The following is a 56,283-nucleotide window of genomic DNA, read 5'->3' as shown; positions in this document are numbered from 1 at the left end:
GGGCGGGGGCAACGACGATTCCACCAGATTGGGCAGGTGGGCACTTGTAACGGGCTTATTCATTCGACTATTCTAGAAATATGGAAACGTTGAATGCAATCGCCGCTCTGACTGCCCTGGGTCACGCCACTCGCCTGGCCGCGTTCCGCCTGCTGGTGGAGGCCGGCCCGGCAGGCCGCATGGCGGGCGACATTGCCACGGCCCTGCAGGTGCCACCGGCCACGCTCAGCTTCCACCTGAAGGAGCTTGTGCAGGCCGGGCTGGTGCAGAGCGAAAACCGGGGCCGCCATGTCTGCTATCGGGCCAACTTCGATGCCATGAACGGCTTGATCGAGTACCTCACGCATAACTGCTGCGCGGGTTCACCCAGCGAGGAGTGCTCGTCCGTAGCACTTGCATGCAAGTGCTGAGACCGCACACGGCCTTCCCCATCGAAGCGATTGCCCCATGAACCGTTCTGTCCTCTTCCTCTGTACCGGCAACAGCGCCCGCAGCGTGCTGGCCGAAGCCACGCTGCGCGCCTGGGGCGGCGATCATTTCACCGCCTTCAGTGCCGGCAGCCAGCCCACCGGCCAGGTCAATCCGTTCGCGCTGGCGCAGCTGCAGGCCGAAGGGATGCCGATCGATGGCTTGCACAGCAAATCGTGGGATGTGTTCGTGGACGCGGCCCCGATGGACCTGGTGATCACCGTGTGCGACGCGGCAGCCGCCGAAGCCTGCCCGGTGGTGTTCGGTGACTTCATCCGAAGCCACTGGGGCCTGCCCGATCCGGCGGCCGTAGCGGGTAGCAATGCCGACAAGGCCGCGGCCTTCGCGCAGGCCCATGCCATCGTGAAGCTGCGCCTGCGTGCATTGCTCGCGCTGCCCGAATCGGTGTGGTCCGATCGCGAGGCGATGCAGCACGCACTGGACCGGATCGGCCAGTTGCTGCCGGCCGACGGCACCCCGTGACGGCGCCACTACCATGAGCCTGTTCGAGCGACACCTGACCCTGTGGGTTGTGCTGTGCATTGCGGCCGGCACCCTGCTGGGCCACGTGCTACCCGATGCCTTCGCGGTGCTTGCCTCCGCCGAAGTGGCCAAGGTCAACCTGCCGGTTGCGGTGCTGATCTGGCTGATGATCATCCCGATGCTGCTGAAGGTCGACTTCACTGCGATGCGCCAGTTGCAGCAGCACTGGAAGGGCATTGGCGTAACGCTGTTCATCAACTGGGCGGTCAAGCCATTCTCGATGGCGCTGCTGGGCTGGCTGTTCCTGCGCCATGCCTTCGCAGACTGGCTGCCGCCGGGGCAGATCGACAGCTATATCGCCGGGTTGATCCTGCTGGCTGCCGCGCCCTGCACCGCAATGGTGTTCGTGTGGAGCAACCTGTGCCGTGGCGATGCGAATTTCACCCTGAGCCAGGTGGCGTTGAACGACGCGATCATGGTGGTCGCCTACGCGCCGGTGGTTGCACTGCTGCTGGGCCTGTCAGCGGTCACCGTGCCGTGGGATACCCTGCTGCTGTCGGTGGGCCTCTACATCGTGGTGCCAGTGCTGGTGGCTGCGTTGCTGCGGCGCTGGATCCTGTTGCGTCGTGGCGAGGCGGCGCTGCAGCGGGTGCTTCGCCAACTGGCGCCCGTCTCGTTGAGTGCGCTGCTGCTCACGCTGGTGCTGCTGTTCGGCTTCCAGGGCCGACAGATCGTGGAGCAGCCACTGGTGATCGCACTGATTGCAGTGCCGATCCTGATCCAGGTCTATTTCACTTCCGGCCTGGCCTACCTGCTCAATCGTCGGCTGGGCGTAGCGCATTGCGTGGCCGGCCCGTCTGCGCTGATTGGTGCCAGCAATTTCTTCGAACTGGCTGTGGCGACAGCCGTGGGACTGTTCGGCGTGCATTCGGGGGCGGCGCTGGCCACTGTGGTGGGCGTGCTGATCGAAGTGCCGGTGATGCTGTCCGTGGTGCGGATCGTAAATCGCACTCAGGGCTGGTATGAGAGGCGCGGGGAGCGCTGACAGACCAGGCGCGCGGCCAGCGTGGTCCTGCAGTGTCGATGTCCGATCCGGCGGGTAATCCGTCTGCCGGCCATGGCGGGCGGAGCGTGGCGGCTGCCGTCTGTCCTGCACGGAGCTCTTGCCATGAGCACACCCGAATCCTCCCGCCTGCGGCGCTGCGGAGCGCGCCACATCACTCGCAGAGCGCGCTGTCTTCCTTCAACGCGGCATCCTGCAGTGGCTGGCGCTGTTCGATCTGCGCACGCTGTTCCGCCGTCGGCTCACCCAGCCACCACACACGGCAGCGCGCGGTGAGGCGGCCGACCATCTTCGCCTGCGTGGGTGAATACAGCATCGCCAACGCGGTGCCGGGGCAATCGTGGGCCTGGCAGGCGGTGTAGAACCACCACGGCTCGCCCTGCAGCACCACCAGCTCGCCAGGGCCGCTGGGTCCGCTCAACAGGCGCTTGCGCAACGACGGAATCTCCTTGTCGGTGGATTCGGCGTCCTGCGTGCCCTTCATCAGCGCCTCGAACGCGGTCAGCACCTTCGGGTCCTTGCGGCCGCAGTCGTCCACGGTGTTGCCGCCCACCAGGGTGAAGAAGTGGGTCGCCAGCGGATTGTCCGCGCAGGTGAGTTCGCCGCCGGCACTCGGGTCTTCCGGTTCGCCTTCGTTGTCGCCGTCTTCGATGGACGGTTCCTTCTCGACCACGGTGGCCGTAGCGGCCGGTGCGTCGGTGGTCGGCGCTGGCGGCGCCGCAGGCGCGGTCCCGGTCGCCTTCTCCGGCGCCTGCCCGCAGGCTGCCAGCAATGCGACCATCGATGACATCGCGATCGTTCGAATCTTCATTCCCTGTCCTGTTCCTTCCATTCGGTACCCGGTGCGTACGCCCGTTACGCAGCCGCCGCAGACACGATTGTACGGATACAGGCCACGCGCGGCGGCGACCAGCAGGCCGCCGCCGCTGCATCCATCACGGTGGCAGCGTCTTCTGCACGCTGATCTGGATGCCCTGGTTGTCGCGGCTGCTGCTGTCCAGCTGGTTCTGGTACTCGGCGCGCAGCGTCCAGCCCTTCAGCGTCTGCAGGCCGATGCCAGCGCCCAGCAGCGTGTGGTTGCGCGACTGGCGGTCGAGCGTGGCGCGGTAGACCGGCCCGGACATCAGGTCCGCGTAGCGCATGAAGGCCTGGCTGGAGCCCTGCATGTCGTGGCCGAACTCGGCGCGCAGCTGCGGCGTCCACATGCCGTAGTCGCGCTTCACCAGCCACTGTGCCAGCACACCGGCGGTGGCGGTGCTGGTGGTGACCGTCTGCCGCTGGTAGTCGAGTGCGTACACGTCGTCGCCATGCTCGCGATAACCATCCAGCGTGGCGCGCGCCAGATCCAGCCGCCCATACGGGGTCAGCAGCAGGGCATCGCCGCGATGCTGGTAGCCGGTGGAGAACGAGGCGAACCACTGCGTACCGTCACGGCTGCCATAGGCGGTGTTGCCATTGTCGGTGATGAAGCGGCGCGCGTCGAACGTCAACCACTGGTAGCCCAGCAGGCCATCCACATAGAACCCACCTTCGGGATGGAAGCTGCCGTAGCCGGCGATGCTGTAGCCATCCACGGTGCTGCGGCTGCCGTTGCGCCCGATATCCGACGCGTCATGGCCATACCCAAGGCCGGCACCCAGGGTCAGCGAGGGGCCGATCTGGCGGTCGGCACCCAGGCTGACGCCGGAGGTGGTGAAGTCGATACCGTTGCTGCCGGCACCCGGCTTGAGCGTGCCGAAGTTCACCGCGCCGCCCGTCCAGAAGGCGAATCCATCGCTCGCGCCAGCGGCAGGCGCAACCTCGCCCTGCAGCGCAGGTTCTTCGATCATCGACAGCCCCTCAGCGCTGGCGCCGATGCCCTTGCGCAGCAGATCGTCCTGCTGCGTACGGCGCTGGCTGCTGGCCGAACTGAAAGTGATGCCGTTGCTGAAGCCGGCCGCAGCACCACCCGCACGCAGGCTTTCCAGGCGGCGCTGGAAGTTGTTGATCTGGCCGATGGCCATGCGCCGCGCACCTTCGGCCTGGGCTTCCAGCACGCCCAGCACTTCGGCATCACGCGAGGGATCGCTGCGTGGCTTGACCATCACATCAACCGTGCCCGGCGCCGAGGTCGCGTATGCGTTGCTCAGCGTATAGGTGATGCGCACCGCGCCACCGAACGTTGCCGCCGAGGTGAAGGCCAGCGTGTAGCCGGCACCGCTGGCGGTGATGGTGGCCGTGCCGGCGTCGGCCGGCGACACCGAAACCACGGCCGCGGCGGTGAACGGCCCACCGCGCGCGGTGGAGGTCAGGTCCACGTTGACCACACGCCCGGCAATGGCGGTGGCGGTGAGCGCGGGGGCCACCGGCCGTGGGTTGACCGTCACGCTGATCCGCGCCGGCGCCGAGGCGCCGAACGGATTGCTGAGCGTGTACTCGAAGTCCACCACGCCGGAGGCATCGGCATCGGCGCTGTAGACGATGCTGGCGCCCTGCACCACCGCCGTGCCGGACGACGGTGCACGACTGATCGCAACCGCCGTGAACGGGCCATTGATCGCCCCGGCCTCGGCCTGCACGGTCACCGACTGCCCGGCCAGCACCGTGGCGCTCTGCGCCGCTGCCACCGGCACCGCCAGCGGCGTGACGGTGACGCTGACCGTAGCCGGCGCGGAAGTGCCCCCCGGACCGGTGGCGGTGTAGGTGAAGCTGTCGTTGCCGAAGAAGTTGATGGCCGGCGTGTAGGCCACATCCAGCCCGTTCACCGTGGCGGTGCCGTGCGCCGGTGCCTGCGCGATGGCGATACTGGTGATCGGGCCGGTGTCGTTGGCGGTGACATTGATCGTGACCGGCGCATTGGCCGGCGTGGTGGCCGCATCGTTCACCACCACCGGTACCGGCTGGTTGATGCCCACGGTGAAGGACTGGCTGCCGCTGAATCCGAATGTGTCGGTGGCGGTCACGGTGAAGCTGAAGCTGCCCGCAGCGGTGGGCGTGCCGCTGAGCGCGCCGGCACTGCTGAGCGCGATACCCGGTGGCAAAGCGCCCGACGTCACGCTGTAGGTGAAGGTGCCGCTGCCACCACCAGCACTGAGCGTCTGGCTGTAGGGGGCAGCCACCTGCCCACCCGGCAGCGTGGTCTGCACGAACACGATGGCCGGCGCGTTCACGGTCACGGTGTAGGCCTGGCTGCCGGTGAAGCCGAAACCATCGGTGGCGCGCACGGTAAAGCTGTAGCTGCCGGTGGTGGTCGGCGTACCGCTGATCAGGCCGGCACTGCTCAGGGCAATGCCCGGCGGCAACGTGCCGGCGGTCAGGCTGTAGGTGTAGCCACCGTTGCCGCCGCTGGCGCTGAGCGTCTGGCTGTAGGCGATGCTGCCGGTTGCTGCGGGCAACGTGGTCGGGGTAATGGCGATGGTCGGTGCCGCCACGTTGAACGTGTATGCCTGGCTTCCGGTGAAGCCGACGCTGTCGGTGGCGGTGACGGTGAAGTTGAAGCTGCCGGTGGTGGTGGGGGTGCCGCTGAGGGTGCCGGCACTACTCAACGCAATGCCCGGTGGCAGTGCGCCCGCCGACAGGCTGAAGGTGTAGCTGCCGACACCGGCAGACGCCGTGAGGGCCTGGCTGTAGGCCACGCCGCCCGAGCCCGCTGGCAGTGTGCCCGGTGCCAGCGTGATGGCCGGTGCGTTGACCACCAGGGTGTAAGCACGGCTGCCGGTGAAACCGTTGCCGTCGGTGGCCTGCGCGGTGAAGTTGAAGCTGCCGGCCACGGTGGGTGTGCCCGACAGCAGGCCTGCACTGCTCAGCGTGATACCGCCCGGCAGCGCGCCAGCGGTCACGCTGAAGGTGTAGGTGCCATTGCCGCCGCTGGCGGTCAGCGTCTGCGAATAGGCCGCGCCACCGGTGGCCGCCGGCAGCGTGGTGGGATCGACCACGACGGTCGGTGCCGACACCGCCAGCGTGTAGGCGGTGGTCACCGAGAACGGCGCGCCGCTGCCGGTGGTGCTGTCGCTCGCTCTCACACTGAAGTTGAAGGTACCCGCCTGCGTGGGCGTGCCGCTGAGCACGCCGGCCGGCGAGAACGACAGTCCATTCGGCAGGGTGCCGGTGAGCTGGTAGCTGTAGCCCGGGTTGCCACCACTGGCGACGAAGCTGGTGCTGTACGGCGTACCCGCGGTGGTGCCTGCCACCGTGCTCGGCGCCAGTGACAGCACCGGCGCGCCGACCGCGCCGCTGTAGGCCTGGCTGCCGGTGAAGCCACCGCCGTCGGTGGCGGTCACGGTGAAGTTGTACGGGCCGGCCTGGGTGGGCGTACCGCTCAATTCACCTGTTGCAGCGTTGAGGCTGAGGCCGACCGGTACCTGCCCCGCGCTGACGGCATAGGTGAAGGTGGTCGGCTGGCCGGAGCTGGCGGTGATGGTCTGGCTGTAGGCAACGCCCGCCGCCGGCTGCGGCAGGCTTGCCGGCGACACAGTGATGGTGGGCGCGGCGATGGACAGGACGTAGTTCTGGGTTCGCCTGAAGGGCGCGTCGGTACCGGTGGTGCTGTCGGTGACGCGCACCGAGAAGGTGAAAAGACCGGACACCGTCGGCGAGCCGGACAGCGTACCGGTGGGCGACAGGGTCACGCCGTTGGGCAATGCGCCGGCGCTGATATCGAAGGTATACGGCGCGGTGCCATTGCCCGCGCTGAAAGGCACGTTCAACGGTGCACCGGCCGTGCCGGAGAGGCTGCCCGCCGGCGGCGTCAGCGTCAGCGACGGCGCCGTCACGTTGAGGGTGTAGGGCTGGCTGCCGGTGTAGGGGCCGCTGCCGCCACTGCTGTCGGTGGCGGTGATCGTCAGCGGGAAGCTGCCCGCAGCCGTCGGCGTACCGCTGATCGCGCCGGCAGCGGACAGGGACACACCCGGCGGCAATGCACCCGCGGTAACCGCATAGGTGTAGGTGCCGCTGCCGCCGGTAGCGGTCAGGTTCTGGTTGTAGACGACGCCGGCACTCACCGTTGGCAGGGTGGGCGGGGTGATCGTGATCGTCGGTGCATTCACCGTCAGCAGCAGCGGGCCACTGGTGACGCTGACCGGTCCGCTACCACCACTGCTGTCGGTCACGGTGACCGTGAAGTTGAAGCTGCCGCCCGCGCTCGGCGAGCCGGACAGCGTGCCGTTGCTGGCCAGGGTGATGCCCAGCGGCAGACTGCCCGATGCAATCGTGTAGGTGTACGGCGCGACGCCTCCGCTGACGCTGGCCAGCGACTGGCTGTAGGCCACGCCGACCGTCGCCGCCGGCGGGTTGGCCGGTGCATAGGTGAGCGTTGCGGCGGCAATGGTCAGCGTCAGCGTGCCACTGGTGGCGCTGAACGGACCGGTGCCGGTACTGCTGTCGGTCGCACGAACAGTGAAGTTGAAGGTGCCGTTGGCGCTGGCCGTGCCGGACAGCGTGCCGTTGCTGGCCAGGGTGATGCCCGGCGGCAGGCTGCCGCCGGCGATCGTGTAGGTGTACGGCGCGGTGCCGCCGCTGGCGCCGGCCAGCGACTGGCTATAGGCCACCCCGACGGTGCCGCCTGCCGGGCTGGACGGCGCGTAGTTGATGGTCGGCGGCGACACGGTGATGGTGACCGTGGCCGGCGCCGAGGTGCCGCCGGCATTGGTGGCGGTGTAGGTGAAGCTGTCCGGCCCGGAATAGCTGGCGGTGGGCGTGTAGCTGATGGTGGTGCCGCTGGCGGTGGCCGTGCCGTGCGTGGCCTGGGTAGCGACCGCGACCGAGGTGGCCGTGCCGCCGGAGAGGCTCAGGGTGATCGGGTTGTTGCTGCTGCCATGGGCCACGGTGGCGCTGACCGCGCCGGCCACCGGCGGCACCACGTTCTGCACGTTGATCGACAGGTTGGCCGGCGCGAAGAACGGTGTAGGCGTGCTGCTGTCGGTGACGCGCACGGTGAAACTGGTCAGCCCCAACGCCGTGGGCATGCCGCTGATGGTGCCGTTGCCGGCCAGTACCAGGCCCGGCGGCAGGCTGGTACCGGCGTCGAGGGAGTAGGTGTAGGGCCCATTGCCGCCGGTGGCCGCCAGCGCGAAGGTGTATGGCGAATTGATGACTGCCGGGGTCGGCGTGTTGGTGACGGTGATGGTCGGTGCTGCCACCGTGATCGAGTAGCTTGCCGTACCGGTGAGCGGCGTTCCCGCCGTGCTGTCGCTCGCAGTAACCGAGAAGGCGAAGGTGCCCTGCGCGGTCGGCGTGCCGGACAGGCTGCCGCTGCTGCTCAGCGTCATGCCGTTCGGCAACGTGCCGGGGGGGACCGTGTAGGTATAGGGCGCGACGCCACCACTGGCGCTGAAGGAGGCACCGGCGTAGGGCGTGCCGACCGTCGCCGGGGGTACCGTGGCCGGCAGGATCGTGATCGGCGAGGCAGCGGCCTGGATGTGCACGGTGACCAGCACGTTGTTGGTGCCGGTACCGTCGTCGAAGGCGAAGGTGTCGGTGGTCGATCCGTTGCCACTGTGGGCATAGGAGATTCTCGAGGCGGCGTGGCTGGTGACGGTGGCCGTGCCATTGCTGGCCGGCGTCGTCACGCTGCCGATACCGAAGCCTGCAACGCCCTGGCAGCTGGACGCATCGATGGTGATGGTGCTGCCGGCGGCCATCGGCGCGCCTGCGCTGGCATTGACCGGCGTGAAGGTTGTACAGGCCGCGCGCGCGATATCAGGCAGGGCGAGCGAGATGCCCAGCAGCAGCATCGCCCCCAGGTGGCCCCAGAAACGGCGGACGAGCCCATAGCGCATCGCGTCGCGATGCATCGACTCTGCGTGCCACATGTTGTGCCCCCTGCATGCCCGCCTTCCCGACGGGCGCTGCGCCGTTTGGCGCGAGTGAGAAAACCGCCGTGGCTCCCGCACCGGCAACCGCGGTTCCTGACCTCCCCACCCTGCAGGCTCCCTGGCCCTGCCTGGCGGTCCTGCCCCCCTTCAATCCCTGCATCCCTTGGGCGGGCAGCGCGATATTCTTGCCCACAGATACCGGCACTTGTCAACACCAAGGATAATGCGCCAGAGTTACTTGCCGGCCGGGGGCTGAGTGCCGGCGCCTATCCCAGGGGGAATATCGTATGTCGGAACCCTTTCTCGGGCAGATAATGCCCGTGGCGTTCAACTTCGCGCCCAGGTACTTCGCATTCTGCAATGGCCAGGTGTTGCCCATCGCACAGAACCAGGCGCTCTTTTCGCTGCTGGGCACATCCTACGGCGGCAACGGCACCACCAATTTCCAGCTTCCGGACATGCGTGGCCGCACGCCAAGGGGATCCACCAACGGCAGCAACATGGGCGAACAAGGCGGCCTGGAGAACGTCACCCTGATTGCCGCGCAGATTCCCGAGCATACGCACGTTTTCGGCGGCACCACCGGTAACGGTACGACGCGCATTCCGCAAGGCAATGTGCTGCTTGGCAAAACCGGAACGCAGAATGTCTACGGCGCGTCCAGCGGCGCGCAGGTGCCCTTGAACGTGCTCGATGCCAGCGGCCAGACGCAGCCACATGCGAACCTGCAGCCGTACCTGTCCATCAACTTCTGCATCGCACTCCGGGGAATCTTCCCCTCGCGCAACTGACCGGAGTTTCTGCCATGTCACAACCCTTTGTTGGCGAGGTCCGTCTGTTCCCCTACAACTTCGCGCCGGTGGGCTGGTTCGACTGTGATGGCCGATTGCTGCCCATTTCAGAATACGAAGTGTTGTTCACCCTGCTCGGTACCACCTACGGCGGCGATGGTGTTTCCACCTTCGGCCTGCCGAATCTGTGTGGACGGGTACCCATCCACCAGGGCACCGGCGTCGGCCTCGGTACCTATGTCCTGGGCCAGGCAGCCGGCAGCGAATCGGTCACCCTGATCAACACGCAGCTGCCCGCGCATACCCACGCGTTCAATGCGGTGAACACCGCAGCCAGTTCGCCGGCGCCCGGGCCGACATTGCAGCTCGGCGCAGTCAGCGGCGACACGCTGTACACCGACAGCACCAGCGGCCTGGGCAGTGGCAACCTGGCGCCTGCATCGGTGAGCGCCGTTGGCGGCAACCAGCCACACGACAACACCATGCCCTCGCTGGTCGCCCGCTATTGCATCGCATGGGCCGGCGTCTTCCCGTCGCAAGGCTGACGATCATCGACCGCCTATCAGGACCCACACCATGAGCGATCCCTTTACCGGCGAAATCCAGATGTTCGGCTTCAACTTCGCCCCTTACAACTGGGCGATGTGCCAGGGGCAGCTGATGCCGATCCAGCAGAACACCGCATTGTTCTCATTGCTGGGAACCACCTTCGGCGGCAACGGCAGCAGCAACTACCAGCTGCCGAACTACACCAACAACATCGCATGCGGCCAGGGCGCGGGCCCCGCCCTGACCCCGCGCGCCATGGGCGAGACCTTCGGCAGCGACAGCGTCACGCTGCTGATCAGCGAGATGCCCAACCACACCCATGGCGCACGCATCTACAACCAGCCCGATACCGCGCACCGCAGTGGCGTGCCGGCCAGCGGCAATGCATTGATCACACCGGAGTCGAGCCCGATCCTGGCGGCGACACCGACGGTTACCAGCACCTTCCCGCTCACCACGGTGGGCGCTGCGGGAGGGAGCCAGCCCCATGAGAACCGGCAACCGTATCTCACCCTGAACTTCTGCATCTGCCTGTCCGGCGTGTTTCCGCAGCGGCCGTGACCGTGAACGCGACGCTGGCCTTTCCCCCGCTGCGGGCAGCCTGGCTGCCTGCAGCGGGGGAGGGCCTTCCGGCAGGCATCAGCGTGCGCGAAGCACAGGACGGTGACCTGCCCTTCCTGCAGCAGCTCTATGCCGAGTCACGCGCAGCCGAGTTGGCCAACGTGCCGTGGCCGGATGCGCTGCGACAGGCGTTCCTCGACAACCAGTTCGCGCTGCAGCACCTGCACTACACCCGGCACTACCAGCCCGCGCATTACCTGCTGGTGGAGCAGTGCGGCAAGCCGATCGGGCGCATGTACCTGCACTGCGACGAGCACGAGGCCACCCTCATCGATATCGCCCTGCTGGATGCCGTACGCGGCCGTGGCATCGGCTCGGCACTGGTGCGCTGGGTGCAATGCGTGGCGCGCGCCGTGCAGCTGCACAGTGTCGTGCTGCATGTCGCCTGGGAGAATCTGGCGGCGCGCAGGCTCTACGAACGCCTCGCGTTCCGCACCGAGGGGGATACCGGCAGCCACCTGCGGATGCGCTGGGTGGCCGCGGCTGTCAGTTGAACAGCGCCTGGTAGATGAAGCCGGTTCGATCACGTGCGATCGGCACCAGGAAAATACCGAACTCGCCCAGGCCGTGGTGGCGCATGGTGTAGGTGCGCTGTGGAAACAGCACGGCCGATTCGTTGCGGAACAGCAGCGAGAACGGCGCGCGCATCTGCCCGGTCAAGCGCTGATCGGGCAGCGGTGCCGCCTCGACGAGTACGAACGGTACGCCGGTATTCTCGATGTCGGCGCTGAACGTTTCGTTGAGATGACCTGCGAACTGGTCCAGCTGGAAAAAGTGCATGCGTCCCCTCCCCCGGTTGTCAGCGAGCATGCCGAAGCGGCCGCGCGCTTTCAATGGGGCCTGTGCCCACACCGGCCTGGCACGGATGGGGGATACTCGCCCTTCCCTTGCCCGGCGCACCAAAGGACGGAGCCCATGCGTATCTGCCTGCTGATGTTCGCCCTGTCCGGCCCGTTGCTGGCAATCGCAAGCCCGCCCTCCGCGCCTGCAGCCGCCCGATTGCCGGATGTGCCGCTGCCCGCACCGCTGGAGCGCGTACTGCGCGATTACGAGCAGGCGTGGCGCACGGGTGATGCCAAGGCACTGGCCGCGCTGTTCGCCGAGGATGGCTTTGTGCTGCAGAGCAACCAGTCGCCGGTGCGCGGGCGCAGCGCGATCGAGGCCGCGTATGCCGGCCAGGGCAGAAGCCCGTTGCGGTTGCGTGCGCTGGCCTACGCCGTGGAAGAAGACACGGGTTACATCATCGGTGCCTACAGTTACGGCAACAACGTGGGCGATACCGGCAAGTTCACGCTCACGCTGAAGCGTGAGGGGAACGGGCCGTGGATGATCTTCTCGGACATGGACAACGGCAACGCACCGCCGCGGGCAAGGTGATCGGGCGTTGCAGTAGATCCACGCCATGCGTGGATATGCTGCGCGCGTAGTGCCAAGCAAGCTTGGCACCCACCAAAGCCTGTCTCCGGTCCGGCACCCGCATGGGGTGCTCCCTGATGAAAAACCCCGGCACTGGGCCGGGGCTTTCCGATTCACTTGAACAGCGTGTCCGGATATTCCGGTTTCTGTTCCCGCGCCAGCAATGCGCGCAGGCCTTCTTCCGGCGTCTGCTCGCCGTGCAGCACGGCACGCACGCGGTCGGAGATCGGCAGGTCGATGCCATGGCGGCGTGCCTGTCGCATCACTTCGTCGGCGGTCTGCACCGACTCGACCACCTGGCCGATTTCGCGAACGGCATCCTGCAGCGTCTGGCCACGGCCCAGGGCCAGGCCCAGGCGGCGGTTGCGCGACAGGTCGCCGGTGCAGGTCAGCACCAGATCGCCCAGCCCGGCCAGGCCCATCAGCGTTTCCGGCTTGGCGCCGATCGCAGCGGCCAGGCGCAGCATTTCGTTGAGGCCACGGGTGATCAGGCCGGCACGGGCGTTGAGGCCCAGCTGCATGCCATCGGCCACGCCGGTGGCCACGGCCAGCACGTTCTTCATCGCACCGCCCAGCTCGGCACCGACCATGTCGTCGCCGGTGTAGGCACGGAACGCCGGGCCGTGCATGGCCTCGGCCACCGTCTGCGCGAACTCGGGCACGTCGCCGTGCACGGTGATTGCGGTCGGCAGGCCCTGGGTCACTTCCTTGGCGAACGACGGCCCGGTGACGACGGCCAGCGGCACGTCCTCGCCCAGCACTTCGCGCGCCACTTCATGCAGGAAGCGGCCCGAACCCGGTTCGAAGCCCTTGGTGGCCCAGGCCACGCCGGCACCGGCCGGGCGCAGCGGCGCCAGCGCACGCACGGTTTCACCGAAGGCGTGCGACGGGGTCACCACCAGGATCCAGGCCGCGCCCTCCACCGTTGACGCCAGGTCGGTGGTGGCACGCAGGCTGTCCGGCAGCGGGATGCCCGGCAGGTAACGCGGGTTCTCGTGGCGCTGGTCGATGGCTTCGACCACGGCAGCGTCGCGCCCCCACAGCACGGTCGGATGACCGTGCCGTGCGAGCAGGCTGGCCAGCGCGGTTCCCCAGGAACCGGCACCCAGCACGGCGATCTTGTCAGCGGTAGTGCTCATCCGTGACGTCGCAGCAGGAATCAGGCGTTGCCAGCCGGCTCGGAGTCAGCCAGCGACGGTGCGTCGCCCTGCTCCTGGCGCTGGCGCAGGGTTTCTGCGTACAGGCCTTCGAAGTTGATCGGCTGCAGGAAGAACGGCGGGAAGCCACCGGCCTGGATCAGGTCGCTGACCAGCTGGCGCACGTACGGGAACAGGATGTTCGGGCACTGGGTACCCAGCAGCACGTCGATCGACTGCGGGTCCAGGCCGACCAGGCCGAACACGCCGGCCTGCTTCACTTCGGCCACGTAGGCGGTGCGCTCACCGGCCTGGCAGGTCAGGGTCACGGCCAGCACGACTTCGAAGGCGTTCTCACCCAGGCGCTGCACCTGCTGGTTCAGGTTCAGCTGCAGCTCCGGCTGCACCTGGTCATTGAAGATGGTCGGCGCGTTCGGCGACTCGAAGGAGACGTCCTTGACGTAGATCTTCTCGACGGTGAAAGCGGGGCCGGTAGCGGCATCGACCGGCGCAGCGGCGCCGTTGGTGATCTCTTCGGACATTTCCAGTAACTCCAATGAATGCAATGAAAACGATGGTCGAATTACTGCGATGGGGGCGGCATCAGGCCCATACAAGGCCGGATCCGCCACCTGCGGCAATCAGTTGCGGCCCTTGACCAGCGGCAGCTCGGCCTGCTGCCAGGCGGGAATGCCGCCATCGAGCACGTAGACCTTCTCGAAGCCGGCCTTCTTCAGCGCCTTGGCGGCGGTTTCCGACGCATTGCCGCTGCGGCACACCAGCACCACCGGCGACTGCTTGGCGTTGGCCACCAGCTTGTTGTCCGGGCCGAAGGCACTGGCCTGGGCGTTGCGGCTGCCGGCAATGTGGCCCTTCTCGAAGTCACCGCTGGCCGACAGGTCGACCACCACCGTGCCGCCCGCATTCATCAGCTGGGTCAGCTCGGCGGGCTTGATGCCCTTGAAGCCCCGGAACAGGCGGCGGATCTCGGTGACGATGATGGCCACGGTCAGGCCGACCAGGGCCGCGGACAGCATCGGGTTTCGGCCTGCAAAGGCCAGCAACTCTTCGTAATTCACTCAGGTCACGGGTCGATTAAGCGGGCGCCGATTGTCGCACAAGCCGGACGCGGCCCGTCACTGCCCCTTCCACAGGTCCGGCAGGCCGGCGGTCTGCCACCAGCGCTTGGCCTCCGGATCCCAGCGCCAGCGCTCGACCACCATCACGGTGCGTTCGGCCTGGGTGTTCTGGTTGATCACCCCGATTTCGACCCGGCGCTCGACCAGACCGCCTTCCAGCGCGGCGCTGCTGCGCTCGCGGTAGGACGACACGCGCAGCTGTGCGTAGCGGTTGAGCTCGAACTCGGTGGGCGGCTTTTCCTTGCGCTGCTTGGGGTCCAGATAGCCGATGGCATCGTCCATGCTGCCCCAGCGGATGGTCGCCCCGTAAGCGATCTGGGTCTCTTCCAGCAGCTTGCGCTGCTTGCGGCTGAAGTCGTCGGCCGAAGCTGCGGCGCTGGCCAGCAGCAGGGTACAGATCAGGAGCTGGATGAGGCGGCGCATCGGTGGTTTCCCCAGAACGTCAGCCTGCCATCCTACCCTTTGGCGAAGGCAACAAAGCGACCGCTGAACTCGGCGGCCGGCTTGCCATCGGCACCTGGCTGGGTGGCGATGATGCTGATGCGGGCCTTGCGGCGCTGGCGGAAGGTATTCAGGAAGGCGTCCCAGCCGCTGGCTTCGGCCGCTTCGGCATGGGCGTGCAGGTCTTCGTAGACCGGCGCCAGGTAGCGCAGGTTGCTGTCGGCCACATAGACCTCGGCATCGTGGCCGGCCAGGCGCAGGCGCAGGCTGACCAAGGCCCAGCCGGACAGGGTCAGCACCGACGCCAGGCTGCCACCGAAGGCGTTGCCCTTGTCGTTGACGTTGGCGGCCAGCGGCGCGGTGATGCGCAGCACGCCGTCGGCATAGCCATCGAGCTGGATCTGCATGGCGCGGACCGCGGGCATGCAGTCCAGCACGTCCTGCAGGGCGGCCAGCGAGGAAGTCAGGGCATCAACGGACATCGGAGCAGCGACCACGACAACGAAGGGCCCGCATAATGCAGGCAATGGCCGACCATACGATACCCACTGGCGCCGCGGGTTCCAAAGCGGGCTGGACCTTCATTTCGCTGCGCCCGCAAGGCCAGAATGCGGCATTGCGCCGCGCCGTTGCTGGGCTGGGCGGGCATGTGGTGGCCCTGCCCCCCTGGCGCTTGCAGCGCCTGCAGGGCATGCCTGTGGTACGCCAGCTGCAACGCGCGCTGAACTGCGACCGCGTGGTGTTCACCAGCCCAGCCGCCGTGGCCGCAGCCGCCGCACTGATGCCGCTGGCCGCCGCGCAGCGCAGCCCCTGGCTGACGGTGGGCGAAGGCACCGCGCGCGCACTGCGGGCACAGGGCGTTGCCGAGGTGCATGCACCGCAGCGGATGGACAGCGAAGGCCTGCTTGCCCTGCCGGTAGTGGCCGACGTGCAGGGGCTGCGCATCGGCCTGGTGACCGCGCCCGGTGGGCGTGGCCTGATTGCCACGCAGCTGCAGGCGGCCGGTGCCACCCTTGAACGCGCCGACGTCTATCAGCGCCGTCTGCTGGGCCTGCAACCGCGCGTATTGGCCCGGCTGGCGCGTTCAGCGTACCCCTGGGTGCTGGCGGTCAGCAGTGGTGAAGCGCTCCAGCATTTCTGGCAGCAGCTTCCGCCTGCGCTGCAGCACCGCCTGCAGGCCCACGCCAGCGTTGTGGTCGCCAGCGATCGGCTGGGTGAGCAGGCATGCGGTCTGGGCCTGCACCATGTGGCGCGCAGCGCCGGGCCGACCACTGAGCAGTTGGTCGCCGCTGCACACGCCACGCTCACCGGCCCGGCAGCGACCTGAACAGGGACGGGCGTCACGCTTGCCGCTGCCGTCGGCAACAGTAATGCTGTGCACAACGCGGCCTGCCGGAACCGACTGGCAACACAGCCGACAAGGAAGCCCGATGAACGACACTGCGCCCGCTGCTCCACCCCATCGACACGTGCGCTGGCTGCTGCCGCTGGCCGGCGTGGTCGTGCTTGGCGCGGGCGGCTATGCCGGCTGGTACGTCTGGCAGCAGCAGCAGGAAGAGCAGCACGCGCAGGCGCAGACCACCGCCGTGCAGTTGCAGGGCCTGGAAGCCACGCTGGATGCGCTGCGCCGCGACCAGCGCGCGACCAGCCAGCGCCTGCAGGATGCGGCGGCCACCAACCGCGTGCTGCGCGACGAGATGCTGGGCCTTTCGCAGCGCAGTTCGCTGTTGGAAGAGAACCTGGCCAAGCTGGCCGACAGCGCCAACCAGGGCCGCCAGGCGGTACAGCGCGATGAGGCCGAACTGCTGCTGACCCAGGCCGCACAGCGGTTGAACTACGCCGACGACGTGGACGGCGCACGCCGCCTGTACGCACAGGCCGCCACCGCACTGGCCGACCTGCCGGACAGCGAGGGCCTGAACCTGCGCCAGGCGCTGGTGCAGGAGCGCGATGCGCTTGATGCGCTCGGCGCTGGACCGCGCGTGCAGGCGCTGCAGCGACTGGATGCAGTGGCCAAAGCATTGCAGGGCCTGCCCTCGCAGGTGACTGGCGACGCGGCGATGCACACGGCAAAACCGTGGTGGCAATCGACGCTGGCCCCGTTCGTGGACATCACCCCGAGCCGCCAGAACGGCCCACTGACCGCAGCCGAACGCCGTAACGCCGACGATGCACTGCAGCTGGAACTGACCCTGGCGCGCGCCGCGATCGAGCGCGGCGACCGCGCCGGTCGCGATACTGCGCTGGCACGCGTGGAGCATTGGGCACAGCGGCGCTGGCCGGATTCACCGGCCCTGCGCGCGCAGCGTGCTGAACTGAAGGCCTTGCGCGAGCTTCCGCTGCAGGCCAGCAGTACCGTTCTTGGCAGCACCCTGCAGCAACTGCGCACCCAGACCGACCGGAGGTAATCCCGCATGAAACCCCTGCAATCCCTGGTCGTGCTGTTGCTGGCCGTGGCCATCGGCGTGGTCGCCGCGCAATGGCTCGGCGCCGATGACCTCAACCGCTTCGGCGAAGTGACCCTGCGCTACGGTGGCTACGACTATCACAGCAATCTGCCGAAGGTGGCCCTGCTGTCGGTGATCGCGGTGCTGGTGCTGTGGCTGCTGTGGAGCCTGATCGCCGCACCGTTCCGGGCCTGGGGCCGCTATCGCCGCAAACAGGGCCGGGTGCGCCTGATCGACGGCCTGCAGGCCTATGAGCACGGCCAGTGGCAGCGTGCCGAGAAGCTGCTTGATGGCGCGGCCAAGGACCCGGAAGTGAGTGGCGTGGCGCTGGCCAATGCCGTGCGCAGCGCGCAGGCGCGTGCCGATGGCCCCGCTGGCGAGGCGCTGTTGCAGCGCCTTGGCGAAAGCGATGCCACGCTGCAGGCGCTGCTGCGCGCCGAACAACTGATCGCCCGCGATCTGCCGGTGGATGCGATCAATGTGCTGGACGTGGCGGCGATCCAGCCGCTGCCGCCGCGCGGCCTGTGGCTGCGCACCGAAGCACTGGCACAGGCCGGCCGCGCCCACGAGGCGTACGGCCAACTGGGCGCACTGCGGCAGAGCAAGGTGTTGCCGGCCGATGCGAACAGCGAACTGGAAGCCCGTCTGGCCGCACAGGCGCTGCTGGAAGCAGCCGACGTCAACGCGCTGGCCGCGCAGTGGGAAGCCACGCCGAAGGCGCTGCGCCCCACCCCGGACGTGGTTGGCGCGTATGCCACCCGCGCGGTGGCACTGAACTGGGACGAGCCCGCGCTGCTGGCGCTGGAACAGGCCCTGGACCATCGCTGGGACGACGAACTGGTTGCGCTGTATGGCCGCCTGCCGGCCGAGCGCCTGGCCACGCGCCAGAGCAACCTGGCGCGCTGGCGCAACGTGCATGACGGCTCGGCCGCGCTGCGCCTGGCACAGGGCCGCGTGGCGCTGGCCCAGCAGCAGTGGGATGCCGCCGATGCGTTCCTGCACGAAGCCATCGCCGCGGGCGCCGGTGCACCGGCGTGGGAAGCGCTGGGTGAACTGTTCGCACAGCGTGGCGATCACGCACTGGCCGCGCAGTGCCTGGCCAATGCACTGCGCCTGCAGCGCGGCGAGGACAGCCTGGATCTGGTGCGCGGCATTGAAGCGCCGTCGCGGACCACGGTGGAAGAGCAGCCGATCGCGGTGCAGCCGCCGGTGTATGACGCCAACGAAGAGCGCGATGAGTTCGGCAACCCGCGCTTTCCCTGATGGGCAATGCCGGCCGCTGGCCGGCATCCACCGGTGAATCTGGCAACGCGCCAAGCATGCTTGGCACCCACCGGAGCAACAATCCGAACAAAAAAAAACGCCGCCCGATGGGCGGCGTTTTTCTATTGTTCGATGGATGCGATCAGCGTTCGACGATCGCCACTACACCCATGCCGCCAGCGGTGCAGATCGACACCAGCGCGCGGCCACCGCCACGCTCGGCAAGCTGCTTGGCCGCCGTGGCGATCACGCGGGCGCCGGTGGCGGCGAACGGGTGGCCCGTGGCCAGCGACGAACCCAGCAGGTTGATCTTGTCCGGATCGATGCGGCCCAGCGGTGCGTCCAGGCCCAGGCGGTTGCGGCAGTAGTCCTCGCTCTCCCACGCGCGCAGGGTGCACAGCACCTGCGCAGCGAAGGCTTCGTGGATCTCGTAGATGTCGAAGTCCTGCAGGGTCAGGCCATTGCGCTTGAGCATTTCCGGTACGGCCACGGTCGGCGCCATCAGCAGGCCTTCGCCATGCACGAAGTCCACCGCAGAGACGTGCGCATCACGCAGGTAGGCCTGCGGCTCGTGACCGTGTGCACGCGCCCACTCTTCGCTGGCCAGCAGGACCGCAGCGGCGCCGTCGGTGAGCGGGGTGGAGTTGGCGGCGGTGAGCGTGCCGCGGCCGGAGACCTTGTCGAAGGCCGGCTTCAGCGTGGCGAGCTTTTCCAGCGAGGTATCCGGGCGCAGGATGTTGTCGCGCTCGACACCACGGAACGGTGCGATCAGGTCGTTGAAGAAGCCGCGCTCATAAGCGGCGGCCAGCTTCTTGTGCGAGGACACCGCCCACTCGTCCTGCGAGTCGCGCGAGATGTTCCATTCCTTGGCCATGTCCTCGCAGTGGTCGCCCATGCTCTTGCCGGTGCGCGGCTCGGCCACGCCGGGGAACTCGGGCTTCAGTTCAGAGAACTTGAAGCCGGCGGTCAACGCGCGGATCTTGTCGCCGGTGCTCTTGGCGCGGTTGGCCGCCAGCAGGCGCGCGCGCAGCTTCTTGCCGTAGACGATCGGCACGTCGGAGGTGGTGTCCGAACCGCCGCCGATGCCGGATTCGATCTGGCCCAGCGCGATCTTGTTGGCGACAGTGATGATGCTGTCCAGCGAGGTGCCGCAGGCGCGCTGCAGGGTGATGCCCGGGGTCAGCGGCGACAGGCCGGAAGACAGCGTGGCCTCGCGGCCGAGGTTCCAGTCGCTGGAGTGCTTGATCACCGCACCCATCGCCACTTCACCCAGCTGCTGGCCATGCAGGCCGAACCGTTCGACCAGTGCGCCCAGCGTACGGACCGACATGCCGAGGTTGCCGACATCCGAATACGCGGTGTTCTGGCGGCAGAACGGAATGCGGACGCCACCGAGGATGGCGACGGGACGAGCATTGGGCATGGAGATACCTGGCATGGATGAGGGTGTCTGCAACATGGCCTGCACGACGGAGCAGGCATAATGGAGCCAAGTGTAGCTGCCGCCCTGTGATGGGCCAACCGTGGAACCATGAGCAAACCCGACCCCGCGATGAATGCCCTTGGCGTGCTGGCCCTGGAACTGGCCGGCGGCGAAATCCCCCGCCAGGCGGTACTCAGCGCCGAACAGGCCGGTGAACTGGCCGATCGCGTCGGCCGCGACCTGTCCAAGCTGGTGCCGCAGGTGGCCGAGCTGGACCTGGTGTTCGCCGCCGCCCATTTCGACCCGGCCGAAGTGCTGCGCCCGGGCTGGCCGATCCATCGCCGCCTGGAAGAACTGCAGATGCGGGCACCGGGCCGCAACCAGGGTCCGCGCCTGCTCGCCTTCGGCACCGACGCCCAGGGTGACGTGCCGCTGCCGTTCCAGGCCGATGCCAGCCTGGTGGGCGGTGGCCTGCGCGTAGTGCCGTTCCTGCTGACCGGCAGCGACGTGGCCACCACCAACGCTGTGGCCAACGCGCTGGAAGAAACCCTGCTGGCCAACGGCATGGCGCATGCCGACACCGCATTGATGGCACAGAACACCTTCGGTGCCCGCATCGAGCACGCGCGCTACTTCACCGTGAACGATCTGGCCGCGATGATGTCGATGCAGTACGACAACCAGGGCCTGGCCGCGCTGTGGCCGCTGATCGAGACGGCGATCATGGCGCCGGGTGAGGACGAATGGCTCAACGCCGCACCCGAGCCGCTGCTGCGTTACACCCACGGCGAGGCACGCATGGCGCTGTTCGACCCGGCCGGCTGGTGCGCGCACTACAACCACAGCAACAACGACTGCGATCGCCTGAAGGGCATCTACGAGCAGTTCCTGATGCGCCAGCGGCAGATGGCGGCGGTGCTGGAAGCGCACGGCGTGCCGGTGCTGTTCGTGCACTGCGAGGCCGGGCAGGACGCGCGCGAGCTGCTGGCGCGCTGATCGACGGACGTATTCCGCCGGGCATGGCCCGGCGCTACCTGTACGCTTTGTTGTAGAGCCGAGCCCATGCTCGGCTCAGGCCGCCTGCAGAGCCGCCGAGCGTGGGCTCGGCTCTACAGGCGGCACGTGCGCCTTACGGGGCCTTCTTGATCACCGCACAGGCCAGGCGCGCGCCGGCGTTGCCGGTCGGCTGGGTCTTGTAGTCGTCCGCGTCGGCGTGGACGATCAGGCCGCGGCCGATGATGTCGAAGTCATCGCCCTTGCCGATGTTGACGTTGCTGGAGACGGGACCGTCGATGGTGGCCACGCCCTTGTCGTCGGCCTTGATGTTGGGCATGTCGCCGCCGTGGTGCGGATCGGTGGCCACGTTGCCGTGATCCTGGTGGCCCGGGTTGAAGTGGCCGCCGGCGCTCATGCCATCCGGCGCGCTGCAGTCGCCCTTCTCGTGGATGTGGAAGCCGTGCTCGCTGCCCGGCTTCAGGCCGCTGATCTGGCCGGTCACGTGAACCTTGCCGTCGACCACCTTGAAGGTGACGCTGCCCTTGGCTTCGTTGCCCTGGGTCGGAGCCAGCTCGGCGGTGGCCGAAGCATCGGCGGCCGGTGCCGGTGCGGCAGCCGGTTCAGTGGTGGCCGCCGGCGCCGCCGGTGCGGTTTCCGCCTGCGGTGCGGCGGGCTGCTGGCCGCAGGCCGCCAGGCCCAGCGCGGTGATGGCAGCGAACAGCGAAGTGTGGATCAAACGCATGGAATCTCTCCCTGGATGATGCCTGCAGTGATCAGCGGACAACCCGGATCACGCCACAGGCGATGCGGACGCCGGCATTGCCGGCGGGCTGGCTGCGATAGTCGTCGGCGTTGGCATGCACGACCAGTGCACGTCCGGCGATATCGGTGGCGGCGCCTCCGCCAAGGGTAACGCCCTTGAGGTGGATATCGACGTTGGCGCGGCCCTGGGCGTCGGCACGCAGATTGTCCATGTCGCCCAGGTGGTGCTTGCCGGTGCCGGCGCGGCCATGCGCGGCGCCACCGGGGTTGAAGTGGTTGCCGGCACTGCTGGCATCCACCGCGCTGCAGTCGCCGCGCTCGTGGATGTGGAAGCCGGCCTGCTGCATCGGCTGCAGGCCACCGATCAGGCCGGTGATGTGCAGGCCACCAGGCTCCACCATCAATGCCAGGCGGCCACTGACGATGCTGGCCGACGACGGCGACAGATTGGCCTCGGCCTGTTTCGCAGCGCTGACCACGGTCGGCGGCGGCGGGGTGGGCTCGGCCTTCTTGGGCGCGCTGCCACAGGCAGACAGCAGCACGGCGGCGGACAACGGGAGGATGGCAAAGGACAGACGCATCGAAGACTCCTTGCAGATGACACTACGGACGGCATCGTCCATGAACGATCAACAGTTCGGCAAGCGGGCGCGAGGATCGCGTGCAGAGGCCGTTCAATGGCCCCCGCGGCGACGTCCGGCGCCCAGCTTGCGGGTAAGGGTATTGCGGCCCAGGCCCAGGCGGGCAGCGGCTTCTGCGCGGCGCCCATGGGTGATCTGCAGCGCGGCTTCCAGCAGCGCATGGTCGACCCGCTCGCGCACCTGCGCATGCAGCCCTTCCACGCCTTCGGCCAGCTGCCGCCGTGCCCACTCGGCCAGCAGCACTTCCCACTGCCCCGGATCGGCACCGTGCGCGGGGCTGCGGCGGCCACGCGCGCGATTGAGCGCGGTATCGACGTCGGCCACGCCGATGGTGTCGGCGGCGGCCAGCGCGGCCATCCGCCAGCACACATTCTCCAGCTCGCGCACATTGCCCGGCCAGTCGTGCTCGCGCAGCGCCTGCAGGGCCGCGGCGGTCAGGCGCTTCGGCGGCGTATCCAGCTTGCGTGCGGCGGCAGCCAGGAAGGTGCTGGCCAATTGCGCGATGTCCTCGCGGCGCTCGCGCAGTGGCGGCAGCTGCAGGCGCACCACGTCCAGGCGGTGCAGCAGATCGGCGCGGAACTTCCCCTCCGCGACCAGTCCCTCCAGATCCTGGTGGGTGGCGGCCACCACGCGCACGTCGACGCGGATCAGCTCGCGGCCACCGACGCGGAAGAACTCGCCCTGCGCCAGCACGCGCAACAGGCGCGTCTGCAGCGGAAGCGGCATGTCGCCGATTTCATCCAGGAACAGCGTGCCGCCGTCGGCCTGCTCGAAACGGCCGATATGGCGGCGCTGCGCGCCGGTGAAGGCACCGGCCTCGTGGCCGAACAGCTCGCTCTCCAGCAGTTCGGCGGGAATCGCCGCGGTATTGAGCGCGACGAACGGACCGTGCGCGCGGGGTGATTCACGATGCAGCGCATTGGCCACCAGTTCCTTGCCGGTGCCGGTCTCGCCGGTGATCAGCACCGCCAACGGCGCCTGTGCCAGGCGACCGATGGCGCGGAACAGCGCGCGCATCGGCGGGGTATCGCCCACCAGTTGCGGCGGCTGGTCGCTGTGCGTTTCGGCGGCAGGCGTGGGCGCGGCCAGTGCCGGTGCCACAGCCGGCAGCACGCGCTGTGCCAGCGCCACCGCATCGTCCAGATCAAACGGCTTGGACAGGAACTCATGCGCGCCACCGCGGAATGCCCCCGCCGTGCTGGCCACATCGGTGTAGGCGGACATCACCACCACCGGCAGCTGCGGCAGCGCGGCCTTGAGCTTGTCCAGCAGCACCAGGCCGTCGTCGCCGGGCATGCGTACATCGGTGAACAGCAGCGCCGGCGGCGGGCCCTCGCTCAAGGCCTGCAACGCAGGCGCGGCGCTGTCGAAATCAACGACCTGGTAGCCCGCCTCACGCAGCGCGGTGCACAGCACGAAGCGCACGGCGCGGTCGTCGTCGACCACCCAGATGCGCTGCGGGGACGATGAAGACTCAGACATCGCGCAGGGCCTCCTCGGCCGGGGCGGCGCCGTTGCCGATCGGCAGCAGCAGGGTGAACACGGTATGGCCGGGGCGCGAGCGGTAGGTGAGCGTGCCGCGATGCTCGCGCGCCACCTGCTGGGCCAGCGCCAGGCCCAATCCGGTGCCTTCGGCGCGGCCACTGACCAGCGGCAGGAACAGGTGCTCGGCCAGTTCCTCGGGCACGCCGCGGCCGTCATCGGCGATTTCCAGGCGCAGGGCCAGGGTGTGCAGCTGCTCGGTGATGCGCACGCCATGCTCCACCCGCGTGCGCAGGGTGATGTTGCCGGCGCCGGCCTGGATCGCATTGCGCACCAGATTCCACACGGCCTGGGTGAGGCGATCGGCGTCGCCATGGAATTCAGGAATGCTGGGGTCATAGTCGCGCTGCAAGCGCACCGCCCAGCCGGCCTCGCTCTCGGCCAGGCGCAGCACGCGCTCCAGCGCGGCATGGATGTTCAGTTCGGCATGCGGCGCGGCCGGGGCGGGCGACAGCAGCTGGTCGAGCAGGCCATTGAGGCGTTCGATCTCCGAGCCGATCAGCTCGATCAGCTCACGTTCGCTGGCGTCGCGCTGGGCGGCGCGGCGGGCCAGCAGCTGCGCCGCGCCCTTCAGGCCGGCCAGCGGATTGCGCAGCTCGTGGGCCAGGCCCTTCAGCGCGGCACTGAGCGCACTGGGCAGGGCCTGGGTCGGGTCCAGGCCGGGGAATTCGTCCACCGGATGTGCTTCCAGCAGCCAGCCGCCATCGTCGCGGCGGCTCATCCAGCCCTCGGCGAAACGCGGCGCCTCGCCCGGCACGGCCAGCGCCAGCCGGTTCAGGCGCAGGCTGTCGCGCTCGTCGCGGGCCAGGAAATGGGCCAGGGCCTCGCCCTGCACTTCCAGCGCGGCGAGCGGCTGGCCCAGCAGGCGGCGGCCACTGACGCCCAGCCAGCGGGCAAAGGCGGGATTGCAGCCGATGATGCGGCCATCGGCCCCGGCCCAGGCCAGCGGCGTGCCGAGGGCATCGAGGGACGGCGGGGGTGCGGGGTCGGACATTGCACCAATGTAGTGCAAAAGCGCGGGTTCGGGGTTAGAGCCCTTTCCTCGCGGAAAGGGATCTGACCCCTTGCGCTGCGGGGTCCGGGGTCGGATCTCTTTCTGCGAGGAAAGGGCTCTGACCCCGGCAGGTCGAGCACGCTGAACCACTACCGGATGCGTGGCCGGTTACAGCTTCATGTTCAGGCCGACGAACACGCTGCGGCCCGGGGCCGGCGAGAACATCGGTCGGGCGCTGTCCCAGAAGAAGCTGTCGTACCAGACGTAGGCGTACTCGCGGCCGGTAACGTTCTTCAGCTGCAGGTCCACGCTCCAGCGCGGGTTGATCTGATACGCGGCGCTGAGGTCGAGCACGGCGAAGCCGCCGAACTTGCCCGCCACGTTGCGCTCTTCCAGGTAGTAGTCGCCCTGCGCGCGCGCCTGCAGGCCGAGGCGCAGCGCGTCGCTGGCGCGGTAGTCCACGCCCAGGTTGCTGATATGGCGCGGGGTGGCCGCCACTTCCCTGCCCTGCAGCGAAATGCTGGCATCGCGCTCGTCGCGGGTGATCTTCGCTTCCTGATAGGCGTGCGAGGCCCACAGCGTCCAGTCATCGCCAAGTTGCAGGCTCAACTGCGCATCCACGCCGCGGCGGCGGGTCTTGCCCAGGGTGACCGTGGTCCCGGTGGCCGGCATGTTGGACACCTCGTTTTCCGCATCCTGCTGCCACACCGCCAGCCGCGCCTGGCTGCCGGCGAACGGCTGGAACTTCAGGCCCAGCTCCATGCCGGTGTTGGTGGACGGCTGCATCGGCGCCTGTCCCGGGGTGAGGTAGGCCGGCGCGGTGGAGCCGGTGAGCACCTGGAAGGTGCGGCCCCAGTTCGCGTAGACGTGGGTGGTTTCGCCCAGGCTGTGGATGACGCTCAGCTTGGGCTGGCCGATCGTGCCGTAGTCCTGCAAGCGGCCGCTGATGCCGCTCATCAGGTGCGTGCTGCCACTGAAGCGGTCGATACGGTAGGCCGGCACGATCTTCCACGCCTCGGCGGGCTGGTAGATGGCCTGCACGTAGGCGCCCCAGTTGTCGAAGCTGTGGCGGTCGTTGTTCTGCACGCGCGCCGGGGCCTGGCTGAAATCAGTGGGTTCGGCGTAGGCGTAGCGCTCGCGGATGTAGCCGTTGTCCTGCTGTTCGTAGTTCAGGCCGCCTTCCACGGTCAGCGCGGGGCTGGCCTGCCAGGTGAGCGTGCTGAGCAGGCCGGTCTGCCGCTCATCCCACACGCGGCGCTGGCGCGGCAGGTTGCCGGTGGGCAGATCGCTGAAGGTCACCCGGCGATCATCTTCATAGCGGTTGTAGTACAGCCGCGTGCCGAAGGTGAGCGAGTGAGAGAGCTTCAAATCCACGTGCGCGGCGATCTGCCGCATGTCGCGGTCATCGCCATCGTTGCCGTTGCGCAGGTCGCTGCCACGGCGGTGCGTGCGCAGTTCGTCGGCCGTCATGAAGCCGGGTTCGTCCGCTTCGTGGTGGTAGGCGCGCGCGGTCAGGCCCACGCGCAGGCCGTCGTCCAGCGAGCCATGGAACCATTTGCCGCCCAGCGAATACTTCTTCGAGGTGTCATGGTCGCGGTAGCCATCACTGGCCTGGGTGCCGACGAAGTAGTTCTGGGCGAAGCCATCCGCTTCACGGCCCACGGCAAGCTGCGCATCGCGGGTGTTGTAGCTGCCGTAGGCCAGCCGCGCATCGGTGTAGGTGCCGCCCTGGCGCGTACCGAAGTTCACGTTGCCGCCAATGTTGTGCAGGCCGTAGCGCGGGTCGTTGGTCCCGCGCACCACTTCGATGTAGCTGATTTCCAGCGGGAACAGCATGTCGATGAAGCGCTGGTTGCCGCTGTTGACGTTGCTGGGGATGCCGTCGATGAGGGTCTTGATCGCGTTGAGGTAGCCCTCGCCGTTGAAGGCGCGGAAGCTGACCTTGCCCGACTCCGCACCCTGCCGGGTTTCGGTGAGCTGGATGCCGGGCATCTGCCCCAGCAGTTCCCAGCTGTGCGAGACGTTGCGGTCTTCGATCTGGTCCGCGCCCAGCACGTCCACCGAGGTCAGCACCTGGTGTGCGCTGAGCTGGCCTTCGCCATGCTGGTGCACCTGCACCTTGCCGAGGGTGAGCGCGGCATCGGCGGACTGTGCGAAAGCTTCAGGAGCGAACGGGGCGGCCGCGAGGGCGGCCACCAGCGTGGAGGTCTTCATGGGGGTGGAAGGGTGCGGATGAAATGTAATCATATAACATTTCAAGCACCTGCCATGTAGAGTCGCGCCATGCTCGACGGCGCCTGGCAAACCGCAGTCGAGCATGGCTCGACCCTACACAGGGGGTGGAGCGGTGCTTACACCGGGTAGCCGGTGGCTTCCCTGGCCTTCTTCCAGGCGCTTTCAAATTCGCGCGCGGAAATTTCGTCGTCCTCGTCGAAATCCAGGAACGACACCGGCTGGTCGGCCAGCAGGAAGCGGTCATCGCTGTGGGCATGCTCGTCGGCCCAGACCATCTTGGTGCCGTAGATTTCCACCTGGCGCACGATCTTCTCGCCGCGGGCCTCCATCAGCACGTTGCCCTTGCCCAGGCCCGATTCGGCCCAGTGCTTGTAGTACTTCTTTGCGGCGGACTTCGCGCCGGGTTTTGCGTTGTGCTTTGCGTAGGTCATTGCAGGGGGCCTGGCCGCAGGCGCGGCCGGAAGGTTCGGAATGACGCCATTATCAGGTATCCAGGGGTCAGATCCCTGTCCTCCGGAAACGGATCTGACCCCAGCCGACCTACCGTGGCAACGCCAGACCTTTCGGCCACAGCATCCAGAGGTTGCCCTTCTGCTTCATGTCGCCGGCCAGCTTGCCAGCGGCATCGCCACTGCCCCAGTACAGGTCGGCGCGTACTTCGCCGGCGATGGCGCCGCCGGTGTCCTGCGCAGCCACCGGACGCACCACCGGGGTGCCATCCGGGCGTGTGGTGGACAGCCACAGCAGGCTGCCCAGTGGCACCACGGTCCGATCCACCGCCACGCTGTAGCCGGCGGTCAGCGGCACGTTCAACGAGCCACGCGGGCCTTCCGGGCTGTCGGCGCTGCGCACGAAGAACACGTAGCTGGGGTTGCTTCGCAGCAGTTCCGGCACGCGCGCGGGATTGGCCCGCGCCCAGGCGCGGATCGCGTCCATGGTCACGTCTTCCTTCTTCAGCTGGCCCTGGTCCACCAGCCAGCGGCCAATGGCGCGGTAGGGATGGCCGTTCTGCTCGGCGTAGGCCAGCCGCACCTGCGTGCCATCGGCCAGGCGTACCCGGCCGGAACCCTGGATCTGCAGCAGCTGCAGGTCCATGGGATCGGTCAGCCAGGCCAGTACCGGGGCCCTGGCGCCTTTGCTGGCAATCGTGCCGGCGTCGTCATAGGGCTTGAGCACCTTGCCTTCGACGCGCCCGCGCAGGCGCTTGCCCTTCAGTTCCGGGTAGAGGCTGTCCAGCTGCACCACGATCAGGTCATCGGGCGTGCCGTACACCGGCACCGTGGCAGTGGCCGTGCGGGTGAGGCTGCCGGGATAGATCGGTTCGTAGTAGCCGGTAATGAGCCCGTCGGCCTGGTGGCCGCCGGCACGCAGCGCGTAGACATCGAGGTCGCGCTGCAGGAACTGGCGGATCGCCGCCGGGTCATTGTCTGAAACCGCAGCGGCCGTGGCGCAGGGCTTTGCCCAGACCGCATCGTTCTTCAGCCGGCTGCAACTGCTGCGCCAGGCAACGAAGCCGGCCTGCAGGTCGCTGTCGGTGACCGGCGGCAGTGCGCTCCATGCGACCTTGGCGTAGGTCGCCGCCGGCGGTGTGACGGCCGTCGGCCGGTCGGATCCGGTGCGGGGGACGGTGGTGGAGCAGCCCGCGAGCGCGGCCGCTGCCAGCAGGATGCAGTGCCTGCGCTTGAAGGTGGCTGAATCGATCATGCCGCCATGGTGGAGTGCCGGCCGCTGGGCGGCAACCCGGCGTGGGGTCCAGCGTTCATGCGCCGGGTCACGGCGTCTGCAGCAGCAGCGAATGCAGGATGCGGGCGTCTTCGGCGTCCAGCGTCTTCGGCAGGTCGTCGCTGCCGCGGAAGCGGCGATGGAAGGCAGCGACGGCCGCTTCGCGATCCTCCATCGGGTAGCCGAAGCGGGCCATCGCATTCCAGGCGTCAAACCCTTCCGGTGCGGGGCCGTCGCTGGCACGCGGCCATACGCCGAAGCCGGCTTCGGCCAGCTGCTGCCATGGGAAGAAGCGGCTGGGGTCGGCCTTGCGCGTCGGCGCGAGATCGGCATGACCGATCACCTGCCGCGGCGGAATGTTCAGGCGCTCGGTGAGGTCACGCAGCAGCAGGATCAGCGATGCGATCTGCGCCTGCGTGAATGGCGTGCTGCCGTTGTTGTCCAGCTCGATGCCGATGGAGGCCGAGTTGAGATCGGTGATGGTGCCCCAGCGGCCGGAACCTGCATGCCAGGCGCGGCGCTCGTCGCTGACGAGCTGGTAGCGGTGGCCATCGGCACCGATGAGGTAATGCGCACTGACCCGGCCGCCGCTGTTGGCGGTACGCAGCGTGTGCAGGCTCTGCTGCACCGAATCCTGTTCGGTGTGGTGGATGACGATGATGACCGGATCGCGTGCGTTCTGGTTTGGCGAAGGTACCCAGGTCGCCAGCGGGTTGCGGCTTTCCTGCGGCACGGAAGCACAGGCGGCCAGCAGCAGGCAGGCCGAGAGCATCAGGGGGGTGCGGATCGGGTGCATGCGTTTGATTGTGCGCGATCGCGCGCGACGGTGCATGACGCGGTACCGACCAACGGTCGGAACCCACCCCGTCAAAGCGGAGTGCCGACCCAGGGTCGGCACCCACCAGGGCAAAAGGCTGCCCGTCGTTACCTCAGGCCTCGTAGGCCGATTCGCCGTGCGAGGTGACATCCAGGCCGGTACGCTCGGCCTCTTCGGTCACGCGCAGGCCGACCACCACCTTCACCAGCAGCAGGATGGCCGCGGTGACCACCGCCGACCAGACCACGGTGAGGCCGACGCTGACCACCTGCACCCACACCTGGTGGCCGATATCCAGATCGGCCTTGGTGCCGCCCAGCGACTGCGCGCTGAACATACCGGTGAGGATGGCACCGACGATACCGCCGACGCCGTGCACACCGAACACGTCGGCGGTGTCGTCCACCTTCAGCAGGCGCTTCAGGCCGGTAACGCCCCACACGCAGACCACGCCGGCGACCAAACCGATGACGATGGCGCCCAGCGGGCCCACGGTGCCGCAGGCCGGAGTGATGCCGACCAGGCCGGCCACCGCACCCGACGCTGCGCCCAGCGCCGACGGCTTGCCCTTGGTGATCGCTTCGGTGAGCGTCCAGCCCAGCACCGCCGCAGCCGTGGCCAGCACGGTGTTGAGGAAGGCCAGCGAGGCCACGGTGTCGGCCGCTGCCGCCGAGCCGGCGTTGAAGCCGAACCAGCCCACCCACAGCAGCATCGCGCCAATGTAGGTGAACGGCACGTTGTGCGGCTTCAGCGCGGTCTGGCCATAGCCCAGGCGCTTGCCGACGAACCACGCGGCGACCAGGCCCGCGACGCCCGCGTTGATATGCACCACGGTGCCACCAGCGAAGTCGATCGCCCCCATTTCACCCAGGTAACCGCCGCCCCAGACGATGTGGGCCATCGGGATGTAGCTGAGGGTGAACCACAGCGCGGAGAACAGCAGCACCGCGCGGAACTTGATGCGTTCGGCGAAGGCGCCGACGATCAGCGCGGTGGTGATGCCTGCAAACGTCGACTGGAAGGCGACGAACAGATAGTCCGGCAGGCCCTTGATCGGCGTGTTGCCCACTGAGTCGGGGGTGAAGCCCTTGAGGAAGGCGAACTCGGTGAACGAGCCGAAGAACGGATTGCCCGTGCTGAACACCGCGCTGTAGCCGTAGGCCACCCACAGCAGCAGCACCAGCGAGAACACCACCAGGATCTGGCTGAGCACCGACAGCACGTTCTTCGAGCGCACCAGGCCGCCGTAGAACAGGGCCAGGCCCGGTACCACCATCAGCAGCACGAGCAGGGTGGAGGTGAGCATCCAGGCCACGTCGCCGTGGTCGAAGGCCGGCGCTGCGGCTTCTGCGGCCACCGGTGCCGCAGCTACCGGTGCCTGCAGCGGCTCGACCGCGACGGTTTCGCTGGGCAGCGGCGAGACCTGGGCCTGGGCGTTCGCAGTGCCCGGCCAGGCACCGGCGGCGAGCGCGCTGAGCAGCATCAACAGCCACACGACATGGAACCGGGCTTGCCACCCGGTGAGAAGGCGCATCTTCATGGGGGGAATCTCCGGAAAGGGGTTACAGCGCGTCGGCACCGATTTCGCCGGTGCGGATACGGATGACCTGCTCGACGGCAGTGACGAAGATCTTGCCGTCGCCGATCTTGCCGGTGCCTGCCGATGATTGGATCGCTTCGATCACCGCGTCGGCACGCTCGTCGGTGACCACGGTTTCGATCTTGATCTTGGGCAGGAAGTCGACGACGTACTCTGCGCCGCGATACAGCTCGGTGTGGCCCTTCTGGCGGCCGAAGCCTTTCACTTCGGTCACGGTGATGCCCGACACGCCTGCGTCGGACAGGGCCTCGCGGACCTCGTCGAGCTTGAACGGCCGGATGATGGCGGAGATCAGTTTCATGCGCATGTCCCGATGGTGGATGGGGCCAGCGCGCAGACGCGCGTTGGCATCAGGCAACCACGGGCCATCAGGGTGATGGCCGTGGCTGTTGCACCGGACACGTACTGGGCCGGGACGGCCGTGCCTCTCTCCTTGCACGACCGACGCGGGAGGGAGGGCGGCCCTGGTCGCGTATCCGGTCTTTCTCTTGCCCCTGGAAAAGCGGATTGAAGTTCAGCGGACTAACAGTCCGCTCTACCACCGTCCGCTCTACAACGGCGGGCCTGCGCCCGCCTCGCGGCTCCCCAGCCGCGAAAACGGAAGCGACGGCGGCGGGTGGGAGGGGGAAGCCCGCCGCCATCGCATCCGGTCAGCTGGCGTAGTACAGCTGGTATTCCAGCGGGTGGGTGGCCGCGCGGAACTTGGTCACTTCCTGCATCTTCAGCGCGATGTAGCCGTCGATGAAGTCATCGCTCATCACGCCACCGGCCTTCAGGAACTCGCGGTCCTTGTCCAGCGCTTCCAGGGCCTGGTCCAGCGAGGAGCAGACCTGCGGGATCAGCTTCTCTTCTTCCGGCGGCAGGTCATACAGGTCCTTGTCGCTCGGTGCGCCCGGGTCGATCTGATTCTTGATGCCGTCCAGGCCGGCCATCATCAGCGCGGTGAAGGTCAGGTAGCCCGACTGGATCGGATCCGGGAAGCGCATTTCAATGCGGCGCGCCTTCGGGTTGGACACCCACGGAATGCGGCACGAGGCCGAACGGTTGCGTGCCGAGTAGGCCAGCATCACCGGGGCTTCGAAGCCCGGCACCAGGCGCTTGTAGCTGTTGGTGCCCGAGTTGGCGAAGGCGTTGATGGCCTTGGCGTGCTTGAAGATGCCGCCGATGTACCAGAGCGCCAGCTGGCTCAGGCCGCCGTAGCCGTCACCGGAGAACAGGTTGGTGCCGCCCTTGGACAGCGACTGGTGCACGTGCATGCCGCTGCCGTTGTCGCCGACGATCGGCTTGGGCATGAAGGTGACGGTCTTGCCGTTGCGGTGCGCGACGTTCTTGATGACGTACTTCATGCGCAGCAGTTCGTCGGCCTTCTGCACCAGGGTGCTGAACTTGGTGCCGATCTCGCACTGGCCGGCGGTGGCCACTTCGTGGTGCTGCACTTCCACTTCGATGCCGACCTGTTCCAGCGTCTTGCACATTTCAGCGCGCAGGTCGTGCAGGGTGTCGGTCGGCGGAACGGGGAAGTAACCGCCCTTCACGCCCGGACGGTAGCCGCTGTTGGCGCCGTCGTACTTGGCACCGCTGTTCCAGGCGGCTTCTTCGGAGTCGACCTTGAAGAAGGTGTTGCCCATTTCATTGGCGAAACGGACCGAGTCGAAGATGAAGAATTCCGGCTCCGGGCCGAAGAACGCGGTTTCGGCGATGCCGGAGGACTTCAGGTAGGCTTCGGCGCGCTTGGCGATGCCGCGCGGGCAACGGCCATAGGCCTGCATGGTGGCCGGGTCGAGGATGTCGCAGCTGATCACGATGGTCGGATCGGCGTAGAACGGGTCGACGTAGGCGCTGGATGGATCCGGCAGCAGCACCATGTCCGACTCGTTGATGCCCTTCCAGCCGGCGATCGAGCTGCCATCGAACATCTTGCCTTCTTCGAACAGCGACGGCTCGACGATGCTGACCGGGAAGGTGACGTGCTGCTCGACGCCACGCATGTCCACGAAACGCAGATCGACGAATTCGATCTGGTTGTCCTTGATCAGCTTCTCAACGTTTTCCACGGACATCGGTACGACCTCGGATGGGGATGAATGCCTGCTGAGGTACAGCAACGACCGTGCCAACTTTTTGCGGACTGCAAGTCATTGATTTCAAAAAGGCCGCCCCGTGCCGGTGCAGAACAGGCCGCACCAAACAGGTGCGCCGACGGCCAGACGCACCCGTTTGGTGCAGCAGGGATCGTCTATCCTCTCGACCTTCTTCCTTCCGCCGCGCGTGCACGCACCGTCCATGTCCGACCTGCTCTCCGCCCTGTTGCTGGGCATCCTCGAAGGCTTGACCGAATTCCTGCCGATCTCCAGCACCGGCCACCTGCTCATCGCCCAGCATTGGCTGGGTGCCCGTTCGGACTTCTTCAACATCGTCATCCAGGCCGGCGCGATCGTGGCCGTCGTGCTGGTGTTCCGCCAGCGCCTGCTGCAGCTGGCCACCGGCTTCGGCCAGCGCGAGAACCGCGAGTACGTGTTCAAGCTGGGCGCGGCCTTCCTGGTCACCGCCGTGGTCGGCCTGGTGGTGCGCAAGGCCGGCTGGTCGCTGCCGGAGACGGTCAGCCCGGTGGCCTGGGCGCTGATCATCGGTGGCCTCTGGATGCTGCTGGTGGAGGCCTACACCGCGCGCCTGCCCGACCGCGACCAGGTGACCTGGACGGTGGCGATCGGTGTGGGCCTGGCGCAGGTCGTGGCCGGCGTGTTCCCCGGCACCTCGCGCTCGGCTTCGGCCATCTTCCTGGCCATGCTGCTGGGCCTGAGCCGCCGAGCGGCCGCCGCTGAGTTCGTGTTCCTGGTCGGCATTCCCACCATGTTCGCCGCCAGCGCCTACACCTTCCTGGAAATGGCCAAGGCTGGTCAGCTGGGCAGCGAGAACTGGACCGACGTGGGCGTGGCCTTCCTTGCCGCGGCCGTCACCGGCTTCGTCGTAGTGAAGTGGCTGATGGGCTACATCAAGTCGCACAGGTTCACCGCCTTCGCCATTTACCGCATCGCGCTGGGCGCAGCGCTGCTGCTGTGGTTGCCGTCCGGCAGCTGAACAGCGCCGGCGCATGGCAACCCCGTTGTCGGCCCTACCCCGTTTCCCCCACGGTTCCCCAAGGAGACTCACCATGAACCGCAAGCTCACCCTGCTCCTCCCGCTGGCCCTGATGGCCGCCTGCAGCCAGACCCCGGCCCCGGCCGGCACCGGCGGCGACGACGTGGCCCCGGCCGCGGCCAAGGCAGCAGACCAGCAGACGCTGGCGCACCTGGATGCGCAGCGCCTGCAGAGCCAGCACTGGCTGCTGCGGCAGGCCACCGGCGCCGATGGCAAGCGCATCGACGCGCTGTTCGCCCGTGAAGACAAGCCGGTCACCCTGGACTTCGCCGATGGTCGCCTGTCGGTGAGCAACACCTGCAACCACCTCGGCGGTGGCTACACCCTGGAGAACGGCACGCTGAAGGTGGGCGCGATGGCGTCGACCATGATGGCCTGCACCGACAAGGCGCTGATGGCGCTGGACGAGGCCGTGTCGAGCCGCCTGCAGGGCGATCTGAAGGCCACCCAGGATGCCGACGGCAAGCTGACCCTGACCACCGCCAAGGGCGACGTGCTGGTGTTCAACCCGGAACCCACCGCTGAAACCCGCTATGGCGGCGCCGGCGAAACCGTGTTCCTGGAAGTGGCTGCCAAGACCCAGAAGTGCTCGCACCCGCTGATCCCGGACTACCAGTGCCTGCAGGTGCGTGAGGTGAAGTTCGACGACAAGGGCCTGAAGCAGGGCGAGCCGGGCAAGTTCGAGAACTTCTACGGCACCATCGAGGGCTACACCCACGAAGACGGCGTGCGCAACGTGGTGCGCGTGAAGCGCTATGAAGTGAAGAACCCGCCGGCCGATGCGCCGTCGCAGGCGTACGTGCTGGACATGGTGGTCGAGTCGGCCATCGAGAAGAAATAAAACGATGGAAGGGCGGCCGAAAGGCCGCCCTTCTTCATTGTGCGTTGTAGAGCCGAGCCCATGCTCGGCTGCTGTCTATCGGGAAAAGCAGCCGAGCATGGGCTCGGCTCTACAGAAGCACATTGCCCGCTCAGGCCAATGCGGGGTTCAAGGTGTAGGTACCGTGCAGCGCCGCTTCGGCCAGTACGTGGCCGTGCATGGCGCGGTACGCGTCGGCGGCGGTGAAGCGCTGCGGCAGGTCCAGCGACGCCACGTCCAGCGCGAACACCCGGAAGAAATAGCGGTGCACGCGCTCGTCGTTGAACGGCGGGTAAGGGCCGTCGTAGCCTAGGTAGTCACCGGCCATGTCCGGGTTGCCCGCGAACCAGCCGGTGAAGTCGTTCAGGCCCTGGCGGCTGCCGGCCGGACCGGCCGGTGCGCTCTTGCCCTTCACCACGAAGCCGTCGCTGCAGCTGCCCGCGGCGATCTCCTGCACCGTGGCCGGGATATCGGCCATCACCCAGTGCACGAAGTCGCAGCGCGGCTGGTCGCGCGGCACCGTCATGTCATTGCGCCCGACCGTTTCGGGCACGGTCGGCACGTCCGGGTCCACGCACACCAGCAGGAACGAACGGGTTCCGGTCGGCACCCCGCTCCAGGCCAGGTGCGGGTTGCGGTCCGGGGCGAAGCCGTCGGCATCGCCCGCGGCGAACTCCTGGTTGATCGGCGTGCCGTTGCTCAGGCTGTGACTGGTCAGCTGCATCAGACTCTCCTCACTCTTCCGGGTAACCCAGGCGCACCGCAACCGGGGTGAGCTGGGCGAAGGCGGCGCTCATCACGTCGCGGTAGTTGCGCCAGTGGCCGGCCGGCAGGCGCGGGGCGCCCAGCTGCGCCGCCGGCGGCATCGGCCGCTCGAACAAACGGCCCAGCAGTTCGGCCATCGCCTGCGGATCGTTGCCGATCTCATCAATGCGCAGCAGCACGTGCGGGTACAGGTCCTCCTCGTGCAGCGTCGCGATCTGGTTCAGCGCACGGGTCAGCCATTCGCTGGCTTCGGCCAGCGAGGTCATCGCCAGCGGTGCGGCAGCGCCGTAGGCCACCCAGTCCAGCAGCATGTCACGCGGGTCGCGCAGCACCAGCACCAGGCGGCCCTGCGGCAGCTGCGGGCGCAGCGCCCACAGCAGGGCGTTGTCCCACCACAGCAGCCAGTCGATCACGGTGTCGCTCTGCAGGCCACGTGCCGGCAGCTGCTCGCGCCAGCGCTGCACCAGCCGCTCCGACGTCAGCACGCCCGACGCCAGGTCCTGCAGCGTGTTGTAGTTCTGGAACGCATCGTCGGGCGGCGTGTTGGTATAGCGGTCGCTGCGCAGCACCGGGCTGGCCGCGGCCAGGCCGGTCGCCACGCGCTCCACGCCCGAACCCGGCGCACCCCAGAGGAAGATCGGCGCGGAGCTGACATCGCCATCGATGCTGCCCTTGTCCGGCCAGCTGGGCGGGGACTTGGCCTGCGGCGGCAGCGGCAGGCGCTGCGGGGCCTGGTCGGCCTGCAGCGACAGCCACGTGCGCAGGGCATCCTGCGGCTGTCCGGCACGGTCCTGGATCTCGCCCATCCACGTGCGCAGGTCGGCACGCTGGTTTTCAGGCGCCTGCTCGATCAGGGCCTGTATGCGGGCCACGGCGGCGGCCGGATCACGCTGCAGCAGGCCCTCGACCAACCGGCTTTCGCCACTGACGCGGCCCGGTTCCAGGCTGACGATGCGCTCGGCAATCGCTTCGGCCTGTGCGTGTTCGCCGACCATGTCGTGCAGGCGCAGGCGCGCCTCCAAGGCCGGCAGATGCGTCGGCATCGCGGCCATCCAGCGCTCGACCGTGGCCACCGCGCTTTCACCGCCCACCTGCTCGATGGCCAGTCGCGCCAGCCACAGGTCATGCAGCTGGTCGTGGGTTTCCAGCGCGGCATCCAGCCGCGCGCGCGCCTCGTCCTCACGGCCGAGACGCTGCCAGGACATCAGCAGCAGCTGCAGCACCTGGCGGTCTTCGGGCTGCGCGTCCAGGAGCGGCAGCAGGTACTCCAGCGCCTGCAGCGGCTGGCCATTGCGCAGCGACAGCTCGCCGGCCAGGCGGCGCATCGCCGGGACGTCCATCTCCGGCTGCTGCAGCGCCACCTGTATCGCTTCGGCGGCGGCCGCCACGTTGCCCTGGCGCAGGGCCAGCTGCACGACCAGGCCATGCAGCGAAGACAGCGACGGGTTGAGTTCCAGCACGCGGCGGAACGACTGCTCGGCAAACGCCAGCATGTCCTTGCCAAGGTAGGCAAAGCCCAGCGCGTACAGCACGCGGGTATCGTCCGGCAGCGCCTTGCTGGCCGCCGACAGCAGTGCCAGCGCGCGGTCGGCATCGCCACGGCGCAGCGCGACCATGCCGTCGATGGTCAGCAGCTCCGGATGGTCCGGCTCCACGCGCGCGGCCAGCGTCGAGATGCGCTGCGCTTCATCGAAGTCGTTGCGGCCGATCGCCAGATGCGCCTGCATCAGGTAGGCGTTGAAGGAATTCGGATCGAGACCGGTGGTGCGTGCCAGTGCCGCGTCTACGCCGTCGAACTGGCGCAGGGCCATCAGCAGGCCGGCGTGCTGCAGGTGCAGCTGGGCATCGTCCGGGGCCAGCCGCAGCGCCTGCTGCAGGGCGTCCATTGCGTCCTCGGCGTTGCCCTGCTGCTGCAGCGCAAGCGCCAGCCAGCGGTGGGCATTGGCCAGGCCGGGTTCGTCATGGGTCCACGCCTGGGCCAGCTGCACGGCCTGGTCGGCCTGGTTCTGGCGCAACGCTTGGATGATCTGGTCTTGCATGGCAGTCCGGTTCAAGTGCAAACCCGCATTGTAGCGGGCTGCGCGCCGGTGCCGGTTCAGGCCTGCAGCACCCGCTGCAGGCGCTGCGCCACCCAGCGCTCGGAGAAGCCGTCGCCGCGCCAGTTCTCGATGAACCCGCAGTGGCCGCCCCAGCAGGCGGTTTCCAGGTGCGCCTGGCGCGGCAGCTGCCAGTTGCTGAAGGTGGCGTACGGAATCACCGGGTCATCCTGTGCCATCAGGATGTCGGCCGGTACCTGCAGGGCCGACAGGCGGTCACCGGCAATCGAGTAGCCGTCGAAATAGGCCTGCAGCGAACCGAAGCTGGTGTGGCGCTCGACCAGCCAGGCGGTCAGCGCGCGGATGTCCAGCTTCAGCACGCGGTCGTCGCAGTCGCTCAACTCGGGGAACAGGTCACGCTTGCGGCGCAGCGAACCGGCCCACTTGCGGCGGAAGTACCAGTCGTACATCGCCGGGCCGTTCTCGATGCTCTCCATGGTCAGCGCCGGGTCCAGCACCGGGCACACCGAGGCCACGCGCTGCAGCGGCACGCCGGCAGCCGGCGCGCGCAGGGCCAGGCGCAGTACGAAGTTGCCCCCCAGCGAATAGCCGGCGGCCACCAGCGGCAGCTGCGGCCAGCGCCGGGCGATATCGCCCGCGGCATGCACCACTTCGTCGATCAGGTTGGAGTGGAAGATGCCGCGATTGAGATGATGGGTGTTGCCGTGGTCGCGGAAGTTCAGCCGCACTACGTCGAAGCCCTGTTCCAGCATGCGCGCGGCGGCCATGCGCATGTAGCTGGATTCGGCACTGCCTTCCCAGCCATGCAGCAGCAGGGCCATGCCCTGCGGCTCGCGGCCCTCGACATGGCTGTGCCAGCCCTGCAGGCGCACGCCGTCGCCGCCATCGAGGATCAGCTCCTCGCTGACTGCACCGGTGGCGGCCAGCAGCAGCAGGCCACGCTGCAGGCGCATGCGGCTGGAGCTGAGCATCGACTGCAGGTGGGGATTGCGCAGCCAGCGCGGTGGCTGATAGTCAGCCGCGTGCAGCGTCGGCGTGCCGGCGTCCAGGACAGGTGGCGGGATCAGGGCCACCGCCGTCTCACCCGGCGCTCATGGCCGCCACGATGCGCGCGCGCGAGGTTTCCGCGATGCGCCGACGGCCTTCCAGGTCCTGTGCACCGATCGGTGCCAGGAAGTGCACTTCCGCACGACGCGCCGGCTCACCGAGCAGGCGCAGGAAATTGGCGAAGAAGCTCTCGCCGGGGCCGAACGCGACGATGGTCTGCGCGTCGCCCTTCACTCCGTACACCAGCGCCACCGGCTGCACCGGCACGCCGGTCTCGACCGCGGCCTGGAAGATGCGCGCGTGGAACGGGCCCACTTCGTGGCCGCCGCGGGTGCGGCCTTCCGGGAACACGCCCACCGCCTTGCCGTCGCGGAGGCGATCAGCCATCACCTGCATCACGCCACCGAGCGATTCGGTGTTGCCACGCTGGTGGAAGATGGTCTGGCCGCGCGCGGCGAGCCAACCGACCAGCGGCCAGCTGGCGATCTCGCGCTTGGCGACGAAGCCCATCATGCGCTGGCTGTGCAGGATGCAGATGTCGACCCAGCTGACGTGGTTGGCCACGAACAGCACGGCGCCGGGCAGCGGTGTGCCGATCTGCACCAGGCGGAAGCCGAAGATCCACATCAGCCCGCCCTGCCACCAGTTGACCACCTTGGCACCCAAGGTCGCCTCGCCCACGCGCAGTTCGCCCCACGGCGGAAGCATGCCGATCAGGATGAGCGGCAGGAACACGATGATGTGGACCAACAGCAGCGGTACGCGGTACAGGTAACGGCACACACGCGCCACGCCGCCACGGGGGGCCGGGGTGGGGGAAGTCATCCGCGCACGATACCGGAGGGCCGTCATCGCTGCCAGCCGATTTAGGCCATAAGAGCGATCGACCGGGGCAATCGGCGGGGAACGCTGGGTTCCGCCGCCGGCAACGAACCCCGGGGGCTCAGCCGTGGCCGGCAGCCACCACCGCCAGGGTCAGCCGCGAGATGCATACCAGGCGGCCCTGCTCGTCCTCGATGCGGATCTCCCACAACTGGGTGCTGCGGCCGACGTGCAGCGCGCGGGCGGTGCCGGTGACCGTGCCCGAGCGGACGGCACGCACGTGGTTGGCGTTGATTTCCAGGCCCACGCAGATCTGCTTGCCGGTATCCACGCACAGGTTGCCGGCGCTGCTGCCCAGGGTCTCGGCCAGCACCACCGAGGCGCCGCCATGCAGGATGCCGTAGGGCTGGCGGGTGCGCTCGTCCACCGGCATGGTGGCCTGCAGCCAGTCCTCGCCGACGGCGCTGAAGACGATGCCCAGGGATTCGATCGCCGTGTTGCGGCTGAGCGCGTTGAGCTGCTCGATGGAAACGGCTTCGCGGAAGACCTGGGTCATGCGGGTACCTTCAGAGGATGGGAACAAGGCCGGCGCCGAATGCAGTCAGCATGCGCACCAGCAGCCACTTCGGGCCGACGTTGACTTCGGGGAAGTCGCCTACGGCGACGTAGCAGGTGTGGAACGCCGGGTCCTGCCGCGGCAGCGGCTGCGGGCAGTCCGGGCCGGGTTTGAACTCGTAGTCGGTGGCGTAGCGCCACGGCCAGAAATCGAGGATGGGCAGCGCTTCGGAGGCCTTGCCGACGCTGTAGTTCAGCCCCGACAGCACCGGCGGCTTGGCCCGCGGCGCCACTGTCCACGAGTTCTGCGGGTGGGTATCGCGCAGGATGCTCTCGGCCAGCTGCTCGGCGAAGACCGGATCGTCGATGATCACCGCGCCTTCGGTGTTGTAGTTCTCGCTGCGCGGATCGAAGTTGTGGGTGCCGACCACGCCGATGCGGCGATCGACCACCAGCGATTTCGCATGCAGGCCCATGCGCGCACCCTTGCGGGTGACCGGCAGCGGCTTGTTGACCGCCTTGCTGCCAAGGAAGGACGGCCGCGTCTCGGTACGCAGCAGGCGTGTTTCCACTTCACTGCCGGCGGCGCGGCGGCGCTCGCGGGCGTTCTGGTAGGCGCTGCCGGTACGCGGATGGTTCACCGGGCCGCGCTTGTCCCTCGCGCTCGAACCGCCATCGCTGCCACCGCGCGCATTGCTGCCGGCGGCACTGCCCCCCAGCAACGGATTGCGCCCACCCTCGTCCTCACCGCCGGGCGCGGCGATGGGGTCGGGCAGCAGATTGCGGTAGTCGACCGGCGCATCCAGCGGGAACGGCTTGTATTCGAAGATGTTGAAGCCCAGTTCACGCATGTTGCGCCGCTTGTACTTGTACGACAGCGCATACACGATCGGGTTGTCGGTGGCCGCCAGGCTGTTGCTGGACACCACCACGCGCGGTGGCTGCGGCCGCTTGCGCAGCTCGCGGAACAGCTTCTGCGCCGGCTTGGACAGCACCAGGTACGGCGTCTGCAGGATCACTTCCTTCTGCGCACTGGCGATCAGCGCGTCCAGTTGCGGCTCGGTCACATGCTGGCCGGCCAGCGGCGCATCGGCCTTCTCGCGGCGATGCTTGCGTGGCAGGTCGGCCACATAGCGCACCGACGCCACCGGCAGCGCGGTATCGACGAAGGAACGGGTGACGAACTCGGTGTCATTGGCTTCGGCACTGACCCGCTGTACCCGTTCCGGGCGGCGGAAGGTGGCCGGCGGCAGGGTCGGCACGCCGTCGCGCAGCAGGGTGCGGCCGACATCGTTGAGGCGTTCGGCCGGGACGCTGCGGTGGGCACGCCAGAAGGCATCGAAGTTGGCCGCCATCGCGCGCGCTTCCGGGCCGGCGATCAGCACGTCGCGGTCGCGGAAGTTGTACTCGCGATCCCAGTCGTAATAGTCGTCCTGGTAGTTGCGGCCACCGACCACGCCGATCGCATCGTCGATCACCAGCAGCTTGTTGTGCATGCGCTGGTTGAAGCGGCGGAAGCAGCACAGCACGCTGCCGGCGTAGTCGAAGTAGTTCAGCCGGGCCTTGCCGAAGGTCGGGTTGTAGACGCGAAGCTGGAAATTCTCGTGGGCGCCGGACAACGCACCGAGGATCTGCAGGTCGGAGATCGCCGAAAGCTGGTCGATCAGCACCCGCACCTTCACCCCGCGGCGCGATGCGGCCAGCAGTTCATCGATGACCAGCCGGGCACTGTCGTCCTTGTCGAAGATGTAGGTCTGCAGGTCGATGCTGCGGGTCGCGCTGCGCAGCAGGTTCAGGCGCGCCACCAGGGCACCCTCGCCCTCGTCCAGCAGGGTCGCGTAGTGGCGTGGCCGTTCCGGGGTGGATTCGGTGAACGCGCGCCCCGCCAGCGCCCGCAGCGGTGAGTCCTGTGCACAACGGTCGGCGCGCTGGCAGTCGACCACGGTCGAGCGCGCCTGCACGGCGATCGTCTCGGCGCGGTCGCGCTCGGCCTGCGACAGCGATGCACACCCGCTGCCCAGCAACACGGTTGCCAGTGCCAGTAGACGCAGCAGTAGGTTCACGGTTTCGGCGCCTCGCTCAGGCGCGCACGCAATACGAAGGTCACTCGGTCACTCAAGGCTAGCTGCCAGCTGTCCATGCCGTACCGGCCTCGCTGCACGGTACCGCGGCTGACGACGTCGCAATCATAGCCGGGACGGGCACAGTCCGCTTTCTCGACCCTGAGCTTCTCGGGGTGGCTGATCCCGCGCAGGGTCAGCCGGCCATCGATATCGCCCCCGTTCTCCACGGTCTCCGGCCAGTACGGCAGCGAGTCGAACTCGACCACCGGATGGCGGCCGGCATCGAAGAACTCCTCGCCGCGCATCCAGCCGGTGTAGCGCGACTTGCCGGGAATCTCGACCGAGCGCGTGAACATCTTCAGGTGCACCTGGTGGCGGCCATCGGACAGGATCTCGATGCGGCCCTCGAAGTGCGGGAACACGCCCTCGATGCGCTGCCCGAAGCGGGTACGCACCTCGAAGCCGATCTGCGAACGCTGGACGTCCAGGCGCAGTACATGGTGCGCTTCGGCGACCACTGGCGGCAGCGGCGTCGGTGCAGGCACGGCAGCCCAGGCCGGGCCGAGCGCCAGCAGCGCGGGCAGCAGATAGCGGCTGCGCCGCGCCCGGCTCATCGGATCACGGCCACCAGAACGCGTTCAGGCTGGCCACGCCCGGTTCGATCGAGGCCTCACGCGGGAAGCCGAGCACGGCGATGCCGGCCGGCGGCATGCCGCGGTAATCGCTGCTGGTGCCCTCGGTCATCAACGCCACCAGGCGCTCCAGGCCGGGGTTGTGGCCGACGATCAGTACCCGGTCAAGATCACGACGGTCGTCCACCAATGCCGCCAGGGTGCCGGGGGTGGCTTCGTAGATGCGGTCTTCCAGGCGCTTTTCCACGTAACCGATGGTGCCGAGCACGGCTTCCAGGGTTTCGCGGGTACGCCGCGCCGGTGAACACAGCACGCAGTCCGGCAGCAGGTTGTTTTCCTTCAGCCACTTGCCGGCGGCTTCGGCTTCGGCCAGCCCGACCGGCGACAGCGGCCGGTCAAGGTCGGCCTGGCCGGGGGTGGCCGGTTCGGCATGGGCATGGCGCAGCAGGATCAATTCACGCATCGCGGGTTTCCATGAAGAAGAGGATGCAGCAGAAAGAGTGACGCAGGCATCAAAGCTTGAGCCAGGACAGCAGCGGCTCCCAGTCGGCCTGGTGTTCGCGCACCTGGGCGGAGCGGTAGTCGAACAGGCTGCGGCCGAGGCCGGTCATGACCACGTAGCTCTGGCTGTCGCGCAGCTGCGCCACCACCGGGTACGGCCATTCGGCCAGCATCTGCAGTGCCTGCTGCGAGGTCTGGGTCCAGGGCTTGGTGCGGTTCAGGACCAGCCCCACCGGCAGCTTGCGGCTGTGCACCCGCGGGTTCTGGGCCAGGCTGTTGAGGAAGCCGACGATGGCTTCGATGTCCAGCGCCGAGGGCAGCACCGGCACCACCACCGCGTCGGCAGCGTCAAGGAAATGGGGGATATCGTCGGCCAACGCACCGGCCGGTGCGTCGATGATGACGGTTTCGGTGCCCTCGGGCAGCTTCTGCGCCCACTGCTTCTTCCGATACACGTCGATGGGGAGCACCGCGCTTTCCAGCCCGGCACGCCGTTGCGCCCAGCGGGTGCTGGAGCCCTGCGGGTCGGCATCGGCGATCACCGTGGCCTTGCCCTGCAATGCCGCGTACGCGGCCAGGTGGGTGGCGACGGTGGTCTTGCCCACCCCGCCCTTGGAACCGGCCACCAGGATCGTCTTCATGCCAGCCTCGCTTCCGGGTACGTGCCCCGAGCGTACACCGGCGGTGGTGACGGGAGGTAGCACCGGCTGAACCTGCGGCCATCGCCTTTGCTATCGTGGCGCCCCCGAAGGATCGAACCGGCATGAGCGAGCTGCAGGACCTGAGCGCATTGATACGCGCCAACACCCCCCTGATCGTGATCGAGACCCAGGACGAGGGTCGCATCGTCGACCTGTTCCGGCAGACGCTGATGCACGTATGGCGGGCACTGCACCGGTGGTCGATCACCGAGGGCCTGCGCCGCATCGACCTGGACAGCGAAGACCCGCCGGTCGGGCCACCCGACGCCAGCGCGGCCCTGCAGATGATCCGCCAGGCCGAGCAGCGCGGGGTCTACCTCCTGCTCGATTTTCACCCGTACCTGGGCTACGCCAGCCACCAGCGCGCCCTGCGCGACCTGATCCAGCGCCGCCACAGCGAACCGCACGTGCTGGTGCTGATCGGTGCCAAGGTGGAGCTGCCGGCCGAGCTGGAAGCACTGGCGGTGCGTTTCAACCCGCGCCTGCCCGATGCCAACGCCCTGCTGAAGATGCTGCGCGAGGAGGCCGATGCCTACGCCCGCGAACACGGCGGCCGCCGCGTCGAGGTCGACAGCGAGGCGGTGAAGAAGATCCTGAAGAACCTGCAGGGCCTGAGCCTGGTCGATTCCCGGCGTATCGCCCGGCAGCTGATCTATGCCGACGGCGCGCTGCGCGACGACGACCTGCCGCAGCTGGCACGGCTGAAGTTCGAGCTGCTCAACCGCAGCGGGCATCTGTTCTTCGAGCATGACAGCGCGCGCTTTGGCGATGTGGCCGGGGCCAACCGGCTCAAGCGCTGGATCAACCAGCGGCGGGTGGCCTTCATCGCCGGCTCGGCCCCGACCGGTCTGGATCCGCCACGCGGCATGCTGCTGCTGGGCGTACAGGGCTGCGGCAAGTCGATGCTGGCCAAGGCCACCGCCGCCGGCTTCGGCGTGCCGTTGCTGCGCCTGGACGTGGGCGCGCTGTACAACAAGTACCACGGCGAAACCGAGGCCAACCTTCGCCAGGCCTTGGCCTCGGCCGAGCAGTTGGCACCCTGCGTGCTGTGGATGGACGAAATCGAGAAGGGCCTGGCCAGCGGCGGCGAGGACGGCGGCGTGTCACGCCGCGTGCTGGGCCACCTGCTGACCTGGATGGCCGAGCGCAAGGCGCCGGTGTTCATCGTGGCCACTGCCAACCAGGTGCACGAGCTGCCTGCCGAGCTGCTGCGCAAGGGCCGCTTCGACGAGATCTTTTTCGTCGACCTGCCCTCGCCTGAAGTGCGCGTGGAACTGCTGCGGCTGCACCTGGGCCGGCGCCAGCTCAATGCCGACGACTTCGCGCTGCCCGCGCTGGCGGCGGCCGCCAATGGGTTCTCCGGTGCCGAGATCGAGCAGGCGATCGTGGCCGGGCTGTATGCCGCGCATGCCGAGGGCCGGCCGCTGGATACCGAGTTGCTGATGACGGAGATCCGCGCCACGCGGCCGCTGTCGGTGTTGATGGCCGAGCAGGTGGAGGCGCTGCGGGCGTGGGCGTCGGGGCGGACGGTTTCCGCGGACGATTGAGTTTCCAGCGAACGGCGCAGCCCCTCGTGGTTGCTCGCTGAAGGCGAATGCCCGGTGGGGCCGGGCGGGCAGGCTGCGCAGGGGACGCTGCAAGTACGTCCATGTAAGCTCGATCGCCGCATCCATGCGGCTCACGCCCCTGCGCAGCCTGCCCGCCCGGCCTCTGACAGTTTCCGGGGGCGATCAGCCACGGAAAAGAAAAAAGAAGATCAGAAGCAAAAGCCGGTTGGCCGGCCGCTTTTTGTAGAGCCGAGCCCACGCTCGGCTGCATTTCGATCAGATTTCCAGTATTCGATTCCGATGCAGATTCATCCACGCATGGCGTGGATCTACCGTGTCGACCAAGGTCGACACCTACCAACAGCAGCGTCGAACCGTCAGAGGTGGGGTGGTGTGGGTTGGCAGGACCGTTGGCGCCATGGATGGCGCCATCGAGCCCCCAAGGACGGGTTTACGGCGTGTCCTGCCAACCCACACCGCCCCGCCATCCCTCGGATTGCCCGCTGTTGCTGTTGCTTCGGCTGTCGCCTCTGCGGGTGCCGGGTGCAACCCGGCCGAATCCCAACCTCAGGGCCACGCAGGCGGTGCGGCCGCCCAGGCCTGCTGCACCTCGGCCAGCGACGCGCGCTCGTCCTCCCGCCACTGCGGCAGCAATTGCGCATGGTGGGCACTGGTACTCCACTGCGTCGGCTCGGTACGCACGGCAGCGGCATACCACTGCACCGCTTCCTGTTTCTGCCCCATCCGCCACAGCGCCAGCGCATAGGTCGGCGGTACCCAGCTGGGCTTGCTGCGCGCATTGCCTGCCGAAGCCAGCCACTGTTCCAGCGCTGCCTCCGGCTTGCCCTGGCGCAGCAGGGCCCATCCGTAGTTCCAGCGCACGCCGCGACCCACACTGCTCTGCGCGGCTGACTCCTTCAACGCCTCGCCATACAGCTGATCGGCCAGTTCGGCCCGCCCCTGGGCGCTGGCCACCGACGCCAGCTGCACCGTGGCTTCCACCGCACGACGTCCGCGTTCACGCAACTTGACCAGCTGCGCGACCAGATCATCGCCCTCACCCTGCACCACCACCATCGGCGTCGCCGCCAGGTCGCTGTCGAAATAGAACTCCTGCGGTGCCGGCACGGCCGGCGCGGCCCACGTCGTGGCCGCTCCCGAGGCCAGCAGCACGCTGGCCAGGATCTTTCCTGGAACTGACATCCCTTCTCCCCAGGCTGCACGATCGCAGCCTCCCTCTCTTCTCGCCCCGATCCTAACCCCAGCAGCGGCGCGGGCGCGAGTGCCGGGGCCACCACGGCCCCGCTGCTACAATTCGCGCCTTTCCCGCCGCGTGCCTGCACGCGGCCGGTGCCAGCCGATCCTACCGGGCCAGCCATGACCAGTACCGCGCAACTCACTTCGCCCTCTTCCGCCGACCTGCTCGACCGTGATTACACGCTCGACCACAAGTACACCCGCAGTGAGGGGCGGATCTACCTGAGTGGTGTGCAGGCGCTGGTCCGGCTGCCGCTGATGCAGCGCCTGCGCGACGCCGCCGAAGGCATCGACAGCGCCGGCTTTGTCAGCGGCTACCGTGGCAGCCCGCTGGGTGGCTTCGACCTGGAGCTGTGGCGCGCGCGCAAGCATCTTGAAGCCGCCAAGGTGAAGTTCACCCCGGGCCTGAACGAGGACCTCGGCGCCACCATGGTGTGGGGCACGCAGCAGACCAACCTGTTCCCCGGCGCCAACGTGCAGGGCGTGTTCGGCATGTGGTACGGCAAGGGCCCGGGCGTGGACCGCTGCGGCGACGTGTTCAAGCACGCCAATGCGGCCGGCACCTCGCGCTACGGCGGCGTGCTGGCGCTGGCCGCCGATGACCATGCCTGCCGCAGTTCGACCCTGCCGCATGGCAGCGAGGACGAGTTCGTCAGCGCGATGATGCCGGTGCTGAACCCGGCCGGCGTGCAGGACATCCTCGACATGGGCCTGCTGGGCTGGGCGATGAGCCGCTATACCGGCCGCTGGGTCGGCTTCAAGACCATCGCCGAGACGGTGGAATCGTCGGCCTCGGTCGAGGTCGACCCGCTGGCCCGGCGTATCGTGCTGCCGGAAGATTTCGACATGCCCAGCGGCGGCCTCAACATCCGCTGGCCGGACCCGCCGCTGGACCAGGAGATGCGCCTGCACCGCTATGCGGTGAAGGCCGCGCAGGCGTTCGCCCGCGCCAATGGCATCGACAAGGTGGTGATGGACGCGCCGCGCGCGCGGCTGGGCATCGTCACCACCGGCAAGAGCTACCTGGACGTGCTGCAGGCGCTGGAATACCTGGGCCTGGACGAAGCGGCCTGCGCCGACATCGGCATCCGCGTGTACAAGGTCGGCATGACCTGGCCGCTGGAGCCGCAGGGCATCGCGCGTTTCGCGCAGGGCCTGGACGACATCATCGTGGTGGAGGAGAAGCGTGCCTTCATCGAGCGCCAGATGAAGGAGCAGTTCTTCAACTGGCCAGCCAGCTGGGGCCAGCGCCCGTCCATCGTCGGCAAGTACGACGAGAGCGGCGAGTGGATCCTGCCGTCCACCGGTGAGCTGACGCCAGCCACCATCGCCGGCGTGATCGGCCGCCGCATCCAGAAGTTCTTCAACAACGAATCGATCGAACAGCGCCTGCAGTGGATGCAGGAAAAGGAAGCCGAGCTTGCGTTGCCCCGCGCCAGCTTCCCGCGCGTGCCGCACTACTGCTCCGGTTGCCCGCACAACACCTCCACCCAGGTTCCGGAAGGCTCGCGTGCACTGGCCGGCATCGGTTGCCATTACATGGTGACCTGGATGGACCGCAGCACCGACACCTTCACCCACATGGGCGGCGAAGGCGTGACCTGGGCCGGGCAGGCGCCGTTCACCGATACTCCGCACGTGTTCCAGAACCTGGGCGACGGCACCTATTTCCACAGTGGCTCGCTGGCGATCCGCCAGGCGATGGCTGCCGGGGTGAACATCACCTACAAGATCCTCTACAACGATGCGGTGGCGATGACCGGCGGCCAGCCGGTGGACGGCCCGTTGAGCGTGCCCGACATCGCCAGGCAGATGCGCGCCGAAGGCATCCACACCATCGTGGTGCTGTCGGACAACATCGGCAAGTGGACCGGCCAGCGCGAACATTTCCCCAGCGACGTCGAGTTCCACGACCGCAGCGAACTGGACGCGGTGCAGAAGCGCCTGCGCGAAGTGAAGGGTGTTTCGATCCTGATCTACGAACAGACCTGCGCCACCGAGAAGCGTCGCCGCCGCAAGCGCGGCAAGCTGGAAGACCCGCAGAAGCGCGTGCTGATCAACTCGCTGGTCTGCGAAGGCTGCGGTGACTGCGGCAAGAAGAGCTTCTGCGTCTCGGTGCTGCCGAAGGAAACCGAGTTCGGGCGCAAGCGCGAGATCGACCAGTCCAACTGCAACAAGGACTATTCCTGCGTGAATGGTTTCTGCCCGAGCTTCGTCACCGTGCACGGTGGCCAGCCGCGCAAGGGCAGCAAGCGCGATGCCTCCGCGCTGCTGGACAACCTGCCTGCACCGACCATCCGCGGCACGCTGGAACAGCCCTGGAACATCCTGATCACCGGCGTCGGCGGTACCGGCGTGGTGACCATCGGCGCACTGCTGGGCATGGCCGGCCACCTGGAAGGCAAGGGCGCGACCGTGCTCGACCAGACCGGCCTGGCGCAGAAGGGTGGCGCGGTGACCACGCACATCCGCATCGCACGCCGACCGGACGACATCCACGCCGTGCGCATCGCCGCCGGTGAAGCCGACCTGGTGCTGGGCTGCGACATGGTGGTGGTCAATGACTACTGGGCACTGTCGAAGGTGCGCGCCGGTCGCTCGCAGGTGGTGCTGAACACCTACGAAGCGATGCCGGGCACGTTCACCACCCGTCCGGACATGCAGTTCCCCGCTGCCGACATCGTCGCCGGCGTGCGCGTGGCCCTGGGCGGCCAGGAGCCGCTGCTGCTCGATGCCACCCAGCTGGCCACTGCGCTGCTGGGCGATGCCATCGCCGCCAACCTGTTCATCCTCGGCTACGCCTGGCAGCAGGGCCTGGTACCGCTGTCGTTCGCTTCGCTGATGCGCGCCATCGAACTCAATGGCGCCGCCGTGGCGATGAACCAGCAGGCGTTTGCCTGGGGTCGCCTGGCGGCGGTCGATCCGCAGGCCGTGCAGCAGGCTGCCGGCCTGGTGCGCAACCGCCACACCGATACCGAATCCACCCCGGGCCCGCTGCACCCGCTGCCGCCGGGCGAGTGGGAAGGCAACGAGTGGGGCGCCACCGCTGCGCCGCGCAACACCGGCGACGAACGCGAACTGCGCGGCCTGCCCTCGCATGGTGGCGACGTGGCGTTCCTGCCGCTGGACGACGCGCGCCTGTCGCGCTCGCTGGATGAAATGATCGAGCGCCGTGCCGCCTTCCTTGTCGAGTACCAGGATGCCGCCTACGCCAACCGCTACCGTGATCTGGTGGCGCGCGTGCGCGCCACCGAGGCCGACCGCATCGGCGGTTCCACCGCGCTGACCGAGACCGTGGCCCGCTACCTGTTCAAGCTGATGGCGTACAAGGACGAGTACGAAGTGGCCCGCCTGTACACCAGCGGCGACTTCCAGCGCCGCCTGCAGCAGCAGTTCGAGGGCGACTACCAGCTGCGCTTCCACCTTGCGCCGCCGCTGTTCGCGAAGAAGGACGAGCAGGGCCGGCTGCTGAAGAAGGAATACGGCCCGTGGATGTTCAAGGCCTTCGGCCTGCTGGCGAAGCTGAAGTTCCTGCGCGGCGGGCGCCTTGATGTGTTCGGGCGCACCGAGGAGCGCCGGATGGAGCGCCAGCTGATTGCCGATTACGAGGCGACCGTGCAGCTGCTGCTGGACGGGCTGGAGGATGATCGGCTGTCGCTGGCGGTGGAGATCGCCAGCGTGCCCGAACACATCCGCGGCTTCGGCCACGTCAAGGAAGCCCACTTCGCACAGGCCAAGGCGCGTGAAGCCGCCCTGCTGGCGCAGTGGCGCAACCCGAAGGCGCTGCATATCGTGCAGGTGGCCTAACCGGCAGCAGGACCCGACCGGCCCTGGGCCGACTGCCCGGGAAGGGTCTCGCGCTGGAGACGCTGGCGATGAATGCCAGCGAACGTCGACATTTCAGAAATTGTCGCCGTTCAGTGACATTCTTGAAATGTCATCGAACGGCGACTTTTGATTAAATGTTGCCGAGCGCATACATTCGGCATATGGACGTCCTGCGAACTTCCCGAGACCTGGGCGTGGTCATCCGCCAGCGTCGCAAAGCACTCCGTTGGGATCAGGCCCAGCTGGCCGAACGCGTAGGCGTCAGTCGGCAATGGGTCATCGAAATGGAGAAGGGCAAGCCACGGGTGGAGCTGCAACTGGTGCTGCGGACGCTCAACGTCCTCGGCCTGATACTGGCTACGGGCACCGTCGAGGGAATGGTCTCCTCCGCTGCATCGACGGAAATGCCTCTGGAACTGCCTGATATCGACACTATCGTGGATGGCAACGGGCTGCGCCCGGATGAGCACCGCGCGACTGCCATGACGTTGGGGCGTAGAAAGCCCCACAGGGCCGTCTGACAGCCCCTTCCTCCCGGACATCGTGCCTCCCGCATGGACCTCAACGTACTCCTTTCCAACAGACTGGCTGGATACCTGGGACAGGATGCACATGGCCATCCGACATTCCGGTACGCAGACAGCTGGCGCCAGACGCCGGGCGCCTATCCCTTGTCACTTGCACTTCCATTGGCAGAGAACAGCACGCCCGCTGCCACGCTCTCTGCGGTCCTGTGGGGGCTGCTTCCCGACAACGAGGCCCTTCTGCAGCGATGGGCTTCCCGGTTCCATGTTTCGTCCCGCAACCCGGTCGCGTTGCTGTCACATGTCGGTGAAGACTGTGCCGGTGCGGTCCAGTTCGTACGAGGCGAACGGCTCGCCGCCGTGCTTGCCGGTGAAGACGATCGGCAAGAGCCGCTGTCCCTCCATGAGGTCGCCCAGCGCCTTCAGCGGATCCGAGTGGACCAGATTGCAGCGCGGCAACCCGATGATGTCGGCCAGTTCAGCCTGGCCGGGGCGCAACCCAAGATCGCCCTGATGCAACGCGACGATGGAGGTTGGGCAATTCCGGCCGGTCGCATCCCCACCACCCATATCCTCAAACCCCCCAGTGGCGACTACGACGGATTCGTGGAGAACGAGGTCTTCTGTCTGCGCCTGGCCAGTCAACTCGGCATGTCGGCTGCGTCCACTGAAATGATCTGCATGGAGGATGCACAGGCCATTGCGGTGACGCGCTTCGACCGCGTACGAACAGCGCAGGGTTGGCAACGCGTTCACCAGGAAGACTTCTGTCAAGCGCTGGGTGTCATGCCACACATCAAGTACCAGAATCAGGGCGGACCGGGGCCGGCCGATCTGGCGCGCGTGCTTTGGGAACATTCCAGCAAGCCGCGAGCGGATGTCGAAAGACTGCTGCAGGCACTGCAGTTCAACTATCTCATTGGCGGCACTGACGCACATGCCAAGAACTATTCGCTGCTGATCGGCGCACAAGGAAACGTTCGCCTTGCCCCGCTGTATGACATCTCAAGTGCACTGCCCTATGCATATCTGCAGCAACGCAAGATCAAGATGGCCATGAAGATAGGCAGTCATTACCGCTGGTGGGATGTCCGCCTGGCGGATTGGGAGGCCACCGCTGATGGAATGAAGCTGGACCCGCAGAAAGCACTGTCGGGCCTGTTCGACATGGCAACACAGCTGCCCGGCATCGCCCGGGCATTGCTTGCGGGGCTGCAGGCGGAGGGGATGCGCCACCCGGTTCTGGAACGTCTGGTGGACGGCATCAGTGCAAGCTGCCAGCGCTGCCTGCGTCAATTCGAACAATCCGCTACCTGATCACCCCAGCCGCCACAGCAGCAGCCGGTTGTTGGCCGGCATCGCCACGTCGCGCAGGCGGGTGAAACCATTGTCCGCGGCCAGCGCCTGCACGGCTTCCACGTCGCGGATGCCGCTGCGCGGGTCGCGCGCCTTCAGCCAGCCATCGAACTGCGCGTTGCTGTGGCTGGTGTAGCGGCCGCCATAGTTGAACGGGCCGTACACCGCCAGCAGCGCGCCGTGGCGCAGCAGCGGCGGCAGCGCGGCGAACAGCGCCTGTATGTGGTCCCAGCTCATGATGTGCAGTGTGTTGGCGCTGAACGCGGCGTCGAACGTGCTGCCCTCAGGCAGTACCAGGCCCGGCGCGGGCGGCAGCTCCACCTGCAGGGCCACGGGCGACAGCAGATTGAGCAGCGCCGCCTCGGCGCGCCACGCCTCGATGCCAGGCAGATGGTCGGCATGATCGCTGGGCTGCCAGCGCAGCCACGGCCAGCGCTCGGCGAAGAAGGCGGCGTGCTGGCCGGTGCCGCTGCCGATCTCCAGCACCCGGTGGCGATCGCCCATCCACGGGTCGAGCGCAGCCGCGATGGGTTCGCGGTTGCGTTCGCAGGCTTCTGAGTGCGGCTTGCTCGACATCGGGACGGGGTCCGGGTGGGGTCGGCACCATTGTGCACGAGGGGGGTGCTCGGCAGGGCTGCGCCCTGCACCCGCCGAGAGCAAGAGCAACAGCAAAAGCAGAAGCGGGCTCCCTGAGGGATGGCGGGGTGGGTCCGGTTGCGGGGGACGCCGTAAACCCGTCCTTGGGGGCTTGGCCGCGGCATCCATGCCGCGGACACCCCCGCCACCGGACCCACCCCGCCTTCGACAGTTTCCTGCGGTCTGTTGGAACGGATCTGACCCCGTATTCATTTCGATATCTGACAGATTGTGTCGACCAAGGTCGACACCTACCAACAGCCGCAGGAATCTGTCAGAGGTGGGGCTGTGTCGGATTGCGGGATGTCAGCCGCATGGATGCGGCTGCCAAGCCTCCATGGACGGATTCACGGCGTCCCCGCAATCCGACATCGCCCCGCCCACCCACGGAATGCCCGCTATTGACGTTGCCCTGGCTTGAAGCAGGTGCAGGGCTGCAAGCCCTGCCGAAACCCGCACCAACCATGACTGCAGTCACTTGCCCGCACGCGCCGCGCTGGCGAAAGTCGAGGAGTTGACGTGATCGGTCCGGCCCGTTGCCAACCGCACGCAAGCGAGAGAGAGAAACGCTGTGCAACGACGTGAGTTCCTGGCTTTTTCCGGTCTGGGCCTGGCGGGTCTGCTGCTGCCGCATTCCCGGGCCATCGCCGCCGAGCAGCTGCTCGCCCCGGTCGATACCGCCCAGCGCCGGCGCCTGGCCGAGGTCGCACTGGCCGCCGCGCGCGCCGCCAAGGCCAGCTACTGCGATGTACGCATCGGCCGCTACCTCAACCAGTCAGTCATCACCCGCGAGCACCAGGTCGGCAACGTGACCAACCGCGAATCGTCCGGCGTGGGCGTGCGGGTGATCGTCAACGGCGCGTGGGGCTTCGCTGCCACCCATCAGCAGAGCGAAACCGCCGTGCGCGCCGCGGTCGAGCAGGCTGCGGCGATCGCGCGCGCCAATGCCGGTATCCAGACCCGGCCGGTGCAGCTGGCGCCGACGCCGTCGGTCGGCGAGGTGCGCTGGCAGACGCCAGTGCGGAAGAACGCCATGGCGGTGCCGATCCAGGACAAGGTCGAGCTGCTGCTGGCACTCAATGCCGCCGCGCTGAATGCGGGCGCCGACTACATCAATTCCACCCTGTTCCTGGTCAACGAACAGAAGTACTTCGCCTCCAGCGACGGTTCTTTCATCGACCAGGACATCCATCGCATCTGGCTGCCATTCACCGCCACTGCCATCGACAAGGCCAGCGGCAGGTTCCGTACCCGCGCCGGCCTGTCCTCGCCGATGGGCATGGGCTACGAATTCCTGGATGGCGATGCACGCGGCAAGGTGCAGCTGCCCGGCGGCATCACCGCCTACCGCGATTCCTACGATCCGGTCGAGGACGCCATTGCCGCCGCCCGCCATGCGCGCGAGAAACTGAAGGCGCCCTCGGTGAAGCCCGGCAAGTACGACCTGGTGCTGGACCCGTCCAACCTGTTCCTGACCATCCACGAAAACGTCGGCCACCCGCTGGAACTGGACCGCGTGCTTGGCTATGAAGCCAACTACGCCGGCACCAGCTTCGCCACGCTGGACAAGCGCGATGCCGGCTTCCGCTGGGGCAGCGACATCGTCACCTTCTTCGCCGACAAGACCCAGCCGGGCAGCCTCGGTGCGGTGGGCTACGACGATGAAGGGGTGAAGACCCAGCGTTGGGACCTGGTGCGCGACGGCATCCTGGTCGACTACCAGGCCACGCGCGATGAGGCCCATATCCTCGGCCGCGACGCCTCGCACGGCTGCAGTTATGCCGATTCCTGGTCCAGCGTGCAGTTCCAGCGCATGGCCAATGTCTCCCTGGCACCAGGCAAGCAGCCGCTCAGTGTCGAGGACATGATCAAGGACGTGGAGAACGGCATCTGGATCCATGGCCGTGGTTCGTACTCGATCGACCAGCAGCGCTACAACGCCCAGTTCGGTGGCCAGCTGTACTACCAGATCAAGAACGGAAAGATTGCCGACATGGTCGAGGATGCGGCCTACCAGATCCGCACGCCGGAGTTCTGGAACGCCTGCACCGCCATCTGCGATGAACGCGACTTCCGCCTGGGCGGTTCGTTCTTCGACGGCAAGGGCCAGCCCGGCCAGGTCTCGGCGGTGTCGCACGGTTCGTCCACCACCCGCTTCAACGGCATCAACATCATCAACACCGCGCGCAGTCTCGGCGCTTGAGCCACCCATCCTTCGATATGGAGAGCAGCCTTGCAAAGACGTGACTTCCTGGCCCTGACCGGGCTTACCGCGGGCGGGCTGATCGTGCCCTCCTTCTTCGGCAAGGTGATCGCCGCCGAACAGCTGCAGTCCAGCCTGGACCTGGGCCTGAAGAAGCGCCTGGCCGACGCCGCGCTGCAGGCCGCGCGCGCGGCCGGTGCCACCTACTGCGATGTGCGCATCGGCCGCTACCTGCGCCAGTTCGTGATCACCCGCGAAGACAAGGTGCAGAACGTGGTCAACACCGAGTCCACCGGTGTGGGCATCCGCGTGATCGTCAACGGCGCCTGGGGCTTCGCCGCCACCAACGCGCTGGGCACCGCCGACGTGGCCCGTGCCGCGCAGCAGGCCGCCGCGATTGCCAAGGCCAATGCCGGCGTGCAGACCGCGCCGGTGCAGCTGGCCAAGGCGCC

Annotated in this window: 52 protein-coding genes (2 of these 52 cut by a window edge); 20 read left to right on the top strand and 32 right to left on the bottom strand. The window is 67.7% G+C overall.

Annotated elements, in window-relative coordinates; translation table 11 throughout:
- On the bottom strand, window positions 1-63 hold the 5' portion of the coding sequence (gene arsH, locus QP512_RS00730) for an arsenical resistance protein ArsH (protein ID WP_286070563.1). It extends 666 nt beyond the left edge of the window; 63 of the gene's 729 nt are visible here — the first part of the coding sequence; it begins with the start codon at window positions 61-63; the stop codon falls past the left edge of the window.
- 17 nt (window positions 64-80) lie between these two features.
- Between arsH and QP512_RS00725 the strand changes: the two genes are divergently transcribed.
- The 3 genes from QP512_RS00725 to arsB are packed head-to-tail and all read left to right on the top strand — an operon-like array spanning window position 81 to window position 1,996.
- Window positions 81-410: a metalloregulator ArsR/SmtB family transcription factor gene (locus QP512_RS00725; protein WP_286070562.1), complete on the top strand. Its 330-nt coding sequence runs from the start codon at window positions 81-83 to the stop codon at window positions 408-410.
- 37 nt (window positions 411-447) lie between these two features.
- A complete protein-coding gene (locus QP512_RS00720; protein WP_286070561.1) occupies window positions 448-951 on the top strand; it encodes an arsenate reductase ArsC in 504 nt (167 codons plus the stop codon).
- A gap of 13 nt (window positions 952-964) precedes the next feature.
- On the top strand, window positions 965-1,996 hold the full coding sequence (gene arsB / locus QP512_RS00715) for an ACR3 family arsenite efflux transporter (protein WP_286070560.1): 1,032 nt from the start codon (window positions 965-967) through the stop codon (window positions 1,994-1,996).
- A gap of 172 nt (window positions 1,997-2,168) precedes the next feature.
- On the opposite strand, the gene QP512_RS00710 is transcribed toward arsB, so the two are convergent.
- Both QP512_RS00710 and QP512_RS00705 read right to left on the bottom strand, forming a co-directional pair.
- Complete coding sequence (locus tag QP512_RS00710; protein WP_286070559.1) at window positions 2,169-2,825, bottom strand: Ivy family c-type lysozyme inhibitor; 657 nt, start codon at window positions 2,823-2,825, stop codon at window positions 2,169-2,171.
- Between the two features lie 124 nt (window positions 2,826-2,949).
- On the bottom strand, window positions 2,950-8,769 hold the full coding sequence (locus QP512_RS00705) for a putative Ig domain-containing protein (RefSeq protein ID WP_286070558.1): 5,820 nt from the start codon (window positions 8,767-8,769) through the stop codon (window positions 2,950-2,952).
- Window positions 8,770-9,092: 323 nt separating this feature from the next.
- On the opposite strand from QP512_RS00705, the gene QP512_RS00700 reads away from it, so the two are divergent.
- Genes QP512_RS00700 through QP512_RS00685 form a run of 4 tightly spaced genes read left to right on the top strand, consistent with a single transcriptional unit; the run spans window position 9,093 to window position 11,260 of the window.
- Window positions 9,093-9,596: a tail fiber protein gene (locus tag QP512_RS00700; protein ID WP_286070557.1), complete on the top strand. Its 504-nt coding sequence runs from the start codon at window positions 9,093-9,095 to the stop codon at window positions 9,594-9,596.
- A gap of 14 nt (window positions 9,597-9,610) precedes the next feature.
- A complete protein-coding gene (locus QP512_RS00695; protein WP_180866402.1) occupies window positions 9,611-10,141 on the top strand; it encodes a tail fiber protein in 531 nt (176 codons plus the stop codon).
- Between the two features lie 31 nt (window positions 10,142-10,172).
- Window positions 10,173-10,706, top strand: a complete 534-nt coding sequence (locus QP512_RS00690) for a tail fiber protein (RefSeq protein ID WP_286070556.1) — start codon at window positions 10,173-10,175, stop codon at window positions 10,704-10,706.
- A complete protein-coding gene (locus QP512_RS00685; protein ID WP_286070555.1) occupies window positions 10,703-11,260 on the top strand; it encodes a GNAT family N-acetyltransferase in 558 nt (185 codons plus the stop codon). Before QP512_RS00690 ends, QP512_RS00685 begins: the two co-directional genes overlap by 4 nt.
- Here QP512_RS00685 and QP512_RS00680 read toward each other — a convergent pair.
- Entirely contained in the window at window positions 11,253-11,546 is a 294-nt protein-coding gene (locus QP512_RS00680) for a hypothetical protein (RefSeq protein ID WP_057498556.1), read from the bottom strand. The genes QP512_RS00685 and QP512_RS00680 overlap by 8 nt on opposite strands.
- A gap of 135 nt (window positions 11,547-11,681) precedes the next feature.
- On the opposite strand from QP512_RS00680, the gene QP512_RS00675 reads away from it, so the two are divergent.
- A complete protein-coding gene (locus tag QP512_RS00675) occupies window positions 11,682-12,143 on the top strand; it encodes a nuclear transport factor 2 family protein (RefSeq protein WP_286070554.1) in 462 nt (153 codons plus the stop codon).
- Window positions 12,144-12,295: 152 nt separating this feature from the next.
- On the opposite strand, the gene QP512_RS00670 is transcribed toward QP512_RS00675, so the two are convergent.
- From QP512_RS00670 to QP512_RS00650, 5 genes are all read right to left on the bottom strand, one after another.
- Window positions 12,296-13,321 carry an NAD(P)H-dependent glycerol-3-phosphate dehydrogenase gene (locus tag QP512_RS00670; protein WP_286070553.1) on the bottom strand — a complete coding sequence of 342 codons (1,026 nt, stop codon included), beginning with the start codon at window positions 13,319-13,321 and terminating at the stop codon, window positions 12,296-12,298.
- A 20-nt stretch (window positions 13,322-13,341) separates the two neighbouring features.
- Window positions 13,342-13,860, bottom strand: a complete 519-nt coding sequence (secB, locus tag QP512_RS00665; RefSeq protein WP_004153553.1) for a protein-export chaperone SecB — start codon at window positions 13,858-13,860, stop codon at window positions 13,342-13,344.
- A 99-nt stretch (window positions 13,861-13,959) separates the two neighbouring features.
- Window positions 13,960-14,397: a rhodanese-like domain-containing protein gene (locus QP512_RS00660; protein WP_004153552.1), complete on the bottom strand. Its 438-nt coding sequence runs from the start codon at window positions 14,395-14,397 to the stop codon at window positions 13,960-13,962.
- 57 nt (window positions 14,398-14,454) lie between these two features.
- The gene (locus QP512_RS00655) at window positions 14,455-14,880 is read right to left on the bottom strand and encodes a hypothetical protein (RefSeq protein WP_286070552.1); all 426 of its coding nucleotides are present in this window, start codon (window positions 14,878-14,880) and stop codon (window positions 14,455-14,457) included.
- A 32-nt stretch (window positions 14,881-14,912) separates the two neighbouring features.
- Complete coding sequence (locus QP512_RS00650; protein ID WP_008266702.1) at window positions 14,913-15,380, bottom strand: YiiD C-terminal domain-containing protein; 468 nt, start codon at window positions 15,378-15,380, stop codon at window positions 14,913-14,915.
- Between the two features lie 35 nt (window positions 15,381-15,415).
- Here QP512_RS00650 and QP512_RS00645 point away from each other — a divergent pair, with 35 nt between their 5' ends.
- From QP512_RS00645 to QP512_RS00635, 3 genes are all read left to right on the top strand, one after another.
- The gene (locus QP512_RS00645) at window positions 15,416-16,225 is read left to right on the top strand and encodes a uroporphyrinogen-III synthase (protein WP_286070551.1); all 810 of its coding nucleotides are present in this window, start codon (window positions 15,416-15,418) and stop codon (window positions 16,223-16,225) included.
- Between the two features lie 103 nt (window positions 16,226-16,328).
- The gene (locus tag QP512_RS00640; RefSeq protein WP_286070550.1) at window positions 16,329-17,306 is read left to right on the top strand and encodes a uroporphyrinogen-III C-methyltransferase; all 978 of its coding nucleotides are present in this window, start codon (window positions 16,329-16,331) and stop codon (window positions 17,304-17,306) included.
- Between the two features lie 6 nt (window positions 17,307-17,312).
- The gene (locus QP512_RS00635; protein WP_286070549.1) at window positions 17,313-18,608 is read left to right on the top strand and encodes a heme biosynthesis HemY N-terminal domain-containing protein; all 1,296 of its coding nucleotides are present in this window, start codon (window positions 17,313-17,315) and stop codon (window positions 18,606-18,608) included.
- A gap of 142 nt (window positions 18,609-18,750) precedes the next feature.
- Here QP512_RS00635 and QP512_RS00630 read toward each other — a convergent pair whose 3' ends face one another.
- Window positions 18,751-20,046, bottom strand: a complete 1,296-nt coding sequence (locus QP512_RS00630) for an acetyl-CoA C-acetyltransferase (RefSeq protein WP_099551602.1) — start codon at window positions 20,044-20,046, stop codon at window positions 18,751-18,753.
- A gap of 93 nt (window positions 20,047-20,139) precedes the next feature.
- Between QP512_RS00630 and QP512_RS00625 the strand changes: the two genes are divergently transcribed.
- Entirely contained in the window at window positions 20,140-21,027 is an 888-nt protein-coding gene (locus tag QP512_RS00625; RefSeq protein WP_286070548.1) for a hypothetical protein, read from the top strand.
- A gap of 133 nt (window positions 21,028-21,160) precedes the next feature.
- Here QP512_RS00625 and QP512_RS00620 read toward each other — a convergent pair whose 3' ends face one another.
- The 11 genes from QP512_RS00620 to glnA form a co-directional block, all read right to left on the bottom strand.
- A complete protein-coding gene (locus QP512_RS00620) occupies window positions 21,161-21,769 on the bottom strand; it encodes a superoxide dismutase family protein (protein WP_286070547.1) in 609 nt (202 codons plus the stop codon).
- 31 nt (window positions 21,770-21,800) lie between these two features.
- The gene (locus tag QP512_RS00615; protein ID WP_286070546.1) at window positions 21,801-22,370 is read right to left on the bottom strand and encodes a superoxide dismutase family protein; all 570 of its coding nucleotides are present in this window, start codon (window positions 22,368-22,370) and stop codon (window positions 21,801-21,803) included.
- A 93-nt stretch (window positions 22,371-22,463) separates the two neighbouring features.
- Window positions 22,464-23,912, bottom strand: a complete 1,449-nt coding sequence (gene ntrC, locus QP512_RS00610) for a nitrogen regulation protein NR(I) (protein ID WP_286070545.1) — start codon at window positions 23,910-23,912, stop codon at window positions 22,464-22,466.
- Window positions 23,905-24,966, bottom strand: a complete 1,062-nt coding sequence (locus tag QP512_RS00605; protein ID WP_286070544.1) for an ATP-binding protein — start codon at window positions 24,964-24,966, stop codon at window positions 23,905-23,907. Before QP512_RS00605 ends, ntrC begins: the two co-directional genes overlap by 8 nt.
- A 168-nt stretch (window positions 24,967-25,134) precedes the next feature.
- Window positions 25,135-27,180 carry a TonB-dependent receptor gene (locus QP512_RS00600; RefSeq protein WP_286070543.1) on the bottom strand — a complete coding sequence of 682 codons (2,046 nt, stop codon included), beginning with the start codon at window positions 27,178-27,180 and terminating at the stop codon, window positions 25,135-25,137.
- Between the two features lie 137 nt (window positions 27,181-27,317).
- Window positions 27,318-27,632: a hypothetical protein gene (locus tag QP512_RS00595; protein ID WP_032130155.1), complete on the bottom strand. Its 315-nt coding sequence runs from the start codon at window positions 27,630-27,632 to the stop codon at window positions 27,318-27,320.
- Window positions 27,633-27,741: 109 nt separating this feature from the next.
- Entirely contained in the window at window positions 27,742-28,905 is a 1,164-nt protein-coding gene (locus QP512_RS00590) for an MltA domain-containing protein (RefSeq protein ID WP_286070542.1), read from the bottom strand.
- Between the two features lie 67 nt (window positions 28,906-28,972).
- The gene (locus QP512_RS00585; RefSeq protein WP_286070541.1) at window positions 28,973-29,719 is read right to left on the bottom strand and encodes an N-acetylmuramoyl-L-alanine amidase; all 747 of its coding nucleotides are present in this window, start codon (window positions 29,717-29,719) and stop codon (window positions 28,973-28,975) included.
- A 133-nt stretch (window positions 29,720-29,852) separates the two neighbouring features.
- On the bottom strand, window positions 29,853-31,280 hold the full coding sequence (gene amt, locus QP512_RS00580; RefSeq protein WP_286070540.1) for an ammonium transporter: 1,428 nt from the start codon (window positions 31,278-31,280) through the stop codon (window positions 29,853-29,855).
- Window positions 31,281-31,302: 22 nt separating this feature from the next.
- Window positions 31,303-31,641: a P-II family nitrogen regulator gene (locus tag QP512_RS00575; protein ID WP_004134334.1), complete on the bottom strand. Its 339-nt coding sequence runs from the start codon at window positions 31,639-31,641 to the stop codon at window positions 31,303-31,305.
- Between the two features lie 349 nt (window positions 31,642-31,990).
- Window positions 31,991-33,400, bottom strand: a complete 1,410-nt coding sequence (glnA, locus tag QP512_RS00570; protein WP_005420964.1) for a type I glutamate--ammonia ligase — start codon at window positions 33,398-33,400, stop codon at window positions 31,991-31,993.
- 223 nt (window positions 33,401-33,623) lie between these two features.
- Here glnA and QP512_RS00565 point away from each other — a divergent pair, with 223 nt between their 5' ends.
- Both QP512_RS00565 and QP512_RS00560 read left to right on the top strand, forming a co-directional pair.
- A complete protein-coding gene (locus tag QP512_RS00565) occupies window positions 33,624-34,418 on the top strand; it encodes an undecaprenyl-diphosphate phosphatase (protein ID WP_286070539.1) in 795 nt (264 codons plus the stop codon).
- A gap of 73 nt (window positions 34,419-34,491) precedes the next feature.
- Window positions 34,492-35,319 (top strand): META and DUF4377 domain-containing protein, encoded by an 828-nt coding sequence (locus tag QP512_RS00560; RefSeq protein ID WP_286070538.1) that lies wholly within the window; start codon window positions 34,492-34,494, stop codon window positions 35,317-35,319.
- Window positions 35,320-35,449: 130 nt separating this feature from the next.
- On the opposite strand, the gene QP512_RS00555 is transcribed toward QP512_RS00560, so the two are convergent.
- From QP512_RS00555 to QP512_RS00515, 9 genes are all read right to left on the bottom strand, one after another.
- Window positions 35,450-36,061, bottom strand: coding sequence for a YbhB/YbcL family Raf kinase inhibitor-like protein (locus QP512_RS00555; protein ID WP_286070537.1), 612 nt, complete (start codon window positions 36,059-36,061; stop codon window positions 35,450-35,452).
- 10 nt (window positions 36,062-36,071) lie between these two features.
- Window positions 36,072-38,141 carry a tetratricopeptide repeat protein gene (locus tag QP512_RS00550; protein ID WP_286070536.1) on the bottom strand — a complete coding sequence of 690 codons (2,070 nt, stop codon included), beginning with the start codon at window positions 38,139-38,141 and terminating at the stop codon, window positions 36,072-36,074.
- A gap of 56 nt (window positions 38,142-38,197) precedes the next feature.
- Window positions 38,198-39,187 carry an alpha/beta fold hydrolase gene (locus QP512_RS00545; protein WP_286072077.1) on the bottom strand — a complete coding sequence of 330 codons (990 nt, stop codon included), beginning with the start codon at window positions 39,185-39,187 and terminating at the stop codon, window positions 38,198-38,200.
- Window positions 39,188-39,239: 52 nt separating this feature from the next.
- Entirely contained in the window at window positions 39,240-40,031 is a 792-nt protein-coding gene (locus tag QP512_RS00540; RefSeq protein WP_286070535.1) for a lysophospholipid acyltransferase family protein, read from the bottom strand.
- 118 nt (window positions 40,032-40,149) lie between these two features.
- Complete coding sequence (locus QP512_RS00535; protein WP_088023153.1) at window positions 40,150-40,584, bottom strand: hotdog fold thioesterase; 435 nt, start codon at window positions 40,582-40,584, stop codon at window positions 40,150-40,152.
- Between the two features lie 10 nt (window positions 40,585-40,594).
- Window positions 40,595-42,646, bottom strand: coding sequence for a phospholipase D family protein (locus QP512_RS00530; RefSeq protein WP_286070534.1), 2,052 nt, complete (start codon window positions 42,644-42,646; stop codon window positions 40,595-40,597).
- Complete coding sequence (locus tag QP512_RS00525) at window positions 42,643-43,260, bottom strand: YceI family protein (RefSeq protein ID WP_286070533.1); 618 nt, start codon at window positions 43,258-43,260, stop codon at window positions 42,643-42,645. Before QP512_RS00525 ends, QP512_RS00530 begins: the two co-directional genes overlap by 4 nt.
- Window positions 43,261-43,264: 4 nt before the next feature.
- The gene (locus tag QP512_RS00520; RefSeq protein ID WP_005407539.1) at window positions 43,265-43,741 is read right to left on the bottom strand and encodes a histidine phosphatase family protein; all 477 of its coding nucleotides are present in this window, start codon (window positions 43,739-43,741) and stop codon (window positions 43,265-43,267) included.
- A gap of 49 nt (window positions 43,742-43,790) precedes the next feature.
- On the bottom strand, window positions 43,791-44,420 hold the full coding sequence (locus tag QP512_RS00515) for a ParA family protein (protein WP_286070532.1): 630 nt from the start codon (window positions 44,418-44,420) through the stop codon (window positions 43,791-43,793).
- Window positions 44,421-44,542: 122 nt separating this feature from the next.
- Here QP512_RS00515 and QP512_RS00510 point away from each other — a divergent pair, with 122 nt between their 5' ends.
- A complete protein-coding gene (locus tag QP512_RS00510) occupies window positions 44,543-46,027 on the top strand; it encodes an AAA family ATPase (protein WP_286070531.1) in 1,485 nt (494 codons plus the stop codon).
- 567 nt (window positions 46,028-46,594) lie between these two features.
- Here the strand turns inward: QP512_RS00510 and QP512_RS00505 are convergent.
- Entirely contained in the window at window positions 46,595-47,230 is a 636-nt protein-coding gene (locus tag QP512_RS00505; protein WP_088023145.1) for a tetratricopeptide repeat protein, read from the bottom strand.
- A 174-nt stretch (window positions 47,231-47,404) separates the two neighbouring features.
- On the opposite strand from QP512_RS00505, the gene QP512_RS00500 reads away from it, so the two are divergent.
- The 3 genes from QP512_RS00500 (at window position 47,405) to QP512_RS00490 (ending at window position 52,953) form a co-directional block, all read left to right on the top strand.
- Entirely contained in the window at window positions 47,405-51,091 is a 3,687-nt protein-coding gene (locus QP512_RS00500; protein WP_286070530.1) for an indolepyruvate ferredoxin oxidoreductase family protein, read from the top strand.
- Between the two features lie 215 nt (window positions 51,092-51,306).
- A complete protein-coding gene (locus QP512_RS00495) occupies window positions 51,307-51,633 on the top strand; it encodes a helix-turn-helix domain-containing protein (RefSeq protein WP_286070529.1) in 327 nt (108 codons plus the stop codon).
- 33 nt (window positions 51,634-51,666) lie between these two features.
- Window positions 51,667-52,953 (top strand): type II toxin-antitoxin system HipA family toxin, encoded by a 1,287-nt coding sequence (locus tag QP512_RS00490; RefSeq protein WP_286070528.1) that lies wholly within the window; start codon window positions 51,667-51,669, stop codon window positions 52,951-52,953.
- On the opposite strand, the gene QP512_RS00485 is transcribed toward QP512_RS00490, so the two are convergent.
- Window positions 52,954-53,568 carry a DUF938 domain-containing protein gene (locus tag QP512_RS00485; protein WP_286070527.1) on the bottom strand — a complete coding sequence of 205 codons (615 nt, stop codon included), beginning with the start codon at window positions 53,566-53,568 and terminating at the stop codon, window positions 52,954-52,956. It abuts the gene before it with no gap.
- 631 nt (window positions 53,569-54,199) lie between these two features.
- On the opposite strand from QP512_RS00485, the gene QP512_RS00480 reads away from it, so the two are divergent.
- Together QP512_RS00480 and QP512_RS00475 are read left to right on the top strand one after the other, a co-directional pair.
- Window positions 54,200-55,831, top strand: coding sequence for a TldD/PmbA family protein (locus QP512_RS00480; RefSeq protein WP_286070526.1), 1,632 nt, complete (start codon window positions 54,200-54,202; stop codon window positions 55,829-55,831).
- Between the two features lie 30 nt (window positions 55,832-55,861).
- Window positions 55,862-56,283, top strand: the 5' portion of a protein-coding gene (locus QP512_RS00475) for a TldD/PmbA family protein (RefSeq protein WP_286070525.1). Its footprint extends 1,213 nt past the window's final position; only the first 422 of its 1,635 coding nucleotides appear in the window; it begins with the start codon at window positions 55,862-55,864; the stop codon falls past the right edge of the window.

It is taken from the genome of Stenotrophomonas sp. 57, from assembly GCF_030291075.1.
GTDB lineage: Bacteria > Pseudomonadota > Gammaproteobacteria > Xanthomonadales > Xanthomonadaceae > Stenotrophomonas.
This window is presented reverse-complemented; position numbering and strand designations above follow the sequence as displayed.

What these genes read in the sequence shown, in the direction of transcription:
- QP512_RS00725 (WP_286070562.1), top strand. Translation starts at nt 81, where the DNA reads ATGGAAACGTTGAATGCAATCGCCGCTCTGACTGCCCTGGGTCACGCC.
- QP512_RS00720 (WP_286070561.1), top strand. Translation starts at nt 448, where the DNA reads ATGAACCGTTCTGTCCTCTTCCTCTGTACCGGCAACAGCGCCCGCAGC.
- arsB (WP_286070560.1), top strand. Translation starts at nt 965, where the DNA reads ATGAGCCTGTTCGAGCGACACCTGACCCTGTGGGTTGTGCTGTGCATT.
- QP512_RS00710 (WP_286070559.1), bottom strand. Translation starts at nt 2,825, where the DNA reads ATGAAGATTCGAACGATCGCGATGTCATCGATGGTCGCATTGCTGGCA.
- QP512_RS00705 (WP_286070558.1), bottom strand. Translation starts at nt 8,769, where the DNA reads ATGCGCTATGGGCTCGTCCGCCGTTTCTGGGGCCACCTGGGGGCGATG.
- QP512_RS00700 (WP_286070557.1), top strand. Translation starts at nt 9,093, where the DNA reads ATGTCGGAACCCTTTCTCGGGCAGATAATGCCCGTGGCGTTCAACTTC.
- QP512_RS00695 (WP_180866402.1), top strand. Translation starts at nt 9,611, where the DNA reads ATGTCACAACCCTTTGTTGGCGAGGTCCGTCTGTTCCCCTACAACTTC.
- QP512_RS00690 (WP_286070556.1), top strand. Translation starts at nt 10,173, where the DNA reads ATGAGCGATCCCTTTACCGGCGAAATCCAGATGTTCGGCTTCAACTTC.
- QP512_RS00680 (WP_057498556.1), bottom strand. Translation starts at nt 11,546, where the DNA reads ATGCACTTTTTCCAGCTGGACCAGTTCGCAGGTCATCTCAACGAAACG.
- QP512_RS00675 (WP_286070554.1), top strand. Translation starts at nt 11,682, where the DNA reads ATGCGTATCTGCCTGCTGATGTTCGCCCTGTCCGGCCCGTTGCTGGCA.
- QP512_RS00670 (WP_286070553.1), bottom strand. Translation starts at nt 13,321, where the DNA reads ATGAGCACTACCGCTGACAAGATCGCCGTGCTGGGTGCCGGTTCCTGG.
- secB (WP_004153553.1), bottom strand. Translation starts at nt 13,860, where the DNA reads ATGTCCGAAGAGATCACCAACGGCGCCGCTGCGCCGGTCGATGCCGCT.
- QP512_RS00655 (WP_286070552.1), bottom strand. Translation starts at nt 14,880, where the DNA reads ATGCGCCGCCTCATCCAGCTCCTGATCTGTACCCTGCTGCTGGCCAGC.
- QP512_RS00650 (WP_008266702.1), bottom strand. Translation starts at nt 15,380, where the DNA reads ATGTCCGTTGATGCCCTGACTTCCTCGCTGGCCGCCCTGCAGGACGTG.
- QP512_RS00645 (WP_286070551.1), top strand. Translation starts at nt 15,416, where the DNA reads ATGCAGGCAATGGCCGACCATACGATACCCACTGGCGCCGCGGGTTCC.
- QP512_RS00640 (WP_286070550.1), top strand. Translation starts at nt 16,329, where the DNA reads ATGAACGACACTGCGCCCGCTGCTCCACCCCATCGACACGTGCGCTGG.
- QP512_RS00635 (WP_286070549.1), top strand. Translation starts at nt 17,313, where the DNA reads ATGAAACCCCTGCAATCCCTGGTCGTGCTGTTGCTGGCCGTGGCCATC.
- QP512_RS00630 (WP_099551602.1), bottom strand. Translation starts at nt 20,046, where the DNA reads ATGCCAGGTATCTCCATGCCCAATGCTCGTCCCGTCGCCATCCTCGGT.
- QP512_RS00625 (WP_286070548.1), top strand. Translation starts at nt 20,140, where the DNA reads ATGAGCAAACCCGACCCCGCGATGAATGCCCTTGGCGTGCTGGCCCTG.
- QP512_RS00620 (WP_286070547.1), bottom strand. Translation starts at nt 21,769, where the DNA reads ATGCGTTTGATCCACACTTCGCTGTTCGCTGCCATCACCGCGCTGGGC.
- QP512_RS00615 (WP_286070546.1), bottom strand. Translation starts at nt 22,370, where the DNA reads ATGCGTCTGTCCTTTGCCATCCTCCCGTTGTCCGCCGCCGTGCTGCTG.
- ntrC (WP_286070545.1), bottom strand. Translation starts at nt 23,912, where the DNA reads ATGTCTGAGTCTTCATCGTCCCCGCAGCGCATCTGGGTGGTCGACGAC.
- QP512_RS00605 (WP_286070544.1), bottom strand. Translation starts at nt 24,966, where the DNA reads ATGTCCGACCCCGCACCCCCGCCGTCCCTCGATGCCCTCGGCACGCCG.
- QP512_RS00600 (WP_286070543.1), bottom strand. Translation starts at nt 27,180, where the DNA reads ATGAAGACCTCCACGCTGGTGGCCGCCCTCGCGGCCGCCCCGTTCGCT.
- QP512_RS00595 (WP_032130155.1), bottom strand. Translation starts at nt 27,632, where the DNA reads ATGACCTACGCAAAGCACAACGCAAAACCCGGCGCGAAGTCCGCCGCA.
- QP512_RS00590 (WP_286070542.1), bottom strand. Translation starts at nt 28,905, where the DNA reads ATGATCGATTCAGCCACCTTCAAGCGCAGGCACTGCATCCTGCTGGCA.
- QP512_RS00585 (WP_286070541.1), bottom strand. Translation starts at nt 29,719, where the DNA reads ATGCACCCGATCCGCACCCCCCTGATGCTCTCGGCCTGCCTGCTGCTG.
- amt (WP_286070540.1), bottom strand. Translation starts at nt 31,280, where the DNA reads ATGAAGATGCGCCTTCTCACCGGGTGGCAAGCCCGGTTCCATGTCGTG.
- QP512_RS00575 (WP_004134334.1), bottom strand. Translation starts at nt 31,641, where the DNA reads ATGAAACTGATCTCCGCCATCATCCGGCCGTTCAAGCTCGACGAGGTC.
- glnA (WP_005420964.1), bottom strand. Translation starts at nt 33,400, where the DNA reads ATGTCCGTGGAAAACGTTGAGAAGCTGATCAAGGACAACCAGATCGAA.
- QP512_RS00565 (WP_286070539.1), top strand. Translation starts at nt 33,624, where the DNA reads ATGTCCGACCTGCTCTCCGCCCTGTTGCTGGGCATCCTCGAAGGCTTG.
- QP512_RS00560 (WP_286070538.1), top strand. Translation starts at nt 34,492, where the DNA reads ATGAACCGCAAGCTCACCCTGCTCCTCCCGCTGGCCCTGATGGCCGCC.
- QP512_RS00555 (WP_286070537.1), bottom strand. Translation starts at nt 36,061, where the DNA reads ATGCAGCTGACCAGTCACAGCCTGAGCAACGGCACGCCGATCAACCAG.
- QP512_RS00550 (WP_286070536.1), bottom strand. Translation starts at nt 38,141, where the DNA reads ATGCAAGACCAGATCATCCAAGCGTTGCGCCAGAACCAGGCCGACCAG.
- QP512_RS00540 (WP_286070535.1), bottom strand. Translation starts at nt 40,031, where the DNA reads ATGACTTCCCCCACCCCGGCCCCCCGTGGCGGCGTGGCGCGTGTGTGC.
- QP512_RS00535 (WP_088023153.1), bottom strand. Translation starts at nt 40,584, where the DNA reads ATGACCCAGGTCTTCCGCGAAGCCGTTTCCATCGAGCAGCTCAACGCG.
- QP512_RS00525 (WP_286070533.1), bottom strand. Translation starts at nt 43,260, where the DNA reads ATGAGCCGGGCGCGGCGCAGCCGCTATCTGCTGCCCGCGCTGCTGGCG.
- QP512_RS00520 (WP_005407539.1), bottom strand. Translation starts at nt 43,741, where the DNA reads ATGCGTGAATTGATCCTGCTGCGCCATGCCCATGCCGAACCGGCCACC.
- QP512_RS00515 (WP_286070532.1), bottom strand. Translation starts at nt 44,420, where the DNA reads ATGAAGACGATCCTGGTGGCCGGTTCCAAGGGCGGGGTGGGCAAGACC.
- QP512_RS00510 (WP_286070531.1), top strand. Translation starts at nt 44,543, where the DNA reads ATGAGCGAGCTGCAGGACCTGAGCGCATTGATACGCGCCAACACCCCC.
- QP512_RS00505 (WP_088023145.1), bottom strand. Translation starts at nt 47,230, where the DNA reads ATGTCAGTTCCAGGAAAGATCCTGGCCAGCGTGCTGCTGGCCTCGGGA.
- QP512_RS00500 (WP_286070530.1), top strand. Translation starts at nt 47,405, where the DNA reads ATGACCAGTACCGCGCAACTCACTTCGCCCTCTTCCGCCGACCTGCTC.
- QP512_RS00490 (WP_286070528.1), top strand. Translation starts at nt 51,667, where the DNA reads ATGGACCTCAACGTACTCCTTTCCAACAGACTGGCTGGATACCTGGGA.
- QP512_RS00485 (WP_286070527.1), bottom strand. Translation starts at nt 53,568, where the DNA reads ATGTCGAGCAAGCCGCACTCAGAAGCCTGCGAACGCAACCGCGAACCC.